Below are 57,671 nucleotides of genomic sequence, written 5' to 3' on the forward strand. Positions count from 1 at the left end.
AGAACCTGTCCTACATAGCGTATGAGGACTCGGTAGTTGCAGCGTCCGTCATTTCCCAGAGTTGGGTCCGGGACGGCATCGACGACGTTGAGTCCGGAGCGATCCGCTGGCTGACCAACATTAAGGCCGTCGAGGTGGCCTCGTCAGTTCTCTCTTTGAGTTGGGTGCAGGACGGCATTGACGATGTTGAGGTGCAGGGCATTGAGAATCTGTCTTACATTGCATATGGGGACACGGCAGTTGCTTCCTCTATCCTCTCACTAGGCTGGATTCAGGACGGCATCGCAGAAGCGGAGATCGACCTAATCGAGAGTCTTGCTGCGCTAGCAAGAGACACGGAAGCGGCCTTGTGGATCGTGGATATGCCGTTTCTCGCAAGCATCGAGCCGCCCGATATTGCGGCCGCCATGTCACTGCGCCGGCTTGCGGCCTTAGAGCCGGAGGCGTTCGCGAGATTGATGTCCCATCCTGCACTGCGAGATGGCATATCGAACGATACTGCACACATTGTCGCTACGCTGTATGGCGTAGCAAGAACGAACTCCGACCTGATCGATGTCTTGCTCGACCCCGCCAGAGTTTCTCTGGAACAGCGCACCGTCACGCTGCCGTTGGCGGGCGAGGTTGTTCTAACGATCATACGTACGGGTCCACCAGGCGTAGAGAAGTCAATGGAATTGCTGGAGCGTTCCGTGCGCCGCGCTGAAGAGTACATGGATGCGCCACTGCCGACCAACTACGTCGGCCTGCTCTATGAAAACGCCGTCGTCGGTGACGTCGCTGGTACGAATTTTGGCACGCACATTGCCATCCTGTCTAAGTACGACGTCGACGACGGCGGTCATGAAGCGGCGTACGCCAGCCATATAAGCGCTCACGAAGTAGCGCACTACTACTGGAGCGGCAACGAGGACTGGGTAGATGAGGGCGCGGCGGAATTCATGGCCTTAGTCATTGATGGCGCGCGGCTCGATCGACCGATGGGTGTTGCCAGATACCCTTGCGCCTATGCCGACTCTATTGCCGATCTGAAGAATCTTGACATCGAGCGGGGCGATATTGAGTTTTCCTGTAACTACGCACTCGGGGAACGGCTATTCGCAGATCTCCATCGCGCACTGGGCAATGAGAAATTCCGAGAGGGGTTCCGCGCCCTCTACTCGGCGTCGGAAATGGAAGACGACGCCGATGAACGCCGCGGCACGTCAGTGGGGATCGACCATATCAGGGCGGCCTTTCGCTCGGAGGATGGAGCGGAAAGTTCCGTCATTGCTCGCTGGTACGACGGAACCAAACCCTACGACCTCTCCCGTCTTGATGCCAGTCCCGCGGATCCGCGCTTGCCCAGCATCAAGGGGCGTATCGAAGAGGCTTACATATCTACAGAAAAGGACGGCCCCCCAGTGTCCGGTTTTGCTGTGCAGGATGTTACTGACCGGGTGTCTCTCGTCTTGAAATACTCGTACAATGTATCGGGAGGCTCGCATAGCATACCCTTGGAGATCGTGGAGTACTACAAGGACGGATTCGAATACAGGCGCCGGAGCGGGGAGTTGACTGCAGAAGCAAAGTACATCGGCGGGACGAGGTGGTATTCGGTCGGGCCGCCGCCGGCGCAAAGGTGGGCGCCCGGGCGCTATTGGGTCTATGTGTATGCGGGCGAACGGAAATTAGCTGAAGTGCCATTCGAGGTCACATTCTGATCTCTGTTCCCGACATCACAACCCTCAGTGTTTCTTATCTCAATGTGGCGTATGCTGAATATCATGCTTGCACAATTGCAATTGTGCCCTGCGTACGCAATTGAGGAAAACTACGCCAAAACACGGAGCTAATACATGCATCCTGGCGCCCAACCCCTTGGGGTCTTTCTACAGGAAGGTTGCTACGCGCCGCGCAGCGCATATATATTGGAGATTTTGGCTCACGCGGGCATCCCTTTCGTGCGCGTGGACGCCGCCACCTTGCCGGAAGCGCTGGCAACTCTTAAGGTGCTGATCTTGCCGCACCACGAGGTCACCACTCCTGAGATGGGCCGGCTCTATGGCTTCGTGACGGCGGGCGGCGCCCTGATCGGGCTGGGAGGCACGAGCGGCTTGGATGACCTCTTCGGCGTCCGCACGCAGGCAGGCACCCGCGAGGCTTACTTGAAAGTTACTCAGGGAGATCATCCTCTGGTGCGCGATCTTCACTCATCCTTGCACGTCTGGGACGCCGCGACCGCTCGCGCGGCCGGGGCCGGTGTGCTGGCCAACCTCTGTGATGGAGAAGGGAATCGCATTGGTGTGGGCGTAAGCGCCTACCGCCTCCAGCGGGGACTGAGCATCTTCTCCGCCGCAGACTTGCCCTGGTGCGTCTTACACATGCTGCAAGGCAAGCCCGTGCGTCAAGATGGCCTGCCGGCGCCGGATGGGACTGCTAACATCGATGAAGGAATTCTCAAGTGTGACGACGGCATTGTATTGAATTGGGAAACAGACCGCTCTCCAGGCACAGAAGTACCCTTTTTCTTAGAGGCCGTCGGCGATGAGCTCCGCGCCATACTGTTGCGCAGCATCTTCCTCGGCGCGCAGTTCACCAATACCGCGCTTCCCTTACTCTGGTATTGGCCCGGCGAAATTGAGGCGGTGGCGCACCTCTCCCACGATTCCGACAACAATGTGCTTGACCGCGCGTTCCAACTCTTAGAGAATACCCGCGCGCTCGGCGTGCACTCCACGTGGTGCATTCAGTACCCGGGCTATACACCCGAACTCTACGCGGCGGTAGCAGAATACGGCAGCGAAATCTGCCTCCACTTTGACGCCCTTTCAGGTAGGGAGCCTAACCGCTGGGACTATGGCGATCTCGTCTTCCAGTGGGAGTTCCTGCGGCGGGAGGCCGGGCTGGACACCATTACGACCAACAAGAACCACTACACGCGCTGGGAAGGGTCGTTAGAATTCTTCCATTGGCTGGAGAAGGTGGGTATTGCCTCCGATCAGACGAAAGGGCCATCCAAGGATGGCAACACCGGCCACCTCTACGGCAGCACCCACCCCTGGTTCCCGATGGATTCAGACTCCGGTCATTTTTATGACGTGCTGGAAGTCAACTTCTTGACCCAAGATATTGTGCAACCGGTCGGCCACCCGGATGCGCCGGTAGACGCATATGCGCCATACAGCATCGCGGAACCGTTAGTCGACCGCGTACAGAAGCACTATGGCGTTGCGCACTACCTCTTCCATCCTCACCACTGCCTGCGGCCCGGTGTGCCCGCGGCTATGGCGCAGGTTGTGGCGTACGCGCGGCAGCAGGGCTTACCGTGGTGGACCTCTGAAGAGATTAACGCGTGGGAACGGAGCCGCCGCACGTTGTCGTTTGGCGAGGTGGAGAGTTCCGGTTTCAGTGTCCATGTTGGCGCACCTCTTGAGGACGCGACGCTGCTCCTGCTGGAAACCGGCAGCGAGCGGCGCGCTATTTCTGTAGATCGCCGGCCGATGCCCACCCGTAGTGTGGAACGATACGGTTTCCGGTTCCAGGCGGTCACGCAGACGCTTGCTGCCGGGGAGCATAGATTGCAGTGGGGCGAGGTAGACTGACGTGGGTAGGAACTTTTCGCATGCGGCCACAACTCTTAGCTTGCAGTCTCAAACGATTCGACCTATCTGCGCCAAAGTGGGCCGTAGCGAAACATAGCGCCAATCTTGCAGATTCCGGTAGGATAGAGCGGGAGTGAGTGGATGCGCATTGCAATCGGAGCCGATCACAACGGATTAGCCAGCAAGAACGAGGTCAAGCAGTGGCTTGAGCTTGCCGGCCATACTGTGGTTGACGTTGGCCCGCATGAACTCGATCCGTACGACGATTACCCGGATTTTGCTCGCCTTTTGGGTGCGGCCCTGCAACGCGGAGAGGCCGATCGGGGCATCCTGCTCTGCGGCAGCGGCGTGGGTGCGAGCATCGCCGCCAACAAGATGCGCGGCATTCGCGCGGGCCTGTGCCACGATGTCTACTCAGCACATCAGGCGGTCGAACACGACAACGTGAATGTGCTGTGTTTGGGCCCTCGAGTCGTGGGTCCCGCCCTGATGGAGGAACTGGTAACGGCATTCTTGGCCGCCTCGTTTACGGGCGAAGAGCGGCACGCCCGTCGTCTCGCTAAGGTGACGGCCTTGGAGCAGGCGGAACGGGAGGCAGGCCTCGGCCAACAGGAGGAAGTGGAAACAACGTAGGCGGGGATGCCGATCGTGCACTTCGTGGGTGAATGAGACGGGCATCGGTTGTTGCCGCTATCTTTTTACTTTGCGAGTGATTCGAGAGTGCAGGATTAAGATGGATTCCCGCTTTCGCGGGAATGACGGAAAAGAGTTTGTGGGAATGACGGAAAAGAGTGCACGTGAAATGGCGGAAGAAAGTTCACGGGCAAGACGGAGAAGAGCTCACGGGCGTGACGGAAGAGAGTTCACGGGAATTACGGATGAGAGCTCACTTTCTGGGTAATACCGGACCGTCCGCAATCACGTAGAGCGCAATCAGGTAGAGCAGGAACTGAACCGGGCACACAAGGCTAAGTCGCCGTCTGTGTGTTTACAAGGAGGTAACTATGGCAGAGAAGAACAGGCTTGTACAACTGCAAGACTACGACCAGAGCGTGTGGCTGGATAGCATCAGCCGCGGCCTCATGCAATCGGGCCAGCTTCAGGCCCTGGTGGACAACGACGGTCTGCGGGGGATGACCTCGAACCCCGCCATCTTCGAGAAGGCGATTAGCGGCAGCGATGACTACCGCGATCAATTGCGCGCGCTGCACGCCGCCGGCAAGAGTACGACGGAAGTCTACGAAGCAGTTGCGGTTACCGACATTCAATCGGCCTGCGACGTGCTGCGGCCGGTGTACGACGCCAGTGACGGCGAGCACGGCCTGGTAAGTCTTGAGGTCTCGCCGGAACTCGCCTTCGATACGGCGGGCACCATTGGTGAGGTGCGACGCCTCTGGCAACAGGTGGACCGCCCGAATCTGATGATCAAGATACCGGCCACTGACGAGGGCATACCCGCGGTGCAGCAGATGCTCGCCGAGGGGTACAACGTCAACATCACGCTGATGTTCTCGCTCACGGACTACGATAACGTGGCCGAGGCGTATATTTCGGCTCTCGAGGCGCGTGCCGCGGCGGGTCAGCCGGTAAACCGCATTGCTTCCGTGGCGAGTTTCTTTGTGAGCCGCATCGATACATTGGCCGATGAGTTGTTGGAGGCACGGGCTGAGGCCGGCGAGAGTCGCGCGCGGGAGCTCTTGGGAAAAGTGGCGATTGCCAACGCGAAGATTGCCTACCAGCACTTCCTCGATTTCTTCAAGTCGGAGCGCTTTGCCAAGCTGGAGGCTAAGGGCGCGCGCGTGCAACGCGTGCTCTGGGCGAGCACAAGCACGAAGAACCCCGACTTCTCCGACGTGATGTACGTGGACAATCTCATCGGCCCGCACACCGTGAATACCTTGCCGGACGACACTATGGACGCTTTCCGCGATCACGGCACGCTGGCCCAGACTGTAGATACGGGTGTGGCAGAGGCGCAAGCCGTGTTGGACGCCCTGTCGGCTGTGGGCGTGGACTATGACGCCATGACCCGCCAACTGCAGCAAGAGGGTGTGGATAAGTTCGTGCAGCCGTATCACGCCTTGCTGGAACGCATTGAGCAGGTGTGCGCAGAGCTTGTCGCAACTACCTAGCGATGGCGCGCCAACCTTTATTGGCGGGAGACGCCGACAACGCAGAAGCTGCGATCCTGCAAGCATTAGCAACGCTCGCGCGCGAAGACGTTGGCGCGCGTCTTTGGCAAAAGGACGCCAGCCTCTGGTCTGACGATCTGCAAGAGCAAGCGGCAATTCGCCACCGCTTGGGTTGGCTGAACGTCGTTGCGGACGTGCGGCGCTCCGGGCTGGATGAGATTTTCACGTCCGCTGAAACAGTCCGGGCAGCAGGCTATACTGACGCCGTAATTCTCGGCATGGGCGGGAGCAGTCTGTGCCCCGACGTCTGCCGCGCTACCTTTGGCGCCGCTCCCGGCTGGCTGCGGCTGCATGTGCTCGACAGCACCCATCCCCGCGCCGTGCAGGCCGTGCACGATGCGGTGGATGTAAGGCGCACGCTCTTCGTGGTGTCGAGCAAGTCCGGCACCACCGGTGAATCGAACGCCTTCTATCAGTACTTTTGGGACCGCGTCAGACAGGCCGGGATCACGCCGCCTGGCGCCAACTTCATCGCAATTACCGACCCCGGCACTCCGTTGGATGAGGAAGCCACTGCGCGCGGCTTCCGCCACGTCTTCCGCAATCCCGCTGACATTGGCGGCCGGTACTCGGCGCTATCGTTCTTTGGGCTCGTGCCCATGGCTTTGCTTGGGATCGATGTCGCTGACTTTCTTGGCCGCGCGGCGGCGATGGCGCGGCGCTGTGGGCCAGAGGTAGCGGCAGCCGAAAATCCAGGCGTCGTATTGGGAGCGCAGCTTGCAACCCATGCCCAGCAGGGACGGGACAAGCTTACCCTCGTATGCGCGCCGGAGATTGCCACGGTGGGTTGGTGGCTGGAACAGCTCGTAGCCGAGAGCCTCGGCAAGCAGGGATACGGCGTCGTTCCGGTCGAGGGCGAGGACGTGGGACAGCCGGAAGACTACGGCGCGGATCGGGTCTTCGTGCACACATCTCTCCCTGGCACGGACGGTGAGAACGACGTGGAGGGGCTCCAAGCGCTGGCAGCTGCAGGTCATCCGGTGATTCGGCTGACAATGGCGGAGACAATGGACTTAGGGCAGGAATTCTTCCGTTGGGAAGTGGCAACGGCGGTGGCCGGCCACCTGCTCGGCGTAAATCCCTTCGACGAGCCAAACGTTCAAGAGAGCAAGGACAACACCGCCGCGCTCCTGCAAACGTACCAGCGCGAAGGAGCGCTGCCGTTGGAGACGCCAGACCTTGTCGCAGGACCGCTCTCACTTTACGGCGATTGCGAAGGTACATCGGTGGCAGAGGCTCTGCAGGGCTTTTTCAGTCACGTGGCGCCCGGCGACTACGTGGCGTTGATGGCGTACTTGCCGCAGGCTGAAGTGGTTCAGAGACGCATGGATGCACTGCGCCACACGTTACGTGCCGTCACGCCTGCAGCCACGACGATGGGTTACGGCCCCCGGTTCCTCCATTCCACCGGGCAATTGCACAAAGGCGGGCCGAACGCTGCCGTGTGTTTGCAACTCACGGCTGATATTGCCGACGACGTGCCCATCCCCGGCGCGCCGTATTCGTTCGGGACCTTTATCCGGGCGCAGGCGCTTGGGGACATGCGCTCTTTGCGCGGCCACGGGCGCCGAGTGTTGCGCGTACACCTCGGCGCTGACTACGAGCAAGGTCTCGCCGCACTTGAATCGGCCCTGAACGAGTTGCATTGAAGAACCAAGGTCTGGTTGTTCATTGCCAGGATCGGTTAGCAATGAGGCCCGTCATTCCCGCGCAAGCGGGGAGTTGACTTCATCTTCTGTGCGCTCGCCGCCGCAATACAGAGCGGGGGACAAGCCCCCGCGCTACGTTGCAATTCAGATCGGAGGGACAAGGATCCGCGCCCGGTGCACCCCATACAAAGCGGGGACAAGCCCCCCGCGCTACGCTTTGGCCCACAGATTTAGTGCAAGTTTCCCCGCCGCGTCCCAGTATTCAGTCGTGCGTGCAAAGTCACTGCAGAGCAGTCTTCAAGCTTGGGTTTGCATAGTTTCACTTGATTGACTATTCTGCTGGGAAACGTAGGGCAACTGCTTTGGCGGGCCTGGTGCAGGCTGATCACTTCGATGTACACGCTATAATGTGTTGCAACAGAAACCCATGAGTTGAGAAGGGGAAGACGCAAATGCAAGTTGCTTCCCAAATTGAAGAATTGGTCGAGAATGCGTCGGCGCCCCGCGGGCTGGAGGGGTGCGCCATCGTGATCTTTGGCGCGACCGGCGACCTAACCCGCCGCATGATTGTGCCCGCGCTCTACAACCTACAGCAGCGCGGTCTACTGCCGCGTGATTTTGCCATCGTAGGATTTTCCCGCAGCAGGTGGGATACGGCGATATTTCGGGACAAGATGAAAGCGGCCGTGCGCGAGTATGCGGGCAACGTTGCCGTTGACGAAGACTCGTGCAATCAGTTTGTGAAGCGTCTGCACTATATCTCCGGTAACTACAGCAATGGTGAGGACTTTCAACAGCTTGCGGCCATGCTGAACACGGTTTCCGATCAGCATAACTGCGGCGGCAGGTACGTCTTCTATCTCTCCACCCCACCCAGTGTGTACTCTGATGTGATCCAGCAACTTGGCGCCGTGGGCCTGCATCATGTGCAGGGCAGTGACGCATGGCGGCGTGTTGTGATCGAGAAACCGTTTGGCCGGGATCTCGCGACGGCGCAGACACTCAACGCGCAGATTGCAAACGTGTTCGCAGAGTCCCAGACCTACCGCATCGATCACTACCTCGGTAAAGAGACGGTGCAGAACATCCTGGTTTTCCGGCTGGCAAACCACATATTCGAGCCGCTGTGGAACCGCCGCTATGTGGACCATGTGCAGATAACGGCATCGGAGAGTTTGGGAATAGAGCACCGAGCCGGATACTACGAAGAGTCCGGCGCGATGCGCGACATGTTCCAGAACCACCTGCTGCAACTCTACTCTCTGGTGGCGATGGACCCGCCGGTAGTGTTTGATGCCGAGGCGGTGGGTGCGGAGAAGATTAAGGTCTTGCGGGCTACCCGCCCCATCCCGCTGACGCAGATCGATCAGTGGGCGGTGCGCGGACAATACGGTCCGGGCTGGGTCCGTGAGGAATACGTCAAAGGGTATCGCGAAGAGGAGAATACCGACCCGAACTCTAATCGCGAGACCTTTGCCGCGCTGAAGCTCTACATCGACAACTGGCGTTGGGAGGGCGTGCCTTTCTATCTACGCTCCGGAAAGAGCATGACGAAGAAGGTGACGGAGATTGCCATTCAGTTCAAGCGCGTGCCCCACTTGCTCTTCGGGCTTACCCCTGCCGATGCTCTGAATCCCAATGCGATTGTCATTCGCGTACAGCCCAACGAGGGGTTTTCTCTTCAATTTCGCGTTAAGTACCCTGGTCAAACCATCCGGGTGCATCAGGTCAGCATGAATTTTGACTATGAATCGCTCTTCAATGGTGAAGCGCCGCCGGCGTACGAAACACTGCTACTGGACATAATGCGGGGCGACCGCACGCTCTTTGCCCACAGTGAATGGATTGAATACGCCTGGAGTTTGATTACGCCCATCATCGAGGCGTGGGAATCCCGTCCTGCCGGCAACTTCCCGAATTACGAGGCCGGTAGCTGGGGGCCACCCGAGGCCGATGCCCTTATCGCCATGGACGGCCGCTCCTGGCGACGGCCGTAGGAACGCCAACGAATTCCCCTACTGGTTGTCCTGACGTTCGTGCAGACGGATTCTGCTACACTTAGGGCATTCACCAAAGCTACGTAGCTAAGAACTGGTCTAGCCAGATATATTGACTGGGAGCATTTGTGAATTTATGAGACGTTCATCCTTACTCTGTGAAACACTGCGGGACGATCCTGCGGAAGCGGACGTACCCAACCACAAGCTACTGGTGCGCGGCTGCTTCATCCGGCAGCTTGCATCGGGTATCTATAGCTTGCTCCCGCTCGGCACGCGCGTTGCGGCCAAGATCGAGCAGGTACTCCGTGAGGAGATGGATGCTATCGGCGGCCAGGAGCTCATCATGCCGGTAGTGCAGCCGGCGGAGATCTGGCAGCAGACGGGTCGTTGGTACGACATTGGCGACGACTTGCTGCGGCTGAAGGACCGCGCAGATCACGACCTGGTGCTCGCCATGACCCATGAGGAAGTTATCACAAGCCTCATTGGCTACAACGTGCACTCGTACCGCCAACTGCCGGTGATGCTCTACCAGATCCAGACGAAATTCCGCGATGAACCGCGCCCGCGGGCCGGCGCAATCCGGCTGCGTGAATTCACGATGAAGGATGCCTACAGCGCGCACGTCACCCAGGAGGACCTGGACCGCTACTACCCCGACGTGTACCAGGCGTACTTCAACATCTTTCGCCGCTGCGGGCTGGACGTGATGTCGGTGGATTCCGACGTGGGCATGATGGGTGGCACCATGGCCCATGAGTTCATGTCGCTGACGCCGGTGGGAGAGGATACGCTGGTGCTCTGTGACGCGTGCGGCCTCAGCGCCAACCGGCAGATTGCCACGTTTCGCAAAGACGTTGTTGACGGCGGCGAGCCGCAGCCGCTGGAGGAAGTAGCAACGCCGGATACGAAGACCATCGCGGACCTCGCCGAGCTCTTGGACATTCCCGAATCGAGCACCGCGAAAGCTACCTTCTTCATGGGCGACCGGGGCTTGATCTTCGCGGTGGTGCGCGGCGACATGGAAGTGAACGAGACCAAGCTCGTAAACGCGACGAAATCCACCATGCTGCGGCCCGCAACCGAGGGAGAACTACGAGAACATGGGATCGTAGGAGGCTATGCCTCGCCGATTGGCGTGAGCGGCGTGCAGGTCGTTGTTGACGATCTGGTGGCCGAGTCCACAAATCTTGTCGCGGGCGCGAATAAGGAAGGCTTTCATTTCTACAACGTGAATTACGGCCGAGACTACGACGCAGACATTGTGGCGGATATCGCCAGCGCGTATGATGGAGCGCCGTGCCCGAGTTGCGGCGGGCCGGTGCATTTGGAGCGTGCCATCGAGGTGGGGAACATCTTCAAGCTGGGCACCAAGTACACGGCGGCGCTCAAGGCGCAGTACCGCGATGAGGCAGGTGAACTGCATCCGATGGTGATGGGATGCTATGGCATTGGCGTCGAGCGGCTCATGGCGGCAGTGGTAGAGGCCTCACACGATGAGCGAGGCATAGTCTGGCCGGTCGCGGTTGCGCCCTACCACGTTTATCTGGTAGTGCTGAACCAGAACGACGAAACGGTTGTGCAGGCGGCGGAGCAGCTCTACGCCGATCTTGGCACGGCCGGCATTTCCGTGCTCTTCGACGACCGCAACGAGAGCCCCGGGGTAAAGTTCACCGACGCCGACCTCCTTGGCATGCCGCTGCGCATTACCGTCAGCCGTCGCACGTTGAAGAATGCGGCGGTAGAACTCAAGCTCCGCACGGATAAGGACTTCACGCTCGTACCGCTGGCGGAGGCGGTAACGCAGGCGCGGGTGCAGATCGACGCGCTGCAGGCGGCCATCGATGAACGGGTTGTTGAGGAGGAATTCGACCCGGACGCTCTGAGTACTATTTAGCTGGGGTACTACTGAATCCTCCGTCGGATGGATGTACTTTTGGCACGGGGTCTAGTGTGCCAAGTACCAGGAAATGCAAAGCAGCTTACATTGTGTACTCGCCCTAGCAGTTGCTCATGCCATTTAGCTTGGTCGAAACGGAAGTCGCGCAGATCTAGTGCAGGCAGGTCATGAAGTCGCCAGTAATGCGTAGCTAGCGCATTTGGTAATTCCTTACAGCCGACGTCCCAGCGATAAGGTCTACTAATGTACGGTTGTCCTTACGGACAAATGCCACGATTCCATTCAGGGTAGGTAGGAGGATGATTGGAGCGAGAGAAGAACCAGATGACATCCAAGATCCTGTAATAGCCAAAGCACCTACTAGCCCCACCCACATGATTAGTCCCCTTACAATGCACTTAGGTATACTGATACGCTGCCCCGTTCTATAGTTGACGAAGCGAAGTTTAGTCACTTGGTGTCCAAGACTCCCTGTGCCTCTTACGTACCATGCAGGTAAAACTATCGGGGCAATTACGATTGCTATCACCCCCAAATTGACGTTGAGATTAAGGGCAAGCGCGGTGAGTAGCAAAATAAAGACATCCAGCAAATAACTGATGGTCAATCGAACCCCTGAGGGTACCAGCGTTGTTTGTTGAGTTTCGGTGTTCTGTGTCTGAACAGTTGATGCTCCTTCTTGAGCCATAATATCCTGTTCCAGAGGTTTGGCTATGCTGGCAAGCCAAACTTGCACTTCGTTGCTGGCGATAGCGAACGCCATGTTTTCAGTATTTTGAATTCCAAAGGTGTTTACGCCAATTACCTCTCCTGCGAGATTTACGAGAGGCCCTCCACTGTTTCCACTGTTGATGGCAGCATCAGTCTGAACGTAACTTGTAGTTTCCTGCTGACGTTTTCCCGATACGATTCCTCGTGTTATGGTCGGCTGCTGTCCTGGATGGAATCCAACAGTGGGTGGAAATCCAAGTGCAATTACCTCCTCGCCGGGGCGCGCTTGATCTGAATCTCCTAGCGGAATAGCAGTTAGAGGTGTGGGGAATATTACCCTAATTGCTGCTATGTCTATCCCGGTATCATATGCTAACAGTTGGGCTTCACAGACTTCGCCATTGGTTGAAACCGCGACTACTTTGTCTGTGTCCGCAATTACATGAGCGTTCGTTATGGTCAGTCCGCTGCCGCTAACTGTGAAGCCTGAGCCGGTACCCTTGTCGGTAAATAGCTGAACTAGCCCTGGGGTCACCCGCTCGATCATGTCCGCTCTGTCTACAGATTTCGGTTGATCGTTTCCCATAGCTGCGGCTCTTTCCATAAGCGGTCACACTCGCAGAACGACTCTAAGTCTTTGAGTTGACTTTGTCAAAGACAAGTGGGAAATGGGGAAATGCTAGAGCTGGGGTGGGTGCACCTCTAGCTCAATCTTCAGGTCCAGGGTCCAGCGCGCTTGGCTGAGGTAGTTTGCAAAGTCCATTGGCCGAAAGCCGAGAGCTTTCTCCATCCCTTCGACGCCTGCCGTGAAGCCCTCTTTCCACAGCCAGTCGTAGTAGGCTGCGTAGTCTGCGCCCATGCTTTCGGCCACCCACTCCGGCGGCAGCGGGTAGAATTCAACCGTCCTGCCAATGGCGGTACCAATGGCTGCGGCTATTTCTTGCCAGGTGAGCGCGTCCCCGGCCAGGTCGAGAGTCTTGCCTGTCCACGCTTCCGGTGCGGCCAGCACCGTGGCGGCAACCCGGCCGATATCCTCCACGGCGACGAGTTGGGTGGCAACGTGGGGCGGCATAGGGGCGTGGAGCCGACCCGCCAGCAAGTTGCCGGCCAGCGCGTCCGCGCCGAAGTTATCCATGAAGAAGACAGGCCGCAGCAGCGTCCAGTCTAGGCCGCTGGCTTGCAGGTACTCTTCCGCGCGGTGCTTTTGCGCGTAATGGGGCACGTCAATCAGGTCTGTCGCGCGCTGCACCGAAGAATAGACGACGTGCCGGACTTTGGCATCGCGAGCCGCGTCGATGCAGGTCTTGAGCTGCTGCCACTCCGCCTCCGGGCCGTCGGCGTAGGGCGTACCCACAAGGAAAACGCAGTCCACGCCCTGGCACGCTCGTTTCATCTGCTCTGAATTGGTCATGTCGCCCACGACTACCCGCGCCCCGATTTCTATGAGCGTCTCGGCGCGGGCAAAGTCTCGGGTGAGCGCGCGCACGGTTCTCCCAGCGGCTAGGAGTGCACGCGCCACAGCACCGCCCTGCTGGCCGGTGGCGCCGGTCACGAGTGTCACGCCAATCGACATCTGAGCAAAATCCCCCTCTTTCTCCAATTCTCGCCGGTGAATGATACCACGGCCAGTGGTATAGTGAGAAAAGGAGAATACTTCATGAAAGACTACAAACATACTAATGCGGACGAGTGTGTGGTGCTCAGCCGTCGCTTTGTTCGTCAGGCCCAAGAAGAATTTGATAAAGGCGACCGGCTCCAAGCTTCTGAAAAGGCTTGGGGCGCCGCGGCACACGCAGTCAAGGCCATTGCCGTGAGCAAAGGCTGGAACCACAACTCACATAGACTGCTCTTTGACATCGTAGACCAAGTCTCCCGCGACGTGGAAAACCCTGGCTTGCGCTCGCTCTTCCATGCGGCAAACTCTTTGCACCAGAATTTCTACGAAAACTGGCAGCCGGACGGTTCGGTACAGGCCGGCATCAATGAAATTAAGCAATTGGTTGACTTGCTGGATGAGATTCGCACGCGGCCCCCAATGCCGTCCGCTGCGATTGACCCCCGACAGTGGGAGCGCCTCACGCGATCTCCAACGGAATAGTTGAACAGGCATACTTGCACGCCGCTCCATCAGCGGGGCACGGGCAGGCCGGTCGTGTTCAGCCGGATGCGGTAGAGGCTCGTGCGGGCAGTGACGAAGAGTGTGCTCCAGTCCGCTCCGCCCCAAGCCACATTGGCCGGCTGTTCGTCGCCGATGATCCTCCCGAGCACGTGTCCTGCCGGATTTATCACCCAGATGCCGCCCGGCCCGGTGCAGAAGATGTTTCCTTGCGTGTCCACCTTCATGCCGTCCGGACTGCCGTCATCGCTTGAGTTCATATCTGTCCAGAGGCGGTAACTGTCCAGGGCGCCGTCATCTCGCACCGCAAACGCGCGTATGTGGCGCCGCCGGCTGTCATTAACGTAGAGTGTTCGCTCATCGGGCGCTAAGGCGAGACCGTTCGGCCGGTCGAAGTCATCAGCCAAGAGGTGCAGCACGCCGTCGGTCGTAATCATATACACGCCGCGAAAGTCCAGGTCCGGCTCCAATCCCAAGTCCTCCACGCCGTACGGCGGATCGGTAAAGTAGAGCGTGCCGTCAGTGCTTACAACCACGTCGTTTGGGCTGTTGAGACTCTTGCCTTGGTAGGAGTCCGCCAGGGTCGTGTACGTGCCGTCGGCCCCTTGCCGACTCACCCGCCGTGCGGAGTGTTCACAGGAGATGAGTCGCCCCTCGCGGTCCAGCGTAAGACCGTTCGCATTGCCGGAGGGTGTGCGATAGGTGCTCACCGAGAAGCCTTCCGGCGATTCTTGCCAGCGCACGGTGCGGCTGTTGGGAATATCGCTGAACAGCAGGCTGCCGTCCCGCCAGACTGGGCCTTCGGTGAATTTGAACCCGCCCGCTACGCGCTCGAGTTCCGCGTCTTGCGGTACAAGCTGAAAGAAAGCGGGATCACGTACGTCGAAACTGGTTGCCATGTTGATTTGCTCCAAAGTTGTCCGCGTAGCGGCTACGGGGCATGATTCGCTAAATAATGCCAAGTCTATGGAGGAGTGCCGGCTAGCGGCGAAGATCCCCTCACCCTAACCCTCTCCCCAAGGAGAGGGGATGTACAGGCTACTCACCCTAACTCTCTTCCCAGGGAGAGGGGATGTACAGGCTACTCACCCTAACTCTCTTCCCAGGAAGAGGGGATGTACAGGCTACTCACCCTAACTCTCCCCCAAGGAGAGGGGATGAACAGGCTACTTACCCTAACCCTCTCCAGGGAGAGGGGATGTACAGGCTACTCACCCTAACTCTCTCCCCAGGGAGGAGGGATGAACAGGCTACTTACCCTAACCCTCTCCAGGGAGAGGGGATGTACAGGCTACTCACCCTAACTCTCTCCCCAGGGAGGAGGGATGAACAGGCTACTTACCCTAACTCTATTCCCGAGAAGTGGAGAAGTTCTTGCTTTCTGCCGGGAGTGTGGATAGAGCCCCCCTAAGGTTATGCCCTTTGGCTTACCGTCGTCGGAAGACGTGCACGGCACGGCGGTCGACGTCCCAGGAGGCTTCCATGATAGCTTCCGCGAGCGTGGGATGGGGATGAATATTGAGGCCGACTTCCAAGGGCGTTGCTTCCAGCATTTGCGCCAGTCCCATCTCGGCGACGATGTCGGTGGCGCCGGGCCCGATGACGTGGGTACCCAGAATCTCATCGGTCTTGGCGTCGCAGACCATCTTTACAAAGCCTTCGGTCTGCCCCTTGATGAGCGCCTTGCCCAGTGCGGCAAAGGGGAATCGCCCGACTTTTACGTCTCTCCCTTGCGCGGCGGCTTCCTCCTCCAGGAGACCGATGCTCGCGATTTCCGGTCGGCAATACGTGGCGCGAGGCACGCGTAGGGGGTCCAGGGGGAAGGAACTCTCACCGGCAAGGTGCTCCATGGCGATGTGCCCTTCGGCGGTGGCCTTGTGGGCGAGCAGGAAGCCGCCCGCTACGTCGCCTATCGCGTAGACGTGCGGCACATTTGTGCGGCCGTATCCATCAACCGGAATGATGCCGCCCTCTGACTTTATGCCAAGCGCATCCAATCCAAGGTCCTCGGTGTTGCCAATTCTTCCGACGGCCACAAGCAGCACATCTGCATGCAGAGACTCTTGCTTACCCTTTACTTCAATGTCAACCGTTACGGCATCTTCATTCGTCCTTAAACTTTCCACCAACAGCTTGGCGTCAGTTTTGACTGTAATCCCACGCCGCTTAAACGAGCGGCCGAGTTCCTTGCCGATGTCTTTGTCTTCCAAGGGCACCAATGTCGGCATGATCTCGACCACCGTCACGGCCACGCCGAAATCGTGAAGGAGACTTGCCCATTCAACGCCTACCGCTCCCGCGCCCAAGATGATGACCGACTCCGGCAGCGTGGTGAGTTCAAGCGCATGATCGCTGCTGATCACCGCTTTGCCGTCAATCTCCAGTCCCGGCAGGCTGCGTGGTCGTGAGCCGGTCGCGATGACGACGTTGTCGGCGCTCAGGTCTTGACCGCCGGCGCTGCTCTCCACGTGCACTGTTTGGGGCGACGTGAGGGTTCCGGTCCCGAAGAAAACGTCTACTTTGTTTCTTTTCAGCAGCCCTTGCACGCCTTTGTGAAGCTGCGCCACCACCTGGGACTTGCGATTAAGCACTTGGGCATAGTCAAATGAAACATCCGTGGCGACAACTCCAAAGGCCGAGCTTTCGTCGCGGGCGTGGTACAGGTGCTCGGCGGATTCCAGCAAAGCCTTGGTGGGGATGCAGCCTTTGTGGAGGCAGATTCCGCCGAGTTTTTCCTTCTCGACCACCGCCACCTTGAGCCCAAGTTGTGCGCCGCGAATTGCGGCAGGGTAGCCCCCCGGGCCACCGCCTATAATCACAACGTCATGTGTGTTTTCTGCCATAGTGCCTTCCCTTCAGGACTGGGTCAGCCTGAAATCGGTATTCATTCAAGAATTCTTCTCATGTGCGCTAATTCCATCTTGCCGAATGCACTGCTCAGGAATCAAATCGGGCGAACTCTGCGTTCGCCCGATGTTCCGGCACTTGGAGCCAGGTGATAACGCCACCCAGGTGATTACGCCGCTTAGATCAGCAAGTTATAGGGATTTTCCAGGAGGTCTTTCAAGTCCCGCAGGAACTCAGCGGCAGGAGCGCCGTAAAGTATGCGGTGGTCGGCAGAGATGCTGAGGAACATGATATCGCGTATGACGATTTCACCATCGCGAACGACGGGACGCGGCTCGATGCCGCCAACGGCAATGATGGCGGACTGAGGAGGATTCACGATGGCGTAAAAGTCACGCACACCGAACATCCCCAGATTCGATACGGTAAACGTGCCGCCTTCCAGATCGCCGGGTCGATTCTTGCCTTCACGGGTACGCTCAACCAGCACCTTTGCCTCTACGGCGAGTTGACGGAGCGGCTTGGTATCGCAATTCTTGAGCACGGGGACCAGCAAACCGCTGGGTACGGCAACAGCAATACCGATATTTGCCTCTTGATGATATACAAAGCCGCCATCGCGATAGTAGCCGTTTGCATCCGGATGCCGCATGAGAGAGAGCGCGGTCGCTCTCATGATGATGTCGTTGTAACTAATGCGTTCTTCTTCACTCCAGGCGGCGTTCACCTCCGCCCGCATCGCCTTGGCGGCGCTCATGTCCACTTCCAGCGTAAGGTAGAAATGCGGCACGGTGGTCTTGCTTTCGACCATGCGTCGCACGATTGTGGCCTGCATGCGCGAGAGTGAAGCCACCTCAGTCTCGCTCGGCATGGCGGCAGGGTCGTCGGAGACGGCAGCGTCGCGTGCCGCCTTTTCAACATCATCCTTGACGATGCGGCCGCCAGGGCCGGTGCCTGTAATCTTCGTGAGGTCAAGATCTTGTTCAGCGGCCATACGGCGCGCGAGTGGCGACGCCTTGACGCGACCGGACGCTGCATCAGTTTGCGCTGCGTCCGTAGGTTGGGATGCGGAGCCGGTCTCTCCTGTGCTGCCGTCGGCGACAGCGCGCCCGGGACGGCGCACGTCAGCGCCGCTCTCCAGGGCATCATCAGCCGCGGGCTCGGTAGGAGCGGCAACAGCTATCTGCTCTCCTATCTCACTTTCATCACCCACCAGTGCTATGGGGGCTCCCAGAGCCGCCGAACCGCCTTCTGCCACGAGAAGCTGAAGCAGCGTGCCCTCTTCTACGGATTCGAGATCCATCACGGCCTTGTCGGTCTCGATTTCGGCGAGCAACTCGCCCTTCTTGATGCTGTCACCCACCTGCTTATACCACTGCAGGACTCTCCCTTCCTCCATGGTATCGCTAAGCCTGGGCATGGGGACTTCACGGGCCATGTCTTGGGTTGCTCCTCTTCCTGTCGGTCTAAGCGTTGAGGGTAGTTCTCACGGCGTCTACGATCTTTTCCGGACTAGGTATTACCGCTTGCTCCAGGGGTTTGGAATAAGGCATTGGCACTTCCACCCCGCCAACACGTGCGATGGGAGCGTCCAAATGGTCGAATGCTTCTTCGTAGATAGTCGCGGCCACCTCGGCGTTCACGCCAAAGGAGCGGTGCTCTTCTTCCGCGATGACACAGTGGTTCGTCTTTTGTACGGAGTGGACGAGTGTCTCCACGTCAAATGGCCGGATGCTGCGCAAGTCGATAACTTCTACGCTTATGCCCTCTTCGCTCAGTTGGGCGGCGGCCTGCAGTGCAAAGAGCACCATCCGCGAGTGCGCGATCAGGGTGACGTCGCTGCCGACACGCTTCACATCCGCTTCCCCAAAGGGAACGGTGTGCTCACCCTCCGGCACCACGCCCTTGCTGTTGTAGAGGGCCAGATGCTCCAAGAACATTACCGGGTTGTCGTCACGGATAGCCGTCTTAAGCAGGCCCTTGGCATCGGCAGGCACGGCCGGCGCGACTACTTTCAAGCCGGGGATGTATGCGAACCACACGTCAAGGCTGTGCGAATGCTGGGCCGTGAGCTGTTGGCCGCCGCCGCCGGGAGCGCGAATGACCATGGGGCACTTGAGCCTGCCGCCGAACATATAGCTGATCTTGGCGGCATGATTCGCGATCTGGTCCATCGCCACCATGCCGAAGTTGATCGTCATGAGTTCGACGACGGGGCGGAGGCCCGTCATTGCTGCGCCAGCGCCTAATCCGACGAATCCTTCTTCCGCGATCGGAGTGTCGATGACGCGCTTTTCGCCAAAGCGGTCCAGCAGGCCCTCGGTGACTTTGTATGCGCCCTGAAAGACACCGACCTCTTCACCCATGACGAAGACGTCCGGGTCTTGGTCCATTTCCTCAATCAGGGCATCGCGCAGGGCTTCCCGGTATGAAATTTCTGCCATAGGTCTTGTGCTCCCTGGGACAGATGATTAGAGAATATGCCCGTTATCTGCTTGCGTTCTACGCGGTAACAACTCAAGCGCGGCCAATACCGCTTTGGCCAAGCCGGCCGCAGCGAAAACGTATGCGCCCAAATGCAGCCGCATGCGCAGCTCCAACTCACGAAGGTCGGCTGTGGCCGCCCGCGCCAGTTCCCTTAGGTCAGACTTGGTCGCTAAGGCGTCATGCGAGCGCCCATGACGCCTAATCTGGCCTCCGCATTGACCACGCCAAAACCTGCTGCCGTAAGCGTTCTACGGCTCTATGGGTGTCAAACGCTGCCATGCCTACACATCCTCGGCGTACACGAACTTTTCCAGGTCCGCCACGTCAGGGAACGGGCTCCGCTCGGCAAAGTCCACCGCTGATTGCACCTTGGCAAGCACGGCTTCTTCAATGTCGTCGGCGTCTTCCTGTGTGAAGATCTCGCCCTCGAGCAGGCGCTTCCGGAAGTTCTCTACCGGGTCGCGTTCACGCCACTCCGCAATTTCGTCTACGGTGCGGTAGTTCTTGCCCGCGTCCGCCATCGAGTGGCCGCGATAGCGGTACGTGACGCACTCGACAAATATCGGCTCGCTTGTGCGCCGCACTTCTTCTACGAGCTTCTTCGTTAGTTGGTACACCGCGAGCACGTCCATGCCATTAACTTTGTAGCCGGGAATGTCATAGGCCACGCCCTTCTTCCACAACTCGGTTACGGCGGAAGCGCGCGCAACGCTGGTACCCATGCCGTATTGGTTGTTCGTGCAGATGAAGAGGTTTGGCAGTTTCCATAGCGAGGCAATGTTGAGCGCTTCGTGGAAAGCCCCAATATTGGTGGCGCCGTCGCCAAAAGTGGACATAACGATTTCATCGCTGTCCCGGTACTTGATGGCAAAAGAGACACCGGTGGAGAGCGGGATACTGCCGCCCACAATGCCGTAGCCGCCCATGAAGCGGCGGTCGGGGTCTACCAGGTGCATCGAGCCGCCACGGCCCTTTGCGCAACCGTCCCGCTTGCCGAACAGCTCTGCCATAACGGTACCGTGTGGCAACTCACGCACTATGGCTGAGCCGTGCACACGGTAACTACCGAAGAAGTAGTCTTCTTTTCTTAGCGCCTTAAGGGTACCGACGACGGTGGCTTCCTCACCGATGTTTAGGTGGCAGTAGCCGCCGATTTTGGCACGCAAGTACATTTCCGCCACACGCTCCTCAAAGCGCCTGACGTATAACATGCTGGTATAGAAGTCGATAAGTTGGTCGTTCTCATAGTTGGCGAGATCGCCGGAGTCGCGTACCGGGAGCTCAGTGTCAGTAACCTGGTCTGTCGGTTCCTGGCTTTGGCTCATTCCCGTATTACCTCCTTTGGCATCTCGGGCTGGAAGCCCTGTTTTACCGTGTCACGCAATCCGCAAAATGCAATGGGGCGCAGATAGGCCACGTATGGGCATTTCCCGTTGTCCCCAGCGTGTTGCGTGATGTTCGTACAACACCGTGCACTCTGTTCGAGCGCGGCCCAAATCTTCAAGGTGCGCATTTCGCACCCAATCAAAATGCACGCACCACCGTTGACATGCCACGCTCCACCTTCTTCATTATACCGTAGGGAAACATCGCGTGGCACGACACGGGGGGCGAACAGACCCGTGCTATACTGTGCGGGAGTTCTGAATCTTGATTTTTTCACTTAAAGGGTACTTGCATGCTGGCTGTGGTGCAACGCGTGCGTGAAGCGCGTGTGGACGTTGGAGAAAGACTTGTCGGCAGCATCGGCCAGGGGCTTGTCGTGCTCATCGCCGTGAAGACTGGCGATACGGGAGAGGCCGCAACGTATATTGCTACGAAGCTCGCCACCTTACGCATCTTTGGCGATGAAGCCGGCAAGATGAATCTCTCGGTGCAGGAGGTGGGCGGCGCAGTGCTCATTGTCTCGCAGTTCACGCTCTATGGCGAGACCCGCAAGGGCCGCCGGCCGAGCTTTACCAAGTCCGCCCGACCGGAGGAAGCCGAGCCATTGATCGGGCAGGTAGTCAGCAGTCTGCAAGACCAGGGAATACCCGTTGCTTGCGGTGAGTTTGGAGCAATGATGCAGCTATCACTCAGCAACGACGGGCCGGTTACCATCATTCTCGACTCGGACGACCGCGAGATTCCGCGCCGGCAGGCATAGGTGAAGGCGCCGGCGACCGGCGGACGTTGCGCGCAGAGTCACAAGGGGCGGGCACAATCACCTGAGTTTCAAGCTGGTGATCGCGTCCGCCCTTTGTGATTCTAACGGCATACTTTTCCGACGGGCTGCAAGAGTGCCGCTACTCTGCGGTTTCTTCTGCTGTGCCCTCTGCGGTGGGTTCCTCGACAGATGCCTCAGCCGGTGGGGCTTCAAGAGAAGCCTCAACAGCGGGTTCTCCAGGAGGTGCATCCCCGCTGGGCGCTTCTGCAGACGCCTCCGTAGCGGGTTCCTCACCATCGCCGCCCTCGAAGAACCGTGTGGCTTGCTCCTGCAGCGAAGCGGCTGACGTCGCTGCAGACGCGGCGACTGCCTCTTGCTCATCGACGTCGGTGTCTTCCTCTTCGGAGAAGAGCGCCGCGGCTGCTTGCTCCGCAGCCTGCTGACTGCGCAAGGCCGCTGCTTCCTCGCGGGCGCGAATGCCGGTGCCGGCCGGAATGAGCTTGCCGATGATGACGTTCTCTTTGAGGCTCACTAAGCGGTCCACCGTGCCTTCCAGGGCAGCGTCGGTGAGGACGCGCGTCGTCTCCTGGAATGACGCTGCGGCCAGGAAGGAGTCTGTTTGCAGGCTCGACTTGGTAATGCCCAGCAGCATCTGTTCGGCGGTGACCGCCTCGCCGCCTTCCGCCAGCACGCGCTTGTTGGCCTCCTCAAATTTGAGGCGGTCCACAAGTTCGCCGGGCAGGAAGTCGGCATCGCCGGCATGTTCAATGCGCACGCGGCGCAGCATCTGCCGCACGATAACTTCGATGTGCTTATCGTTGATGTAGACGCCTTGTGAACGGTAGACCTTTTGGACTTCGTCCACGAGATAGCGTTGGACTGCCTCGCGACCGAGGATGCGAAGGACGTCCTGTGGATTCTTCGATCCTTCCGTCAATTGGTCGCCGGCGTTGATCTTGTCACCGGGTCTCACCAGCAGGTACGCGGAAAGCGGGACGCTGTACTCGCGCTCCTCAGTTTCCTCGAAGTTTACGGTTACAAAGCCATCGTCGAGACTAACCTGACCGGCAACATGTGCAAAGATTTCGCGTTCGACAATCTCGGCGCCTTCCTCGGAGGTGTCCGCCGCCGGATCATCCTCTCCTGCCTCTTGGCGGGCGAGCACGCTGCCGTATGCCACTTCCTCGCCTTCCGAGACGAGCAACGTGAACCCGTCCGGCACGGCGATGCGTTCGGCAAACGTCTGGACCGAGGATACCGTGACCTTCAATTGAACGTCGGCGCGGTCGATGGCTACCTCGCCGTCGATGTCGCTAATGATGGAGACACCTTTCGGCAGGCGCGCCTCGAAGAGTTCTTCAACACGGGGCAGGCCACGAGTGATGTCCTCGGTGGCGACGCCGCCGGTGTGGAAGGTACGCATAGTGAGCTGCGTACCCGGCTCGCCGATGGACTGGGCAGCGATGATACCGACGGCAGCGCCTTCGGCAACGACTGCGTTGCGGGCGAGGTCACGGCCGTAGCACTTGGCGCAAACTCCTACCCGCGCCTGGCACGTCACGGGACTGCGAACTTGCACGCTATCCAGGCCTGCTTCGTCAATCGCCGCGGCTTCTGGGTCATCGATAAATTGCCCGGCGTCCACAATAATTTCGCCCGTAGCGGGATGGATAATGGGATGCAGGGCGAAACGTCCGTTGACACGCTCACCGAGGGACTCAGCAACGTCACGGTCTTGTGGGGCGCGGGTCGTGATGCCGATGGCGGCGCCGCAGTCATCCTCCCGTATGATTACGTCCTGCGCGACGTCGATGAGACGCCGGGTCAGGTAGCCGGAGTCCGCCGTGCGCAGGGCCGTATCGGCCAGACCCTTGCGCGCGCCGTGGGTCGAGATGAAGTACTCCAGCACGCTCATGCCTTCGCGGAGGTTGGAGCGCACCGGCAGTGGAATGACGTTGCCGTGCGGATCGGCCATCAAGCCGCGCATGCCCGCCAACTGCCGCACCTGCTCGAAGCCGCCCTTGGCTGCGCCGGAGGCCGACATCATGTGAATGTTGCCGCCTTCGCTCAGGTTCCTTCTTACAGCGTCGGTAACGTTGTCTTGCGCCTGTTTCCAGGTGCGAATAACGAGGTCGCGCTGCTCTTGTTCGGTGATGATCCCGCGGCTGTACTGCTGCTCGATAAGCGCCACCCGCCTATCGGCGTCGGCGAGAATCTCCAGCTTTTCCGTCGGCATTTCAATATCCGACATGGCGATCGTAGAACCGGAGAGCGTAGCGTAGTGGAATCCGATCTCCTTGATGTCGTCCACGAGCCGGATTGCTTCCTCCGGACCGGCCCTGCGCAGGGCCGCATCAACCACGTCTTTCAAATTGCCCTTATCCATGAACTCCGGCCGGAAACGGAGAGCGCGGGGCAAAATCCGGTTGAAGAGCACCTGGCCGGGTGTGGCGTCATAAAGGTCGCCGTATTGGAACGGGTTTTCAGGATTTTCCATGTTATCCGGCACGTCAATGGGATTTGCGCGAATCTTGATGAGTTCGCGCAGTCCAACCATTCCCAAGTCATGCGCCAGCATGACTTCGTCAAAGTCATTGAAGACGCGGGCCTTGGCGTCTGCAGCCTCCAGGTTGCCGTTGGTTTCCGTCTCTACACTGGTGAGATAGTAGCAACCCAAGACCATGTCTTTCGTCGGACTGACGACGGGTGAGCCGTCGGCAGGCAGCAGTAAGTTGCGCGACGAGAGCATGAGGTCATAGGCTTCGGCACGCGCTTGTCGCGAAAGTGGGACGTGCACTGCCATCTGATCGCCGTCGAAGTCTGCATTGAAGGCTTGGCAAACGAGCGGATGCAGTTGCACGGCGTTGCCTTCCACCAGCACCACTTCAAAGGCCTGAATGCCCAGACGGTGCAGAGTCGGCGCGCGATTGAGCAACACGGGATGGTTAGTGGTCACCTCTTCCAAGGCGTCCCACACCTCCGACGCACCGCGCTCGACCATGCGCTTTGCCATCTTCACGGTGGCGGCATGGCCGCTATCGACCAACGTGCGCATGACGAACGGCTTGAATAGCTCCAAAGCCATGCGCTTGGGAAGGCCGCACTGGTGCAGGCGCAAATCGGGGCCCACGACGATGACGGAACGGCCGGAATAGTCCACGCGCTTGCCGAGCAAATTCTGGCGGAAACGCCCCTGCTTGCCGCGCAGCAAGTCGGAGAGGCTCTTCAGCTTGTGGCCGGTGGAGCCTGCCACGGCGCGACCGCGCCGTCCATTGTCTACCAGGGCGTCAACCGCTTCTTGGAGCATGCGCTTCTCGTTGCGGATGATGATTTCCGGTGCGCCGAGGTCCAGCAGTTTCTTCAACCGGTTATTGCGGTTGATTACGCGACGATAGAGGTCATTGAGATCGCTGGTGGCAAAACGTCCGCCGTCCAATTGGACCATGGGCCGTAAATCAGGTGGGAGCACGGGAAGCGCGGAGAGGATCATCCATTCCGGGCGGTTGCCGGAACGACGGAACGACTCCACGATCCGCATCCGCTTGATCGCCTTCTTGCGCTTCTGGCTGGAGGTGGAGCGAACTTCGTCCCGCAGATGGCTTGCCAACGCGTCGAGGTCGAGGCCGCGCAACACGCTCAGCAACCCTTCAGCGCCCATCGCCGCCTCGAACATGCCTTCACACGTCTGAGTGAGACGTTGATAGAGAGACTCATCGAGGATGAGCAGCGGCTGCAACAGCTTAAGGTCTTCGGCTTTCTGCGCCATGAAGTCCGGCAGCGCTGTGAGTTCCTTTTCCATCTGCTCTTGCGCATTGGCAATCTCATCGTCCGCTTTTTCGCGCAGTGCCGCTTGACTCTCTGGCAAGGCGGCCTTGAGCTGCTCCTGCTCCGCTTGGACGCGTTCGGCGATACTGTTGATGTACGTGTCGCTGGCTTTTTCGAAGCTGCTTAGGTGTTTCTTCTCTATTACTTCATCTTCCGCAAGAAAGGCATTTTCTTGCCAGGGTACGATGAGATCGTACTCGGCAGCGCCGCCAAGCCACTCAGCAAGCTGATCGCGTAACTCGGTGACGTGATGCTCTTCCGCCACAGTGGCCTGCTCAATCAACTCATCCAGTTGATCGTCGTCTTTGGAGATAGCGTCGTCGAGGTCCTGCAGGTCTGTGACCAACTTTTCTTCGATTTCCTGGATACGCTCTTGCGTGCGCGCTTCGAGCTGTGTGCGCCGGTCTTTCTCTTCTTCGTCAAGGCTGGCGAGCGCTTCTGTTACAGCTTCATCTTCTACTTTGCTGATGATGTACGCGGCAAAGTAGAGGACGCGCTCGAGGTTGCGCGGGGATATGTCGAGCAATTGGCCCAGACGGCTGGGCGTGCCCTTGAAGTACCAGATGTGGCTCACTGAGGCAGCAAGCTCGATGTGGCCCATCCGCTCCCGGCGTACGCGTGACCGGGCAACTTCCACGCCGCACTTATCGCAAATGATACCCTTGTAGCGGTAGCGCTTATACTTGCCGCAATAGCATTCGTAGTCTTTCGTCGGCCCGAAAATTCTCTCGCAGAAAAGCCCATCGCGCTCCGGCTTCAAGGTCCGATAGTTGATCGTTTCCGGCTTGGTAACTTCGCCGTAGGACCAGCTAAGGATTTGCTCCGGTGACGCTAGGCCGATGCGTAGGGCGTTGAACTCGTTGACATCGAGCATAGAATAATTCGCCTCCTCGTACTGTGCTGGGAAAAAGCTTTGCGAGCAGCGGCAGACTGCCGTTTGGCGAACACAGGTCCCAAACTTGTGCTATTCGTGATGCTCGCGACCTTGCAGGTTGATACCCCCAAGATCGGGCAGGCCATCCGTGTCGCCTTCTTCGGGGAAGCGGATTTCCTCTTCGTTCTCGTTGAGAACCTCCACCGCCAGAGCCAGACTTTGCAATTCTTTGACAAGAACTTTGAAAGACTCCGGTATGCCGGGCTGGAGGACTTCCTCCCCTTTTACGATTGCTTCATACGTTTTAACACGGCCATGCACGTCATCGGACTTGACCGTAAGCATCTCTTGCAATGTGTAGGCGGCGCCATAGGCTTCCAATGCCCACACCTCCATCTCGCCAAACCGCTGGCCGCCAAACTGCGCTTTGCCGCCTAAGGGCTGTTGCGTAATCAAGGAATAGGGGCCGGTGGAGCGGGCGTGCACTTTGTTTTCGACAAGATGAGCGAGTTTTAACATGTATACCCAACCCACCGTAATTTCCTGGTCGAAGGCCTCGCCGGAGCGGCCGTCGTAAAGGACTGCCTTGCCGCTCCTGGGCAGATTCGCAGACTCCAGTGCGCTCTCGATCTCGGCCTCGCCTGCGCTGTCGAAAACCGGCACGACTGCCTGGTAACCCAGTTCGTGTGCGGCCCACCCCAAATGTGCTTCGAGGATTTGACCGAGGTTCATGCGGGAAGGAGCGCCAAGCGGGCTGAGAACGATATCCACCGGCGTGCCGTCGGCCAGATGCGGCATGTCTTCCACGGGCATGATGCGCGCAACCACGCCTTTGTTGCCGTGGCGCCCTGCCATCTTGTCTCCTGCCATAAGCTTGCGCTTGGAGGCCACAGAAACCCGGACCATCTCATTCACGCCGTTGGACAAATCTGCCTCAGAAATCAACCGCAAATTGTCATCTTTTGCCCGTTGCAGCATCTCCCCATAATTGGTACTTGACCCTTTTCCAACGATTATATCTACGGCGACAACCTTGCCATGCTCGCCGGCCGGCATACGCTTGGATGTATCCTTGACGTCGCGGGCGTCCTTGCCAAAGATGGCACGCAGGAGTCGATCTTCACCCGTAAGGTCAGTCTCGCCTTTCGGGGTGACTTTTCCTACTAAGATGTCGTCGGGATGAACTTCCGCTCCGACATAAACGATCCCGAATTCGTCCAAGTTCCGCAAAGCCTCTTCGGCAACGTTCGGTATGTCCCGCGTAATCTCTTCGTCCCCGAGTTTGGTTACGCGGGCCTCGCACTCATACTTTTCAACATGGACGGACGTGAAGAGGTCCTCCTGCACCACGCGATCGCTGATGATGATGGCGTCTTCATAGTTGCCGCCTTCCCAGAACATGAAAGCGCACAGGACGTTTTGTCCTAGGGCAAGTTGCCCGTTGTCTGTCGAGGAACTATCCGCCAGCGGCTGGCCCGCCACCACGCGCTCGCCTTTGCGCACGATGGCGCGCTGATTGAAGCAGGTGGCTGCGTTTGTGCGCTCGAATTTCTTCAGGGGATAGACGTGCTCCTCGCCGTCGTCGCCCAGCAAGCGAAGTTCGCGTGCCGTAGCGCCGCTGACAATGCCGTCAACGGCAGCGCAAAGAACCTGTCCCGAATCTTCCGCAGCTTTCCACTCCATTCCGGTGGCCACGAGGGGCGCTTCCGGCGTGAGAAGCGGTACCGCCTGCCGTTGCATGTTGGCGCCCATCAATGCCCGGTTCGCATCGTCGTGCTCCAGGAAAGGAATGAGCGACGTAGGTACGCTGACAATCTGTTTCGGCGAGACGTCCATGAAATCTATGCGATCGGGAACTTCCTGCAGGAATTGCCCGCCGGCCCGGCAGGCAACCCGATCTTCTACAAACTCGCCAACTTCGTTAATCCGGGCATTTGCCTGGGAGACGTTGTACAGGTCCTCCTCGTCTGCAGAGAGATACGTAACACCGTCAACGTTCATGCTGGCAAAGGGACGCAGAGGTAGCTCCGTCCCCACGAGATTGGCTTCCTTAAGGGCGGCTATGTCGTTGTCGGTTAGTACCGTGCCGGATGGGATGACAACGGTGTCGCCACTTTTAATGTCTGCGGTCACTGTGTGGCCGATGAGGTCCGCGCCATCGCCCTTGAGCGTGAGTGACTTTATGACTTGCCGATAGGGCGTTTCTATGAAGCCGTAATCGTTGACGCGTCCATAGCTGGCGAGGCTGCCGATGAGGCCGATGTTCGGACCTTCCGGCGTCTCGATCGGGCAAATGCGTCCGTAGTGCGAGTGGTGCACGTCGCGCACGTCAAAGCCTGCACGATCGCGGGAAAGGCCGCCCGGTCCCATGGCAGAGAGGCGGCGCTTATGCCCCAACTCTGAGAGGGGGTTGGTCTGGTCCATAAATTGCGAGAGCTGGCTGCCGCCAAAGAACTCGCGCACGGCGGCAACCACCGGTCGCGTGTTGATGAGGGCTGCCGGCGTTACGGTCGCCGGGTCTTGCAGCGTCATGCGTTCTTTAATGACGCGTTCCATGCGGAGCAGGCCGATGCGAAACTGGTTCTGCAGGAGTTCGCCGACCGCCCGCACGCGTCGGTTCCCCAGGTGGTCGATGTCGTCCGGGGGATTCTGCGAGTTGTCGAGTTCGATGAGCCTGCGGACGATATACACAAGGTCTTCAGGTGTGAGCGTGCGTACTTCCGGCGGCGTGGGCATTTGCAAACGCTTGTTGAGCTTGTAGCGCCCGACGCGGCCCAGGTCGTACCGACGCCCGTTGAAGAACGTGGACTCGATAAGATTCTTGGCATTGTCCAGCGTGACCGGATCGCCGGGTCGGATGCGCTTGTATACCTCCCGCAAGCCACTCTCGTGCGAGTTGGAGGGATCACGCCGCTGGGCACCGTCTTGCCCGCCGATGGTGGTGGCAATGTAGGGGTGATCGGGGTTTGTATCGATGTCACGGAAGAGGTCGTAGAGTTCAGAATCGGAGCCGTAACCGACGGCGCGCAGGAGTGCCGTCACGGGAATGGTGCGGCGTTTATCCACCTTGACGGTCAATATGTCCTTGGCGCTGGTTTCGAATTCCAGCCACGCCCCGCGATTGGGGATGAGCTTGGCGCTATAGAGATAGCGGCTGCCGGAAGGGTCTTCCCTGCGAGTATAATACACCCCTGGCGAGCGCACCAATTGGCTCACGACCACGCGTTCCGTACCGTTATAGATAAACGTGCCGGAACTGCTCATGAGCGGAAAGTCGCCCATGAAGACCGTCATCTCTTTGATTTCGCCGGTCTGCTTGATAAGCAGTTTTGCTCGTACACGAAGGGGCGATTGGTAGGTTAGGTCACGTTTGCGGCATTCGTTTTCGTCGTAAGGCGGCCGGTCAAATGGGTTTTCCGGCACTTCGAAGCTGAGTTCAAAATTCTTTCCCGTAAAGTCCTCGATGGGCGAAATCTCAGCAAATACCTCTCGTAGCCCATTAGTTTGGAACCAGCGGAAGGACCGCATTTGCAGTTCGATGAGGTCGGGTAGCGGTAATATCTCCGGCAACTTGCCATAGTTGTGTTGCTGCAATGCTTTACCGCTCATGGCCATAGTAACTATCCTCTCTCGCCACTTAGATACTGTCCAAAGCGACTATTGCGCCAAGGTACACTACTTTCATGATAGCAGCTTGCACCTGCGGGGACAACCATTAGCTTGCAGCGCGCCGAGGGTGAAAGCCCCCTTACGAGTCCTTGTGATCTTGCCCACAACAACGCGCAGCGCGAGGTTCGGTGGGGCGTTTCTCACCCCACGTACGCCGTCGCCTTGCATCAGCTCTCTTTGAGTATCGCCATCGCGGCGTTGTGGCCGGGGGCGCCGGTTACACCGCCGCCGGGATGGGCGCCGGAGCCGCAGAGATAGAGGTTTCGCACCGGCGTGGCGTAACGCGCCCAGCCCAATGCTGGACGCATGAAGAAGAGCTGATCGAGGCTCAGTTCCCCGTGGAAGATGTTGCCTCCGGTAAGGCCGTATTCTTGCTCCAAGTCCAGGGGGGAGAGGGCGTGCACGTGCTCAATGGCTTGGGGCAAATTGGGAGCATAGGCGGCGAGGGTATCAATGATGCGCTGCACAAAGCGCTCTCTCTCTTCCGGCCACGTATTCTCCTTGAGCCGGTAGGGCGCGTACTGCACAAATATGCCCATGACGTGTTTTCCCGCGGGTGCGAGGGAAGAGTCATAGGCTGTGGGGATGGTGATCTCCAGCAGGGGTTGCTCGGAGGGTTTGCCGTACTTGGCATCATCCCAGGCGCGTTCCAAATACTCCATGCTTGGACAAATGTGGGTAGTGCCCCGGTGCTGCGGTCCGAGAGTCGTGCCGGGTAAGGCCGTGTAGTCCGGCAACTCGCCCAAAGCGAGATTGAGCTTGAACGACGACCCTTCACATTGGTACGACTCGATTTGCGAAATGAAGTCTTCCGGCAGGGAGCTGCGCTCCACGAGATGCAGGAACGTGCGCTTGGGGTCGGCATTCGAGACAACGACGTTGGCGTGGTATTCGGCGCCATCTACCAGCACCACGCCCGTGGCTGCGTCGCCACGTGTAACCACTTGCACGACCGGCGCGTCCGTGCGTATCACCGCGCCGTGGGCTTGGGCCGAGGCTGCCAGGGCTTGGGTGATGGCGCCCATGCCGCCCTCCACAAATCCCCATAGACCGCGCACCCCGCCGACACCGCCCATTACGTGGTGCAGGAGCACGTAGGCAGTGCCGGGAGTGCGCGGGCCGCCGTTTGTGCCGATCACACCATCAGTGGCAAGAGCTACTTTCAAAGCATCCGACTCAAACCATTCGTCCAGGATGGATTGCACGCTCCGCGTCATGAGCTTGACCGCGTCAGCCAATTGCGTGTTGGAGAGACCGAGGAGCGTGCGTCCCGCGCGCAGCGGCTCAAGCCAGTCGCTCAGCCGCTGGGGCGGAAACTGTGGCGGCGGCTGCAAGAAGAGCGGTTCGATGAGTTTCGCGACACCTTCGATGTACCTTTCATAGTCGGGATAGCGTTCCGCGTCTCGAGCCGAGAATTTGGCGATCTCCTGACTGGTGCGCGCCATGTCACGGTACATTAAGAGGTGGCCGCCGTCGGGGTAAGGAGCGAAATACGCCGGGTCTTTGGGAAATGTCATGTAACCGTAGCGCGGCAGTTCAAGTTCCCGCACCACCTTCTCCTGGAGCAGGCTTACCAGGTAGGAACACGTGGAAACGCGGTAGCCGGGAAAGACCTCTTCGGTCACGCACGCGCCGCCGACGATGGGCCGGCGCTCCAGCACCAGCACCTTCCAGCCGGCGCGCGCCAGGTAGCCGGCTGTAACGAGTCCGTTATGGCCCGCCCCGATGATGATGGCGTCGTATGTGGAATTCGTCATGCGTCAATTGCGAAAACGCGGAGGGCATTTCGGTAGAGTACGGCCTCTTGCTGGGCGGCAGTGAGCTTGCGGCAGTGGTGTTGGATGAGCTGGGGCCCAAACTCGATGGGCATGTGCGGGGCGTTGGTAGCATTCAGCACGCGTTCGGCCCCGACGCCGTCAACGAGATTTTGTATAAAGATAGGACGCAGCACGCCAGCGAGGTCTACGACCGTGTTTTCGGCCCTCCGCATGAAGGGAATAACCTCGGGCACGAACCCCGGGACGCCCGCGTGGGCGATGATGAAGGTGATGCCGGGAAAATCCAAGGCTAAATCGGCGACCAGCGCCGGCGTGCAGGTGTGGCCGTGCTCCTCGCCGGTATGTATCATGACCGGCACGCGGAGCGCCGCGATGGCTTCCAAGACCGGCTCCAGCAGGGCGCGGTCGGCGAGGGAATAGCAACCTGCGCCGTAGGTGGAGGCGTCGATGGTGTTCAACTTGACAGCATGAAAGCCACGCTCGCGCACCCAGTAGTGCATTTCGTCGATGGCTTGTGGGCCGCGCGGGGGGTTTACCCGCACAAAGCCATAGATGCGGTCCGGATAGGTGGCGATGGCTTGTGCGATGCGCTCGTGGTCGGCGGCAAAGTGATCGGCAGCGCCCACACCGGGAGGCGCACAGAGCGCCCGGTCCACTTCGCCCCGGTCCATGTAGGCGATCATGTCTGGGCCCTGCATGGTGGCGGGCATGCCCTGGACTTCCCAGATGGGGTTGTGTCCGAGATAGCAATGGGCGTCGATTTTCACGAGCAAGTCTCCGTATTCGCCTTCCGTGCACAACCCCAAGAGACAGAGTGCGCAGAAGTGTGATGCCTCAGGAGTAGGGACTTGTTAGGGCGCACTATACGGGCCAAGAAACCGTTCGCCGTCGAAGTGGATCAGATGTGAGGGTGAGTCGGCAACCCACACCTCGGTCTCCCAAGCGATGTCGGGAAGATAGCGAGCCATGACGGAACGGTTGGGAAATGCCGTTACGTAGACTAATCCTGCTCTTGCTCCTGAAAACAAGCTGGTCAATTCGGTGTGCCGCTTCCCGTCAACTGGCCCATGACTGGTTACTGCTTCCACCAACAGTAGCCACTTCTTCTCGCTATAGTGCAGCACCACGTCTGGCATCTTGCCATGGGTGTCTACCGTGACGCCGATCTCGGTCAGCAGCGCTTCATCGAGGTAGCTCCACTTATCACCAGTATCTCCAGCATAGACCAGCACACTGCCGGGCGCGAAGCGCGACGCAAAGTCCTCGATGATTGCCCTAATCAGTTCACTGTGCTCACCAGAACTGAGCCTGATGCTCGTACCCGGCGCGGTCTGCACTGGAATTCTGTTCTGTTCACGTTCTCTCGCATATCGGGTAACTAGGGTTTCGCGTTCGGCTAAGTAAGCAATGAGATTGTCTCGCCACGCCGTTGACTCGTAACTGCGAAGCAGAGCCAGGGTGGTGGGTTCAATTTGGTAGACAGCTTTTGGGCTGTTTACTGGTCTATCAGAATCGTCCGGGTTGTAAAGCGTTATTCCAGCATCGACAAATTGATGCATAGTTTGCCGACGCACTGTTTCACGGGTGTTGGGCGCGTAGTCCTTAGCGTAATGCTCCCGCGCCCAATCCATGATAGGCGTGATGCCTATTAGCGGGGCCTCAGCTTTGGCCCACGACTTGCTGGGTGTGAGGTTCAAGAGTGCCAGCAAGCAAAGCGCCGAGCGCTCGTTCTGTTGCGCGCGGGGCAGCCCAAGCGAGACAAGTATCTGCTGCGCAGCCTCTAGGTGGTCGGTCTTGTCCGTCATGCGTCCAAGTTTCTCACCTTTTCGTCGATCATCGGCTGCGGGAGTTCTTCTTGCTGCATAGCCCATTTGCCAAGCTCGAGCAACGTATCGCGGTGGGGATACTTCAGCAGCTTGAGATCGGTAGCATTGACCTGTGTGTGACCATTGAAGCGCCGAAAATACTCATCGACAGCGGTCGTGTTGAGGAACACGGTCAACCCATAGGCGAGCGCCTCAGGCAGGCCGCGCTTGTTCTCGTGGAAAACATTCAGGTGGTTCTCGAAGCCTAGAAGGGAAGCGTCGGCGAATACGGCAGGGTCGACAACACTAGCCACGATCCGCCGCTTTTCCTCCTTCGACGAGAAGCGGCGCACCAAGCAGTAAAAGCCATTCGGATAAAGCCACTTCCTAGTGTGCTCATTGTATTGGATGGCATTGGGTTTCTTCGCCCCGGCTAGGGGCCATGTAGTCCTGCCATCTCTACAATGGCCGGGATACAGCAGTGGAGCGGTTCCTGCTCTGGGCATATGGCATAGATGTGCTCTAACCCTGAAGTCGACGACTGGCCCCGTGGAAACATCGACCCTAAGGTCGGAGAGCGAGTGCCGAATGCTCGGGGACAACTCAACCAAGCTCCTGTCGGGTGAGGTGGGCACGTGGATAAACCGCTCTAAATCATCTGTGAAGACTATCCGGTCAAATGGATGCTCATGGGTAGAAAGGTCGGTGAAAGTAGAGTCGGTCGAGTTGGAAACTCTAATCGGTCCCTGCTGGCCGCCGCGTTCCAGCAGGACGATAATGTTCTCCTGTAGCACGTCGTCATCTTTGAACGCCTTGCTGCGCGACTTGAATAAGTGCATGTGGCGGATTGCCGCTCGCTCCAAAATGAAATTTCGGAAGTTCCGGTAATACGGTCCATTGCAGAAGCTGCGCGGAATGATTGCGGCAAGTTGCCCGTGTTCATCGAGCAATGCCAATGCTAATGCCAAGAAAGCAGCATAAAGATTGACTGTCTCAATGCCAGCCCGCCTTAATGCTGCCCGATGTTCTGAATTGCTGCGGATCTTTCTGTATGGAGGGTTCAGAATGGCGTGCGTGTACTTTGGCAATTCTTCAGCAAAGAAACTTCCTGAGATCCAATCAGCAGCAGTGTGTATAAAGTCGGCGCTTCGGATTTTCGTGCTAACTGCTGGATGGTGCCGATATTTCTCGAATGCCTGTGCCAGTGATGGGTGCAGTTGTTCATCGATCTCAAAAGCATCGATTTCAACGCTGCTAAAGTGGAGTTCCCTGGAAACGCATCTTTCAAGAAAGGCCGCCGAGAGCGCGCCAATTCCGGCGCCTGCGTCAAGCAGACGACATTGAGTATCCACTCTTTGAGCAAATAGGTTTGCCATGAATTCGGCAATCTCGGGAGGTGTAAAGTACTGCCCAAGTTGCGATTTTCTTTGGGAAACAGGGGCGGCCTTTAGCATGCTCAGCCTCAATTGGTCAGCATCTGAAAACGATGCGTGTCCTTTGCCTGACAATTTCGGCTCACGCTCAGCGCCCGTGGCAGCGTTTGTACTTCTTGCCGCTGCCGCACCAACAGGGCGCGTTGCGTCCGAGCTTGCGGCCGCCCTGCTTCTGGCGTGAGCGCGCCTGCGGCCGGCTGGGGCGCTCCTCCGCACGGTTGGTGACCATCGCTTCGGCCCGCTGCGGTTGGGGTTCCGGCGCGGCTTGGACGCGGTAGATCATCTGGGCGGTCTGTCGCTGGATGTGCCCCGTGAGTTCCTGGAACATGCGGTAGGCTTCCGCCTTGTATTCGGAGAGCGGATTGCGCTGGCCCACGGCGCGCAAGCCAATGCCGGTCCGCAAGTCTTCCATCCCCGTCAGATGCTCTGTCCAGAGCGCGTCGATCGTCCGCAGCAGCACCCAGCGCTCGACCCGGTGCATAAGCTCCGGGCTCATGGCTGCTGTTCTCTCCGCGTAGACCTCATCCGCCCAGCCGGTGAAACGGTCGGTAATCCCCTCGGGGGTAAGTCCCGCCAAATCGTCAGCGGGTGGCGAGGTGGGCTGATTGACGAGCTGGCGGCAGGCTTCTACCAATGCTTCGACGTCCCAATCCTCTTGGGGCCCGGCGGTATGTCCAGTGACCATCTGCGTGATCTCATCGTGGACCATACCTTGAATTTGCTCGGTAATCTGTTCCAGTTCCAGCACCTTGCGGCGTTCGCCGTAGATGGTGTTGCGCTGCGTATTGAGCACGTCGTCGTATTCGACCGTGTGTTTACGCAGGTCGAAGTTGTAGGCTTCGATCTTAGTCTGGGCTTGTTCCAGCGCTTTGCTGATGAGGTTGTGCTCAATTGGCATGTCGTCGTCCATGCCGAGGCGGTCCATGATGCCGGATATCCGGTCGCTGCCGGCGCGCTTGAGCAGCTCGTCCTCGAGGGAGACGTAGAAGCGTGAATAGCCGAGATCGCCTTGGCGGCCGGAGCGACCGCGCAATTGGTTATCGATGCGTCTGGACTCGTGCCGCTCAGTGCCGATGACGTGGAGACCGCTGGCTTCACGAACGGCCTCCGCCTCATTGGGATCGGGGGGATTGCCGCCAAGCACAATGTCGGTGCCGCGTCCGGCCATATTTGTGGCGATAGTAACCGCGCCCTTCCTGCCGGCTTGGGCGACTATCTGTGCCTCTTGTTCGTGAAATTTCGCGTTCAGCACTTGATGCGGTACGCCGCGCCGCTTGAGCAGCATGCCCAGGGATTCGGATGTTTCGATGGAGGTTGTTCCGGCGAGCACCGGCGCGCCCTTCTTGTGCCACTCCTCGATGGTGTCTGCGACGGCGTTGAACTTTCCCTGCTCGGTGCGATAGACGAAATCGGGCTCATCCTGACGCACCATCGGCATGTTGGTGGGAACCTCCACGACGTCCAATGCGTAGATCTTGCGGAATTCGTCCGCTTCCGTCGCCGCCGTACCGGTCATGCCGGCCAGTTTGCCGTACATACGAAAGTAGTTTTGAAAGGTGATAGTCGCCAGCGTCTTGCTCTCGCGCTGGATCTTTACACCCTCTTTGGCCTCGATCGCCTGGTGCAAGCCTTCGCTGTAACGGCGTCCGGTCATGAGCCGGCCGGTGAATTCATCGACGATCACCACTTCGGCGTTGGGATCGTGGTGCTCGATCACGCGGCCTTCTTTCATGAGCACATAGTCGCGACCGCGCTGGTACAGCGCCTGGGCACGCAATGCTTGCTCCATGTAATGAACCAGCTCGAAAGCGCCTTCCTCATAGAGGTTGCCGACCCCCAGCCACTTCTCCATCTTGCCGATGCCTACTTCGGTGATGCTCACCGCCCGCAGCTTGTGGTCTATGGTGTAGTCCTGGTCCTCACGCAGCCGAGGCACGAGTCGCGTAAAGTCGCCGAACGTCTCGCCGGGGGCATCAGCCTGGCCCGAAATGATAAGCGGCGTGCGCGCTTCGTCAATGAGAATGTTGTCTACCTCGTCAACGATGGCGTAGTTGTGCTCGCCCTGCACCATTTCGTCGAGATCGAGCACCATATTGTCACGCAGATAATCGAATCCGTATTCGTTATTCGTGCCGTACGTGATATCGGAGGCGTACGCCTCCTTGCGTGCTACCGGCCGCAATTCCTCACCGCTGCCGTGATGTGATTCGCGTTCCTCTTCTTTAGGAGAGAAGATGTACGCTGTGTCGTTGTTCAAGCAGGCCACGCTCAGGCCGAGGGCGTGATAGGCCGGCCCCAGCCACTCGGTGTCGCGGCGGGAGAGATAGTCGTTCACGGTCACAACGTGAACGCCCTTTCCGGCGAGCGCATTGAGATATGCGCTTAGCGCGGCGACATAGGTCTTGCCCTCGCCGGTCTTCATTTCGGCAATTTGGCCGTTATGGAGCACAATGCCGCCGTGCATCTGCACGTCGAAGAGGCGGTGACCGATAATGCGTTTGATCGCCTCTCGCACGGCAGCAAACGCTTCGGGCAGGAGGGAATCCAGCGTTTCGCCAGCTTGAAGGCGCCCACGAAACGCGGTAGTCTTGTCAGCCAGCTCGGCAGTGGATAGTGCCTCAAACTCGGCTTCGAGCGCGGCGATTTCCTCGACGACCGGCCGCTGACGGGAGACTTCACGTTCGGAGTGATCGAAGAAGCGTTGGATTACGCCAAACATAGCCAATCTCTCGGCAGCGTGAGGTTAGGAGTGGTGGGACTTTGGATTCTTTGACCTGCTTCCAGTCTACGTGGCGCAATTGAGTGAAGTCAATGAACCTGCACGTCACCCCAGTGGCTACGTGGTTCCAAGCACCAGCGAGGAACGACCTCAATGAGAAGCCAGGTGGGACGATCGGGAGAGAGGCAATTGCCGCGCTGCCAATGCGTAGCGTTCCTGTGATGCCCGATAGATTTTGCCACTGCGGACACACTGTGCTATACTGTCTATGTTTGGCTGCAGGTTCGTCTTAGTTCATGCAGCATCCCTGCATTATTTCCCCCTCGGATTGCCTTACCCTTTGCAATCTTCAATGTACTCTATCGTCCTAGTTAAGTCATGTCTGGCGAACCTGCCGCCGAACGTCTCGCGCCAATAAACTGCATGACCTCGCACCATTGTTATGGTATTTGCCATAAATCTGGGCTATTTGATTGCGTTTTGAAAGCGAACGTGCGAGTATAGGGATTCGGAAATAAGCTTGTGAAGCGCAAATTTTGACATGAGGTGAGTGCAGCGTGCTAACGACAGAACAGAAGCAGGGGATAGTCTCCAAGTATGGCCGGGACGGTAACGACACGGGTTCGTCTGAGGTCCAGATAGCTTTGCTGACAAGTCGCATCCAGCAACTTTCGGCCCACATGGGCGAAAACAAGCACGACAAGCACTCGGAGATGGGTTTGCTCAAGCTGGTAGGGCGACGGCGGCGGCTCATGCGATATCTGCACCGCCGCAATCCGGCGCAGTACCGCACACTCATTGCGGAACTTGGATTGCGCGGCTGAGCGGCAGTTTCTGCAAAAAGAAGAGCGCTACGGTTTTCCGTAGCGCTTCTGTGATTCTGGGCACCCGGTCGAGTGGCGCCTCTTTGGCACTTTGGTGGGAGTCTCCGCTTGGACTTCAGGAATTGTTCGTAACGTCATTCCACTCTATGCGCAGCGCGTAGAACTTGTCCGCCATCCGTTCCAACGCTTCGCGTGGAGAGACCTGGCGTAAGAGCACGCGTTGGATTTCGAGCTGGGAAAAGTGCTCCCATGTCTGAAACCAGGGTACTTCCCGCCCTTCGTGCGTACGGGAGACCTGTCGCTGCTGCAGGTAGGAGTTCATGTTTTCCAGACCACGCTCATCCGCCAGCCTCTGCACTTGCGGTTCCGCATAGAGCGACTCGTAGGCGCTGCCAAGCGAACGGTTCACAAACCAGAAGAGCGGTGTAAAGTAGCGGTTCTCTCGATCGAGTCCGCCGAGGTACTGCAAGAGTTCCCAGGCGGCGTCTTTGTTGCGGCTCGCTCGCGGGATTGCATAGAGTCTAGTCCACATGACCGAACCGCTTTGAGAGGGATCATTCCCCGGGAATAGGGCAACGCGGCGGGATCCCGGCGCATTGCTACCCTCCTGTTGGTTGAAAAGAAAATTGTATCCGGGCTGAATAGTAAATGCCGTTGGGTTGCGTAAGGCGGCTTCGTAGCTGCTCCCAAGGACGTCGGCGTGGATTATTTCGGTACTATAGATGCCGGCCAATAACCATGAGAGGGTCTGCTCCGCGGCGGAACCCGGGAGGTGGAACACGGGATTCAGCAATTCATCGAAGAAGGTTCCGCCTCGTGCATACACCATTGACCACCAGTCAATGTTGGTGCTGGTGTGAAAGCGGTACGTAAGCCGGATCGGGTAATCCACCAGGCCGCGCCGCTTTATCTCGAGCGCCTGCTCCGTTACTTCCTCCCATGTTGCAGGTGGGAGCGGAATGCCGGCACTTTGGAGAATCTCTTCGTCGTAGACCCAGAGCGCGCACTCCGTATAGTACGGCAGGCCGTAGCTTGCCCCTTTGTGTTGGATACCCTCCACCGCCTGCGGGACCATGGCTTCACGATACTGATTGATACCGCTGAATCCGTCCAGCGGCTCAAGCCAGTCGGCTTCCGCCCATGCCGCGAGATCCGTCTCCCGCACGTAGACGGCGTCAATTGGCTGCCCTTCATTGAGGAGGTGGCTGACCGCCTGAAAATAGTCCGATTCTATGAGCTCCGGCGCCACGCGCAATCCGGGGTACTGCGTGACGAAGCGTTCCAGATTCCAACGCAGCAGCTCAGGTTCGTAGCCCCAGTAGACCAGGCGTAAAGACAGTGGCTCCTGCTCGTTTCCAAACGTCTCGCCACGGCTGCACGCAGCAGCCAGCAGGGCACTGGAAAGAAGGAGATGACGACGGGAAAGTGAATTGCCGAGAAAGAGAGGTGCTTCTAGTCTGCTCACAATTGACTCCACACCAAGCGGTTACTAGAGACGGTACCATTTAAGAGGCGCTTTCGTCAACGGCCGTGCAGTGTGCGCGGTACGCCATGAAGTCCGCTAAATATGAGTGTTGAAAGGCCAATCGGATTCGAGCTCTCGGCAATGTAGAGAGACTGTCGCTTAGTTCGCGGGCAAGAGCTTGTATGAAAGTGAGTAGGAGCATGCCAGAGAAGATTGTGACGCTGCACCCGGCGGGCAAAGCCGGGGTGAATATCGACAAGCAGAAGTACGACACTGTACGGGAGGCCATTCTCCAGTCGCTCCAAGACAACGGCATGATGACTTTCAAGGATTTAGCTGCAGAAGTGCGCAGAAGGCTGGAAGGCAGCTTTGCCGGATCGATCTCCTGGTACGTGACCACGGTAAAGCTCGACTTGGAGGCGCGAGGCGAAATCAAGCGAGTACCCAAGAGCGGCTCCCAGCGGCTGGTAATCTCTTAGGTAATCAACGCACGTTCCCGTTGTCGTATTGGGTAGCCACCAGCACTCGCACGGTCACTCCGGTTGGAGCAAAAGGGTGATTGACTCGTACTCCTCCCTCTGTTCGATTGGCCTAATTGAGAGCTTCCCGCGCCGATTAGAGAGTTTGAAAGCCTTAGCCCCCGCTCTTGACGTGATTACCCTGTACATTTCGTCGACGACCTCGATGGCGCAGTTGTCCTCGATGGCAATTCCCACATCCGAGTGCTTTTGCACCATTTCTTCAAAAGACTGTCTTCTCTCAACGCCGTCGGTCTCGCCATCGAAGTACGGACAGACGAGGGCGTCGATCAATCCCATGCCTCTTACTCTCATATACCGCCAGTTGTCTGAATCATAGTAGGCCATAGAGGCGCTGTGACCCCAGCTGAACCAGGATATACACCCTGCACTCACTCCCGACAGCACGATCCCTCTCCTGTGGGCCTCTTCCAAGACCGAGTCTACTCCCAGCCTCCGCCAGCGTTTCATCATCTTTAGCGCGACCCCACCACCGACATACACTAAGTCGGCTGAGAGAATCTTTTGTTCGAGCTCCTCCTTGGTTGGACTCATGCCGAGCAGGAAGAGGACGTCGGTTTCGCATCCAAGTTCTTGACCATACACTTCTTGAAAAGATCGCCAGTAATTGGGAGAGTCTCGGCTTGCAGTAGGAATGAACAACGCCTTGGGGCCGGACTTGCCCGTTAGTGTCACAATCTCCTGATCGATGACAAGAGTTTCGCGTTCGGCCATCTCTCCGCCGCCTATGGCGACAATCTTGCCCATTTACAATTACTCTCTCTTCGGGGCCCCAAAACTCAGCATTGCCGCCGCCCGATTAGTTGGCCCGGGTGTCCATTCCTTCGGTCGCCCCTACGGAAGTGCAGGGCACAATTCTGCCATCCTAAGCTAAGCACTCTTGCTATGTAGTGCTGACCGATCATGAGATGCAAAGGAACACTGGCCTACAGTAGGTTGGCCGTTTCAATGCAGTCGCTTAAATAGTGAGACAGCGACGAATCTCTCGACCCGCCACCGTCTCTTTCCGACTTTTTAGCCAAGAAGGCTTATAGTCAGCAATCTACAGTGACTTAACACCGTAGTCGGTTTACGGCCAAGAACCGAGCTTCTCGCGGATGATCTTGAGGCCGTCGTCAACGATGGCCTGCATGGTCGGCTGGATTTCCTTGAGGAAGGTCGCCGCGTCCTGATTGCCGGTCCAGAGCTGATTATCGCCAATGTCGTTGAGCAGCGTGGTAACCTGACCGCTCGTGGGCAACGAGCCAACGTTCCACTGGGGAACGGCCGTGGCGAGAGCATCCTGTGCCACCGAGATGCGGGGGTTGCTGTAACCCTGGAAGGCTTCATCGATGAACGGCTCGATCTCAGGAATCCAGGCCGGGATTCGGCGTACAAACTTGCCCAAGCGCCCTTTGTCGAGGAGGAAGACCATGTAGTCAAAGGCCGCTTCACGCTTCTCGCTGCCGTAAACCAGTCCAAGCTTGTGCTGGTTGGCGTCCGGTGTGGACCGTTCCACGCGAGGCATCGGCGCCATCACGAAGTCAATGCCCTGCTCCAGCGCCTGGTCGGCATACGTGAGCGGCAAACTGCGCGGCGCGGAGATCATCAACGGCACCTGACCGGTCAGGAAGGGATTCTGCCCGCCGAAATAGGTGTTGTTGCGATCGGCCTGCGGCGGAATGACCTTGTGCTTGTGCACGAGATCGAAGAAACTCGTGTAGCAGTCGATCATCGCTTCCGAATCGCAGGTCGCCGTTGTGAGGTCTTGCGACACCCAGCTACATTCGTCACCCCAGAGCAGTTGCCAGGAGCACCAGTCGTGGGCGTGGTTGCCCATAGCCCACTGGCTTACCTGGTCGCCCTCGAACTCACGCAGCTTGACCATCACTTCAAGCCACTCGTCCCAGGTCCATGAGTTTTCCACGTCGGCTGACGGATAGTCGAGACCCGCTGCCTCAAAGTAGTCGGGATTGATCATGACGACGTGGGCGTTGCCGCCGTGGCCCATGGGCAGCAAGTAGACTTGCCCCTGGAACATGGCGTCGCGCTCGAGGAGATTCGGGTTGTAGACACTTAGGTCAAGACCTCGTGCCTTTACCAGATCGTCCATGGATTGGGCGAGGTCCTGCATCACCTGCGCAAAAGCGCGGCGCGGGAACTCGGAGATGTCCGGCGGGATGCCGCCAGCCTGCATGGTCTTGATTTTTGCGACACGGTCTGCTGTACCGCCGACCTGCGAAACGAGCTCAATACTCGTCCCCGGGTTCTCGGCAACATAGGGATCGGCCATATTCTGCATGAATTCGGCTTCGAGCTCGGTCGGCACCTTCAAGAAGGTGACGATGTTTACACTCTCGGCTTCTTGGGCCGGCGCCGCTTCTTTCGCTTCCGGCTCAGCCTTGGCTTCTTCCATTGAGCCAGAGTCCGCCGGCGCTGCGCCTCCGCAAGCGGCGAAGACAATGGACGTTGCCCCCAGCATGGCCGATCCTGCGAGTAGGCGACGTCGGGATAGAGACTTGCTATCGAGCATTGCGCTACCTCCTTACTTCTTGTCAACACGCACTACTGGCAATAATACTTGCCAGTGCCACCCCTGATAGCAGCAGCAATTCTAAAGCGGTTGCTGTCGTCTGTCAAGTATGCTAGGGGAGGTACATCTCCAGCGTTTCAAGCTGCGGCGCTTTTAGCCAGGCATTTTGAGCAGAAAGCTTGTCCGTCGATCCTGCCAAAACATGGATGACAAGCGCTTGAAAACATGCTATAACTACCTTGCAGTTCTTGCCTATTTGGCGAGCGAATGGTGCGTACGCTGAGGGTTCAAAGCAAAAGGAGGAGTTCATAGCATAGACGCTCAGCAGGAAAGAGCGCTCTCATGTGCGGGTAGGGGCTCCTAAGCAATGAATAGCGTGCGAGAGGGTGCTGATTGGTTTGCGAAATGACACTGGGCTAAAGCTTGAGGGTATACCGCCCGCGGGTAAGCTTAAGACAGAGATAGCAGTCGTGAGGAGACAAATCATGCGTGGAGAATTGACACGACGGAAATTGCTTGGTAGCAGTGCGGTAGCCGGTACCGGCCTGCTGCTCGCGGCCTGCGGTCAGGCGACGATGGCGCCTGCCGATGCACCTGCAGCAGCCGATGCACCTGAAGAAGAGAAGACAACCGAGGCGCCGGCAGCCGCTGAGCAGAAGATCGTCAAGTACCTGCACGTCACCACGAATCAAGCGGTGTGGGACGAGTCGTTTGGCGCTTTCTTTGATACGTTCCGCGAGCGGTATCCGGAGTACGACCTGCAAGTCGACCCGACGGTTTGCTGTTTTGCGGAAACCATCGATAAAGCCTTGGCGTCGTTTGCCGGTGGCATATCCTACGACGTGTACTACGGCCACTTTTCCTACATCAGCCAGTTCGCGACGGCGGAAATGATCCAGTCCCTGGAGCCGTTCTTGTCGGCGGACGCTGAGGTCAGCAAGGACGACTACCACGTCTGGGCGACGGAGCGCATCCAGGGCCAGGTATACAGCATTGCCTGGTTCACCAACGGCAAAGAGTATTGGTACAACGCCGATCTCTACGCCGAGGCCGGCCTCAAGACCCCCAAGGAGCATGAGGCCGAGGGCACGTGGACCTGGGATACGTTGCTGGAAGGCGCAAAGAAGCTGACCACGCAAGAGGGCAACAACGTCACGCAGTGGGGTTTCTGGACGCCCTCCTACTCATTTGGTTGGCACTGGATCCACTTGATGGCGTATGGCGCGACGTGGTGGAATGAAGACTTTTCCGCACCGTCCATGCTCACACAAGAGTTCGCCGAAGGCACGCAGTTTGCCGCGGACCTGGTGACGAAGCACCGCGTGATGCCGAGTCGGGCCGCCCCCAGTGAGAACGACGTTGCGCCGGACTTTAACACGCAACTGCTGGCGGGCCGCACCTGGGGATCGTACGGCACGCGTACGATCGAAGAGCAGATCATGTCCCAGGAGGAACCGTTCACGGTGGAGATGGAAATGCTGCCGAAGGGCCCGGCCGGGCGCCAGGTGGTGCAGTCCATCAACGCGAACTGGATCTCCAGCTCATCGGAGAATCCCGATGGCGCGTGGGACTTCTATAAATTCTGGCTGAGCCAGGAAGGCCAGAGCTTCATCGTGCCGCTGGGCGGCGGACGCTACGTGTCGAACAAGAACTTCCAGGGCTTCACGGTCTATGACTATGAGGATCCGGAAGTCTACGCGCGCTCTGCCGAGATCAGCGTGGAACAGCGCCAGGTTGTGAAGCAGTCTGACGTCAACGCAGCATGGACCGAGAACTGGGAAGCCTTGGAGCTAGAGACCAAGACGGTCCAAGAGGTCCAGGAAGAGATGCAGCAGGTTGCGGAAAACGCGCTCCGCGAGGGCGGCTGCCTCTGCTAGCGTTCTTGGTTGCCGATGTGTAATCGGCGGCTACGACAATTGAGGATTGACGGGAGTAGGGGCACGACATGTCGTGCCCCTATACAGTATTATGTACATAGTGTGAGAGCGGTGGCGTGGTGTCTCGCAACGGAACGTGCGTGTTGTGACTATGCGCACGCAGCATGAAAGGCGACCGATGGCTGTATTCGATACCCATAAGGCGGTAAAGACGCTCACAGCTGCCGGCTTCAACGAAACACAAGCTGAGGCCCTAATTGGCGCGGTCGGCGAATCGCACGAGGCGCTAGCAACCAAAGCCGATCTGCAAGACCTAGCGCAAATGACCAAAGCCGATCTGCAAGACCTAGCGCAAATGACCAAAGCCGAAATTCAAGCGTTAGATATTCGCATACAAGCATTAGATATGCATCTGCAAGCGTTGGCGCAAACGACGAAAGCCGACCTGAAAGACTTGGAATTGCGTCTGACGCTGCGCTTGGGCGCGCTCGTTGTAGGGGCGGCCGGCGTCCTTGCCGTCTTGCAAGTGCTTCTACCGTGAGCCGCCTACGTGGGGCAGGTTTACCTCCCCTAACATTCAAGAAAACTCGCCATTAGTTACGGAGGATGAATGCTGTGGCAACTGAAACTACGGTAGCCTTGCGCATATTGGGAACGCACTGGTCTACGCCGAATGCGCGTGATGCCGGCTGGGTCGAAGATGCATTTGACCTCAATCCGGCGGAGACCGGCTTTGTGGCGCTCCACCTGTGGAATGTGGGAGACGTAAACGGGCCCGCTGTACCGGAAGACTACTTTGTGGACATGGGCATCACTGAAGGCCAGTTGGAGTCGGTGCGGATTGCAGACAACTATATTCGCCCGGCGATTGCGGCAGCGCGCGCGGCAGGCATGCAAATCTTCCACGTGGAGCCGGGGAACATCGCCATGAAGTACGACTCCGTCCACTACATGTTGGAAGAGGAAGACACGACCCCGCCGCCCAGTCCCGCGCGGCCGCCGGAAGCCAATCCGGGTTGGAACCTGGAACGCGCGGAACGCTCCCATGGCGCCGGGTACCGTGACTGGGATGGCTGGGAGCAATTGCGTATCATCCAATCATGCGACGCTGAGCCCGGCGATCAGGTGATCCTCACCAGCGCTCAGTTCGACCGCATCTGCCGCAGCAAGGGCATCAAGAACCTGATCTACACGGGCTTCGCGGCGAACATGTGCATCCTGGGCTCCGCCGGCGGCACACAACCCATGCTTGGGTATGGATACAAAGTCTTTCTCATCCGCGAAGCGACGTTGGCAGTGGAGTATCCGGATACGTTTGCTGAGCGGCTCATGACCCGGTCGGCGCTCAAGTACTTCCAACAAGCGGTGGGCGATACAGTCGGCTACGACCAGTTCATCGAAGCCTGCAAGGCGGTAGCGGTGGCGCAGCGTTAAGTAATCGACGTAAAAGGACGCGTACCCGCGCTTTAGTCAGTTGTTTCCGCGCACAGGTTGGCGTGGTACATCGCCAAAGAACAAAGGAGTTTGAGGCAGATGAGACGAGAGACCGGCCGTCGCAAATCCCAATTTCCCGGCACATGGCGCAGCCTGTGGACAGCGATTGCAATCCTTGTGCTCGTTGTTGCCTCCGCATGCGGGGGCGACGACCCGGACGTTGAGCCCGCGCTGTCCGAGGCGCCGGCGATTCGCGTGATTGCCGTCACGAATGTTCTTGCGGACTGGGCAAAGGCAGTCGGCGGCGACCGCGTGGAAGTAGCCAGCCTCATACCGACCGACGTGGACCCGCACGGATTCCAACCCGGCCCCCGCGACGCGGCCAAGATTGCAGAAGCCGATTTGATTATTGCCATCGGACTGGGCATGGAAGGCTTCTGGCTCGATGAGCTCTTGCACAACGTGGCGCGGGATTCGTCAATTGTGCTGACCTTGGGCGATCTCGTCGACCCCATTCTGAACGATTCGGAGGATGAGGGCGGCCACGCGGACGACGAAGACGAAGACGACCACGCTGATGACGAAGACGAAGGCCACGACGAAGACGGCCACGCTGATGACGAAGAAGAAGGCCACGACGAAGACGACAACGGCCATGCTGACGACGAAGATGATGGCCACGACGAGGACGAAGAGGGCCACGCTGACGATGAGGATGAGGGCCACGACGACGAAGAAAACGGCCATGCTGACGACGAAGAAGACGAGCATGGGCACGACCACGGGGCGCACAACCCGCACTTCTGGTTCGATCCGCTCCGTGTCATGATCGCCATCGACGCGATTGCCGAGCGCTTCGCGGAAATGGATCCGGCGCATGCTGACGAGTTCCGCGCCAGAGCCGCCGCCTACAAGGAAGAGCTCCAAGCGCTTGACGACTGGACGTTGGAACAGGTCGGCATGGTGCCGCCCGAGCGACGACTGATCCTCGGTTCTCACGACTACTACCGCTACTTTGCGGATCGGTACGATTTCGAGGTCCTGGGCATAATCCTGTCGGTTGCCGAAGATGTCGAACCGTCGGCGGAGCACTTGGCGGGCTTAGTCGAGCTGATGCGGGAGCGGAACTTGCAGGCAGTATTTGGCGAGACGACTGCCCATGAGCGCCTGGCAAGCGCATTGGCGAATGAGGCCGGCGCGACGCTCGTGCGGCTCTACTCGGATTCGCTCGGGCCCGAAGGCAGCGGCGCTGCTACGTACATCGAAATGGTGAAGTTCAACGTCACGCTCGTCGTCGAGGCGCTCAAGTGACGGCCGCCGCTGAGCTACCGCTCACCGTCGAGGGTCTCTGCGTGGACCGCGGCGAGGCGCGAGTGTTGCATAACATCAGCTTCGCCGCGGGGAATTCCCGCATCATGGGCGTCATTGGCCCCAATGGCGCCGGCAAGAGCACGCTCTTCAATACGCTCACCGGGCTGATCCCTGCCAGGGAGGGCCGGGTGCGCATTGGTGGTAAGTCGATAGGCGAGTCGCGGGGGCAGGTTGCGTTCGTGCCGCAGCGCCAGAACATCAACTGGGATCTGCCCATGACCGTGTGGGACATGGTGATGCTGGGCCGAACGCGCCAGATCGGGTGGTTTCGCCGGCCAGGGAGTGCCGACAAGCAAGCCGTGGAGGACGCCCTCAACCAAGTTTGGATGTGGGACAGGCGCGATGCCCTGATTGCGGAACTCTCCGGCGGGCAGCAGCAACGAGTATTCGTCGCCCGCGCCCTGGCGCAGGATGTGCAGGTGCTGATTCTGGATGAAGCCTTTCGGGGAGTGGATTTTACCTCCCAAGAGGTCATGACTCTGGTGCTGCAGGAGATGCGGGACGCGGGGAAGACCATTCTCCTCGCGTCCCATAACATCAGCTACATCCGGCGGTTGACCGATGATTGCCTCTGCCTCAACCGCCAAGTCATCGCCTGCGGGCTCACGTCGGAAGTGCTGGTGCCGAAAGTCATGGACGAGTTGTACCGCTCGGTGGATATCTACCGGGCCTACGAGGGCGAGCAGCGCTAAATGGATGTCCTTGCCGACATCTTCATTGCTCCCTTTCAGTACGGCTTCATGCTGCGGGCGCTGATTGTTTCGGTGCTTGTGGGGGTAATGTGCCCCATGCTGGGCGCCTACGTCGTGACCAAGGGCCTGGGGTTTATGGGCGACGCGCTCTCCCACGCCGTATTGCCCGGCATGGTGGCGGCGTTCGTAATTGGCGTCAATCCGTTTTTGGGAGCGATGCCCATGGGCATCGTGGTGGCGCTGCTCAGCGGCTACCTCATTCGACGCGCCGGTATCAGCGCCGATACCTCTGTAGGCATACTCTTCGCCGGCCTCTTTGCCTTGGGTGTAGTCATGTTGTCCTTCACCCGGGGTCTGCGCGTAAGCCTGGAAGACATTCTGCTGGGACAGGTGCTGGGCGTAACCACCCAGGACGTGCTCTTGACGCTGGTACTGGCCGTGCTGGTACTGGCAGTCCTCTATCTGCTCCATAAAGAACTGGTCTTTGCCAGCTTCGACCCGGCGGGGGCTACGGTCATCGGCCTGCCCACGCAGGCGCTGGATTACCTGCTCTTGGCACTGCTGGCGGTCGTGATCGTGCTGGCCATCCAGGCGGTGGGTATCGTGCTTGTGTTGGCGATGCTTATCACTCCGGCGGCCACGTCGTTCCTGCTGGTGCGCAATTTCCCAAAAGCGATGTTCACTGGGTCGCTCTTGGGATTGACCTCGGCTGTGTCCGGGCTTTACCTTTCCTACCACTACAACCTGCCGTCCGGGCCTGCGATGGCGCTGGTTGCTACGGTGATTTTTGCGGTTGTGGTGGCGGTGAAAAAAGCACGGTAACATCTGCATGGTGAATTGCTGTAGGTGTGGCACATTGGGATCTGCAGCGACAGGAATGCGGCGTGTTTGAAGACGTCAGCGGCATTCGTCCGCCCGCAGTGCCACGTATCAAGAGTATTCGAGAATAGAGGAAGCTCTCATGTACCCGAACGGCGCACAGTTTTGCCTTAGCCTGACCTTCGACGTGGAGATGTGCACCAATTTTCCGTATTGGACGTCGGTGTGGGACCATCGCAAGGGCGCCATCGATGCTGACTGCAAGCAATATATCCAGAAGCTGAACGCGGTGGCGGCGAATTACGGCGTCAAGCTACACTACTTCCTGGTGGGCAGCGCATTGGAAGACCCCGACCTCGACTACCTAAAGCAGGCCGTTGACGCCAGTCACGCGCTCGGCAACCATACGTATTCTCATGTTAATGTGCGGGCGCAAGAGATCCCACAGCTCCAGGTGACGTATGCCTCAGCACCGTGGCGGGCCCACGGCCGTACCGCGCTCACGTGCATCCGCGACGAGCTACGCCAGACCAGCAGCGCCATGCGGGAGGTATTGGGCGTGAATCCAGTGGGATTTCGCACGCCGGGCGGGTTCGTTGACGGCTTGCACAGCGTGCCTGCGGTGCAGGAGCTATTGAAAGATGAGGGCTTTGGCTACGCTTCTTCGCACTTTCGTTTTCCGGTCGACCCCACGCGCAAGCGACCCCCGCGAGAGCGATTAGAAATGGCCATGCGCGAGAGTCTCGACTCGCTGCAGCCGTACCGCTATCCCAACGGCCTGCCTGAGCTCCCGCCCACGGGCATAACCGATATTTGGGGGTTCCGCTATCTGGACCTGGACCGCTGGGAATTCATCAACCTGCTCAAGCACGGCATCGACCACGCCCACGCCAACGGTCAGGTGCTGACCATGACGTACCATCCGCCCGTTCTGGCCGCCAGGGACCCCCACTGCGACGTACTGGAAACGGTGTTGCCCTATGCACTCGCAAAGCCCGGCGGCTGCTGGGTCGCCACGAATGACGAGGTTTACGAACACGTCGTGCCGAATGTCGCATAGTTGCCGAATCACGGCAGGAAGTGCGGCATCCTCCATTCGATAGATCATAGTAGCGCGGGGGCTTGTCTCCATGCTGTCGCACTAAAGCATGATGGCGACAGACAACGCGCTTCACATCCCCGGTAGCGCAGGTTCCCGGTAGCGCAGGTTTGCAACCTGCGTTCCTGCAAGGTCAATACTTTGCGTGCCTGTTACTTTTCGCCTTTGGCGGGGGGCAAGCCCCCGCGCTACTTTAGTGCGACATCATTTGGGGCTTGTCCTCCGCTCCGGTGTCAAGCGAGTCCTTTGCGAGCGGCGGGCAGTTACGCCATTCGGAGATTGAATCTGAGCGAGGAAAGTCAGCTTCTACCAGGTGCGCCAGCGTAGGGGCACGACATGTCGTGCCCCTACGTGCCATACTCTTACCAAATGGCTCGGCCCAAGAGTGAGAACTAACCCCACGGCAGAGACAAGACCATAGGAGTATTCGCGCGTAAAGCTAAGGAGAATGACCCGTGAGAAAGACGATTGACGAGATTGGCGTGACTTTTGACACGGAGTTCGAGGCGGCCGCGGCGGAAGACGTATCCCTGGCCGAAGACGGGACCGTGCATCTCTATACCCGCGTCGACCCCAAGCCCACCGGTTTCGACGAACACTTTAAGGGCGTACCCACGCAGTATCGCTACAGCGTGCGCGTCACGGCGCACCGGGAGACGCCCGCGCTGCGCATTCACGTGCATACAGACAAAGAGCTGGGTGGTTGGTACATCCAGTTCGGCGGCTTTGTCAAGCGCAGCGGCGGCTGGGAGCCAATTCCTTTGGAAAACGCCACCAACGTGCCGGACACCAGTGACGTGCTCATCACGCTCTCGCTCTGTGAAGGCGAATCGGTGGTGTTGGGCAGCATGCCGTTCATTGCGCCGTCGGAATTGGAGAAGCAACTCGAGGCGCTCATGCGCACGGAAAGTCACGTCTGGTCGACGCGCGTCTTGGCCGAGACGGCGAAAGGGCGCAAGATTTGGGCGCTGGAGACTGCGCCACGGGACAAGCGCATCGTGGTGGCGGGCACCTCCCAGGGCGCGGAGCCGGTGGCGGAAAGACTGGTGGAATTGGCGCGGCGGCTCACGGTCGATCTCACGGACTCGCGCTGGCTCTTGGATAACTACCAGGTGAGTTTGGTGCCGATGATCAATCCCGATGGCGCGGCGGAGGGGCACAGCTTGCTCAACGGCAGCGGCGAGGTGGTGGCCGGCGGTTACAAGGCCGCGGTTTCCGGCGAGCCGTGCCCGGTGGAAAGCAAGGCCTTGGCGGACTACGTCGGGCTGGCGCCAACCCAAGCCTATCTCGAATTCCATGCCCACTACCGCACGATTCCCCCGGGAGAGGAAGATCACCTGGGCGTGCGCAAGGTGCACTTGCTCAATCCCGGCATGGCGGACATCTATCCGCCGGAAACGGACCCGGAGTACGTTGAGCGATTCAATGCCGTCATGCGCCAGCGGCTGGGCGACCACAACGACCACCGTCCCATCGGCCAATGGTGGAAACCGGCGGCGTTCTTCACGCCCAATCTCGCCCGGCTCCATCACCATTGCATGTTCTACGCCGTGCAGTCGTGGAACTACGACCTTCAAGCCACCACATCGTGGGCCGAACGCTACCTCTACGCCGCAGCGGAAGGCATCGCCATCGCCAGCGGCGAACCCACCTGGCGAGAAATTGGGTGAAGGGGCCTTGGTCGTAACATTGTTTGAGGAGTGACGCGTCTTGGGTTTCAGGGCTAGCCGTCGTGCTCATCAAGAATTGGGATCAGGATTCTGCCCAAACTAGCAACTAGCCATCGCTGATCGTCCCCAATGCAGCCGCGCACCACCTTTTGAGATGAGTCACCCTCAAATTAGCCTGGAAAATATGCGGAGGTTAGGCTTTCCGGGTAGCAGGAGCAGGGCGATCCCAAGGTGTGCCGCGAGACGTTTCATAGCGAGTGCTTCGGCAACTTGCAAGCGCGTGTATAGTCAGTTTTCTGATTGTGAGGCCATATGGCGATTACTATGGCATTTCAATCAGATTAGGATGAGCATACAGTGAAATGCGGTAAATGTAAACTCACGCTTTTGACACCCTTATTACATTTGCAGCTTTTACTACGGTCTAGATTGACTTGGCGGCTTCCTCGCGATACTCGCTGCTTGCTTGCGCTTGCCAAGCTGGTATACTGCTTCCAATGATGGTCGCCGACCTTGTGGAGCATTCGGTGGTGAAAACGCTGTTAGCGGCTTGTGCATCAACGTTCAAGCCGGAAACTAAGGTGAAAGGAGGATGAGCGACAGCGTTTGCATCAGGAGATACGCTTTGATAGAGAATGCTCCCGCGATGCTGTCAACAGGCTTGCTTTGAGCGTTTCAGTTGGACTATGAGATGGGCGCGAACAGGAAGACGTTTGCGGCTGGCGGCGCCGGTACTTTGAGAGGGAAGACGATGAATTTGCATAGATTTACCTGGAGGAAGAATACGTGAAAGCAAGAGTAACTCGACGAACATTGCTCGGCGGTAGCTTGGTGGCTGGCGCCGGTTTGCTCGCGGCCGCGTGCGGGCAGGCCGTAACTGCGATGCCGGCCGAGGGCGAAGCCCCGGCGGCAGCGGAGGAAGAGGCCAAGCCGGCAGAAGAGACCAAGGCCATGGAGCCGAAAAAGATCGTCTACCTGCACTACACCACCGCGCAAGCAGTGTGGGAGGAGAATTTCGGTCAGATTTTCGATAATTTCCGAGCTCAGTTCCCTGAAGCTGAGCTGCAGGTGGATGCCGTAACCGGTGGTTTTGGCGTGCTCATCGAGAAGGCCGTGAGTTCGTTTGCGGGCAATGTGCCCATTGACATGTACTACGGCCACTTCTCTTATATCAGCCAGTTTGCGCAGAACGAGATGATCCAGCCGCTGGACCCGTTCATCGCGAAAGACGGTGACGTGTCCCGCGATGACTTCTACGATCACGCGCTGGAGAAGATCGCCGGTCAGATCTACGGCATTGCCTGGTTCAACCAGGGCAAGGAATTTTGGTACAACGCAGACCAGGCAACTGAAGCCGGTCTCACCTCGCCGGCCGAGCTGGCGGCGGACGGCAAGTGGACGTGGGACGCTGCGCTTGAGTTTGCGCAGAAGCTCACCAAGAAGGAAGGCGCAAACACCACGCGCTGGGGCTTCTTCTACGCCTACCATTCCACCGGCTGGTTCGGGCATCACCTGAAGGCCTGGGGCGCGGACTGGTGGAACGCCGACATCAGCGCGGCGACGATGACCACGCCAGAATTCGCGGCTGCGGTGCAGGCCGCACAGGACCTGGTCACGAAGCACGAAGTTTCGCCGCGCATCAGTACGCCGCGTGAGAACGACGCTGCGGCTTCATTCGAAGAAGAAACCCTCTCGTCGCGCCTGGCAAGCGGCGCCAATACGCGCAGCTTCCAAGCGAACATCATGTCCAAGGATAATCCCTTCAACATTGGGCACACGCTGCTGCCCGAGGGTCCCGGCGGACGCACCACCATTCAGGCGTTGAACGCGAACTATCTGAGTTCATCGGCGCCACAAGCGGATCTGGCCTGGGAACTCTATAAGATTCTCGTTGGTCCGGAGTCCGACCAGCAGATTGCTCAGCTCGGCGGCCGCCGCTACACGGCCAGCCGCAAGCAGAGCCCGGTGACCCTGTGGCCCTACGAGGATGCCAATGTCTACGCCCAGATGGCGGAGCTCAGCGAGGGCGCCAAGCAGATTGTGAAGCAATCTGAGGTCAATGGCGCTTGGAGTCAGGGCTGGAAAGACATCGAGGACGGCGCACGCACCGTCCAAGATGTCCAGGACGAGTTGCAACAAGTAGCTACGGTTGCCCTGGAAGAGGGTGGCTGCATCTGCTAGCTTTAGGCTCTTGCCGTAGGCGTTGAAGACAGAGAGGGACACGAGAGATCGTGTCCCTCTCTGTCTATGGTGAGACGGACGCAGGTTGGGAACCCGCGCCACTCAATAATTGAAGGATGCGGAGAAACCCACCGATTCTCTGGAATCCCTAGTGGTTTCACTGGGAGTCGCCCCCGTGGAGCAAACTATTGCGGTTGGGGCACGACATGTCGTGCCTCTACATGGGCAGCGACAAGGATAGGAGCAGGGCTCGCCGTGCTGTAGCGTTGACAGTGAGCGAAGGCCAAGGTGAATCTTAGCTGGGCGCATCCGTGCACAGGAGTCACGCGTGCGGTACCATCTAATTCATTGAAAGCCTCGGTTTAGGCAGTGTTCTCCATTGAACGGTTGAATTTGCAATCGGTAACTCTAAGCTTAACGAAAGGATAGCGGTAGCCAATGGCGTACAGAGTTGGCTTGGTTGGCGTAGAGCAGCACGTGCCGCACGTGATTGCGGGCATTGATGAATCGGATGAGATTGAGCTCGTGGCGGTTGCCCAAGCAGGCGCTCGCGCCGGTGAGCTGGAGAAAAAATACGGCGCGCGAATTTACGACGACCACACGACGATGTTTGCCCGGGAGCAACTCGACGTGGCGGCGGTCTGCCTGATTCCCGTCGAGCAGGGACGGGTCGTGATTGACGCGTTGAATGCGGGACTGCACGTCACGGCCGACAAGCCCTTGATGATCACACAGAAAGAGCTTGACGCCACCGCAGCATTAGTGAAACAGCATCCGGACCGCAAGGTTGGGCAGCTCTTTACACTGCGGGGGACGCCCGGTTACGCGAAGCTGCACGAGATCGTGCGCAGCGGCGCTATTGGCGACGTCGTGCAGAGCTACGGCCTGCGCTCAGCCTTGGAGAAGCGCGAGCAGCGCGCCCCATGGTTCTTCGACGAGCGGCTCTCCGGCGGCCCAATTCCCGATCTGCTCATTCACGACATCGACGCCCTCCGCTGGATTACGGGTCTGGAATACACACACGTGCTGGCACGGGAGTCCAACTTCGCCCGGCCCGACGATCCATACTACCGCAATGCCGGTCAACTCTACTTCCTGCAAGAGCGGAACGCGACCGCCATCATGGAGCACCACCGCCTGGTGAGCCCGGCGTTTGCGGGTATGGACTGTCGTATGAAGGTGGTAGGCACCGATGGGCAGGTGGAGATTACGGCCAAGGGCGAGGTGATTCTCTACAATAGCGACCATGCGGGGCAGGTGACAGATTTGCCCAGCGCGCAAAACGTATTCGCCGATTTCGCGATTAAGGCCTGCTCCGGTCATGAGCCACTGGTGGACACCGCGAGCGCGTTGCAGTCCATGCAGGTGGCGCTCACTGCCAAGGCGGCGGCAGAGGCGGACGCGTTGGTAGCGATCCCACAAATCTAGTCTCTTGCTCTCTTTCCAAATGCCGGGGTAGTGGAAATTCATCAATGACGGGCTCTGGGAGCCAAGCAGTGGGTTAGGATGGCCTTCGACAGGCTCAGGCCGAACGGAGGACAGGCTCAGGCCGAACGGCGGATAAGCTCTCACTGTTTTGAAAGGAGAGTCTCTGCACAGTGGTGGGTTGGCCTTCGACAGGCTCAGGCCGAACGGTAGAGTAGGTTCTGGTGTGGGCGGGCCTAAAGGCTCAGGCCGAACGGTAGAGTAGGTTCTGGTGTGGGCGGGCCTAAAGGCTCAGGCCGAACGGTAGAGTAGGTTCTGGTGTGGGCGGGCCTAAAGGCTCAGGCCGAACGGTGAGCGGCTTTTCCTTTCATGGCGAGATTTGGCTCTCTCCGTCTGTGGTGAGCATGCCATTCCTAAGCACTTCGACAAGCTCAGTACAGGCCTGTCGAAGCATCGAACCAGGAGTGACAATACAGGGCGCTTAGGCTTGCGCATGAGCCGGTTGCGCTAAGAATGCGATTTCACAGGCCTTGAAGTCCGTGTCTCTTATCGCATAACTGTGTATAATCCAATAAATCAACTTGGAAAGGAGCGTTTCATGGCTATCAAGAGTCCTGCGGACGTGAGTCTGGCCATCCAGGGAGGTACGCCGGTGCGGGGGTCGGATAACCCGCTGCTGCAAGTCTTTCCTCGCTATGTGCCGGAGAGCGCCTACGACAACGTGCGCGCGGTGTTGGACGGCGGCGTTTCCAGCAACATGATCAGCCGCTTCGAGGAGGCGTTTGCCGAGGCCACCGGCACGAAATACTGCGTTTCCATTGCGAATTGCACGGCCGCGCTCCACTCCCTCTATGCTGGCTTGGACGCCGGCCCGGGCGACGAAATCGTCGTCAGCCCCATCACCGACTTCGGCACAATCGCCGGCATCATTGCCCAGGGGGCAATCCCAATCTTCCCCGACGTGGACATACGCACGGGCAACGTAACGGCGGAGACCATCGCGAAGGTGCTGTCGCCGCGCACGGCAGTCATCGTTGCCGTTCACTTCTACGGTCTGCTCTGCCCAATGGAAGAGATTGTGGCGCTGGGGAAGAGCAAGAACATCACCGTCGTAGAAGATGTCTGCCAAGCGCCGCTGGCGAATTATTCAGGACAGAACGTGAAGGGAAAAGCAGGTTCGCTGGGCGACGTCGGCGGCTTTTCATTTGATGCGGAAAAGCACTTAACGGCGGACCATGGCGGGGCTGTTACCACGGACAGCGAGGAAGTCGCCGATCGTGTGCGGAGCTTTGCGCTCACGCGCGGCGCCGTTTCGCACCCGAACTACGGTCGCAAGCACGAATCGTTCGGCCTGAACTATCGCTTCGGTCAGTTCCAGGCGGGACTGGCGTTGGCCGAGCTTGGGGTGCTCGAGGAGCAGAACGAGCGGCGGCGGCAGGGAGCTGCCCACCTAAACTCTCTCATTGATGAGATTGACGGTCTTACGCCGCCATTCACTCCTCCAGGAAGCGACCATATTCACTGGCTCTACCACGTGCGTCTCGATCTCGATCAGTTCCGGTGCTCTATCTGGGAGTTTTCGGAAGCGCTTTTGGCTGAAGGCCTCACGCCGGGCGCCGGCCCCGCGCCGTACTATCTCGTGCCCGATAGCCATGTCTTCATGCAAGCCAAGGCGCACGTGGCCGGCAGGTCCGGCTGGCCGTGGGACCATCCGATGAACGAATTTGCCAAAGACATCGAATACAGCGCCGACATGTGCCCCCAGGCCAAGGAGCACGTGGACACCACCGTCCGCTGGACGTGGACCGATAAGCACTCCACCGAGGACATCGAGGACATGGCGACGATGTTCGCAAAGGTGGCGGATTACTATCGGGTATAGGTCGGGAGACTCGTATCGGATCCTCAGCAAATTCCATCACAGTGACTGTGAGTGGGGACCTTGCCGGAAGGATCAGTGACATCGTAAGAAAAGAGCGCAGGCCCTTGGGCCTGCGCTCTGTCTCATGCGCCACGGTGTACCGATTG

General features: G+C 58.7%; 39 protein-coding genes (1 of these 39 only partly in view). 22 read left to right on the top strand and 17 right to left on the bottom strand.

The window, feature by feature from the left end:
* The 7 genes from OXE05_05155 to OXE05_05185 all read left to right on the top strand — a co-directional run.
* Positions 1 to 1,703: the 3' portion of a hypothetical protein gene (locus OXE05_05155; GenBank protein ID MCY4436705.1), read on the top strand. Its footprint begins 625 nt before the window's first position; 1,703 of the gene's 2,328 nt are visible here — the last part of the coding sequence; the start codon falls outside the window, past its left edge; the stop codon is at positions 1,701 to 1,703.
* 135 nt (positions 1,704 to 1,838) lie between these two features.
* Complete coding sequence (locus OXE05_05160; protein MCY4436706.1) at positions 1,839 to 3,584, top strand: hypothetical protein; 1,746 nt, start codon at positions 1,839 to 1,841, stop codon at positions 3,582 to 3,584.
* A gap of 141 nt (positions 3,585 to 3,725) precedes the next feature.
* Positions 3,726 to 4,217, top strand: coding sequence for a ribose 5-phosphate isomerase B (gene rpiB, locus OXE05_05165; GenBank protein ID MCY4436707.1), 492 nt, complete (start codon positions 3,726 to 3,728; stop codon positions 4,215 to 4,217).
* A gap of 371 nt (positions 4,218 to 4,588) precedes the next feature.
* Positions 4,589 to 5,716 (top strand): transaldolase, encoded by a 1,128-nt coding sequence (tal, locus tag OXE05_05170; protein MCY4436708.1) that lies wholly within the window; start codon positions 4,589 to 4,591, stop codon positions 5,714 to 5,716.
* The gene (locus tag OXE05_05175; GenBank protein ID MCY4436709.1) at positions 5,689 to 7,425 is read left to right on the top strand and encodes a hypothetical protein; all 1,737 of its coding nucleotides are present in this window, start codon (positions 5,689 to 5,691) and stop codon (positions 7,423 to 7,425) included. The genes tal and OXE05_05175 overlap by 28 nt, the downstream gene beginning before the upstream one ends.
* A 452-nt stretch (positions 7,426 to 7,877) precedes the next feature.
* The gene (gene zwf / locus OXE05_05180; GenBank protein MCY4436710.1) at positions 7,878 to 9,422 is read left to right on the top strand and encodes a glucose-6-phosphate dehydrogenase; all 1,545 of its coding nucleotides are present in this window, start codon (positions 7,878 to 7,880) and stop codon (positions 9,420 to 9,422) included.
* Between the two features lie 136 nt (positions 9,423 to 9,558).
* On the top strand, positions 9,559 to 11,322 hold the full coding sequence (locus tag OXE05_05185) for a proline--tRNA ligase (protein MCY4436711.1): 1,764 nt from the start codon (positions 9,559 to 9,561) through the stop codon (positions 11,320 to 11,322).
* Between the two features lie 193 nt (positions 11,323 to 11,515).
* Here OXE05_05185 and OXE05_05190 read toward each other — a convergent pair whose 3' ends face one another.
* Positions 11,516 to 12,622, bottom strand: coding sequence for a trypsin-like peptidase domain-containing protein (locus OXE05_05190; GenBank protein ID MCY4436712.1), 1,107 nt, complete (start codon positions 12,620 to 12,622; stop codon positions 11,516 to 11,518).
* 93 nt (positions 12,623 to 12,715) lie between these two features.
* On the bottom strand, positions 12,716 to 13,609 hold the full coding sequence (locus OXE05_05195; protein MCY4436713.1) for an NmrA/HSCARG family protein: 894 nt from the start codon (positions 13,607 to 13,609) through the stop codon (positions 12,716 to 12,718).
* A gap of 84 nt (positions 13,610 to 13,693) precedes the next feature.
* Between OXE05_05195 and OXE05_05200 the strand changes: the two genes are divergently transcribed.
* Complete coding sequence (locus OXE05_05200) at positions 13,694 to 14,134, top strand: hypothetical protein (protein MCY4436714.1); 441 nt, start codon at positions 13,694 to 13,696, stop codon at positions 14,132 to 14,134.
* A gap of 29 nt (positions 14,135 to 14,163) precedes the next feature.
* Here the strand turns inward: OXE05_05200 and OXE05_05205 are convergent, their stop codons facing one another.
* From OXE05_05205 to pdhA, 5 genes are all read right to left on the bottom strand, one after another.
* Positions 14,164 to 15,051 (bottom strand): SMP-30/gluconolactonase/LRE family protein, encoded by an 888-nt coding sequence (locus OXE05_05205; GenBank protein ID MCY4436715.1) that lies wholly within the window; start codon positions 15,049 to 15,051, stop codon positions 14,164 to 14,166.
* A gap of 528 nt (positions 15,052 to 15,579) precedes the next feature.
* The gene (gene lpdA / locus OXE05_05210; protein MCY4436716.1) at positions 15,580 to 16,995 is read right to left on the bottom strand and encodes a dihydrolipoyl dehydrogenase; all 1,416 of its coding nucleotides are present in this window, start codon (positions 16,993 to 16,995) and stop codon (positions 15,580 to 15,582) included.
* A gap of 182 nt (positions 16,996 to 17,177) precedes the next feature.
* Positions 17,178 to 18,437 carry a dihydrolipoamide acetyltransferase family protein gene (locus OXE05_05215; GenBank protein ID MCY4436717.1) on the bottom strand — a complete coding sequence of 420 codons (1,260 nt, stop codon included), beginning with the start codon at positions 18,435 to 18,437 and terminating at the stop codon, positions 17,178 to 17,180.
* Positions 18,438 to 18,465: 28 nt separating this feature from the next.
* On the bottom strand, positions 18,466 to 19,443 hold the full coding sequence (locus OXE05_05220; protein MCY4436718.1) for a pyruvate dehydrogenase complex E1 component subunit beta: 978 nt from the start codon (positions 19,441 to 19,443) through the stop codon (positions 18,466 to 18,468).
* A gap of 324 nt (positions 19,444 to 19,767) precedes the next feature.
* Complete coding sequence (gene pdhA, locus OXE05_05225; protein ID MCY4436719.1) at positions 19,768 to 20,811, bottom strand: pyruvate dehydrogenase (acetyl-transferring) E1 component subunit alpha; 1,044 nt, start codon at positions 20,809 to 20,811, stop codon at positions 19,768 to 19,770.
* A gap of 353 nt (positions 20,812 to 21,164) precedes the next feature.
* Here pdhA and dtd point away from each other — a divergent pair, with 353 nt between their 5' ends.
* Entirely contained in the window at positions 21,165 to 21,632 is a 468-nt protein-coding gene (gene dtd, locus OXE05_05230) for a D-aminoacyl-tRNA deacylase (GenBank protein MCY4436720.1), read from the top strand.
* A gap of 139 nt (positions 21,633 to 21,771) precedes the next feature.
* On the opposite strand, the gene rpoC is transcribed toward dtd, so the two are convergent.
* The 7 genes from rpoC to secA form a co-directional block, all read right to left on the bottom strand.
* Entirely contained in the window at positions 21,772 to 26,331 is a 4,560-nt protein-coding gene (gene rpoC, locus OXE05_05235; GenBank protein ID MCY4436721.1) for a DNA-directed RNA polymerase subunit beta', read from the bottom strand.
* A gap of 90 nt (positions 26,332 to 26,421) precedes the next feature.
* Entirely contained in the window at positions 26,422 to 29,946 is a 3,525-nt protein-coding gene (locus OXE05_05240; GenBank protein MCY4436722.1) for a DNA-directed RNA polymerase subunit beta, read from the bottom strand.
* 221 nt (positions 29,947 to 30,167) lie between these two features.
* Entirely contained in the window at positions 30,168 to 31,757 is a 1,590-nt protein-coding gene (locus tag OXE05_05245) for an NAD(P)/FAD-dependent oxidoreductase (GenBank protein ID MCY4436723.1), read from the bottom strand.
* Complete coding sequence (locus OXE05_05250; GenBank protein MCY4436724.1) at positions 31,754 to 32,545, bottom strand: amidohydrolase family protein; 792 nt, start codon at positions 32,543 to 32,545, stop codon at positions 31,754 to 31,756. Before OXE05_05250 ends, OXE05_05245 begins: the two co-directional genes overlap by 4 nt.
* Before the next feature lie 84 nt (positions 32,546 to 32,629).
* A complete protein-coding gene (locus OXE05_05255) occupies positions 32,630 to 33,583 on the bottom strand; it encodes a BsuBI/PstI family type II restriction endonuclease (protein ID MCY4436725.1) in 954 nt (317 codons plus the stop codon).
* Positions 33,580 to 35,037, bottom strand: a complete 1,458-nt coding sequence (locus OXE05_05260; GenBank protein ID MCY4436726.1) for an Eco57I restriction-modification methylase domain-containing protein — start codon at positions 35,035 to 35,037, stop codon at positions 33,580 to 33,582. Before OXE05_05260 ends, OXE05_05255 begins: the two co-directional genes overlap by 4 nt.
* Before the next feature lie 67 nt (positions 35,038 to 35,104).
* Positions 35,105 to 37,735 carry a preprotein translocase subunit SecA gene (gene secA / locus OXE05_05265; GenBank protein ID MCY4436727.1) on the bottom strand — a complete coding sequence of 877 codons (2,631 nt, stop codon included), beginning with the start codon at positions 37,733 to 37,735 and terminating at the stop codon, positions 35,105 to 35,107.
* Between the two features lie 557 nt (positions 37,736 to 38,292).
* Here secA and rpsO point away from each other — a divergent pair.
* Complete coding sequence (gene rpsO / locus OXE05_05270; GenBank protein ID MCY4436728.1) at positions 38,293 to 38,559, top strand: 30S ribosomal protein S15; 267 nt, start codon at positions 38,293 to 38,295, stop codon at positions 38,557 to 38,559.
* A gap of 115 nt (positions 38,560 to 38,674) precedes the next feature.
* Here rpsO and OXE05_05275 read toward each other — a convergent pair whose 3' ends face one another.
* Positions 38,675 to 40,024, bottom strand: a complete 1,350-nt coding sequence (locus OXE05_05275; GenBank protein MCY4436729.1) for an extracellular solute-binding protein — start codon at positions 40,022 to 40,024, stop codon at positions 38,675 to 38,677.
* A gap of 200 nt (positions 40,025 to 40,224) precedes the next feature.
* On the opposite strand from OXE05_05275, the gene OXE05_05280 reads away from it, so the two are divergent.
* Positions 40,225 to 40,503, top strand: a complete 279-nt coding sequence (locus OXE05_05280; GenBank protein ID MCY4436730.1) for a hypothetical protein — start codon at positions 40,225 to 40,227, stop codon at positions 40,501 to 40,503.
* Between the two features lie 54 nt (positions 40,504 to 40,557).
* On the opposite strand, the gene OXE05_05285 is transcribed toward OXE05_05280, so the two are convergent.
* Together OXE05_05285 and OXE05_05290 are read right to left on the bottom strand one after the other, a co-directional pair.
* The gene (locus OXE05_05285) at positions 40,558 to 41,310 is read right to left on the bottom strand and encodes a peptidase E (GenBank protein ID MCY4436731.1); all 753 of its coding nucleotides are present in this window, start codon (positions 41,308 to 41,310) and stop codon (positions 40,558 to 40,560) included.
* A 322-nt stretch (positions 41,311 to 41,632) separates the two neighbouring features.
* Positions 41,633 to 43,075 (bottom strand): extracellular solute-binding protein, encoded by a 1,443-nt coding sequence (locus OXE05_05290; GenBank protein MCY4436732.1) that lies wholly within the window; start codon positions 43,073 to 43,075, stop codon positions 41,633 to 41,635.
* A 485-nt stretch (positions 43,076 to 43,560) separates the two neighbouring features.
* Between OXE05_05290 and OXE05_05295 the strand changes: the two genes are divergently transcribed.
* The 11 genes from OXE05_05295 to OXE05_05345 all read left to right on the top strand — a co-directional run bounded on the left by OXE05_05295 (position 43,561) and on the right by OXE05_05345 (position 57,525).
* On the top strand, positions 43,561 to 44,952 hold the full coding sequence (locus OXE05_05295; GenBank protein MCY4436733.1) for an extracellular solute-binding protein: 1,392 nt from the start codon (positions 43,561 to 43,563) through the stop codon (positions 44,950 to 44,952).
* Between the two features lie 178 nt (positions 44,953 to 45,130).
* The gene (locus tag OXE05_05300; GenBank protein ID MCY4436734.1) at positions 45,131 to 45,493 is read left to right on the top strand and encodes a hypothetical protein; all 363 of its coding nucleotides are present in this window, start codon (positions 45,131 to 45,133) and stop codon (positions 45,491 to 45,493) included.
* Between the two features lie 74 nt (positions 45,494 to 45,567).
* Positions 45,568 to 46,386 carry a hypothetical protein gene (locus OXE05_05305; GenBank protein MCY4436735.1) on the top strand — a complete coding sequence of 273 codons (819 nt, stop codon included), beginning with the start codon at positions 45,568 to 45,570 and terminating at the stop codon, positions 46,384 to 46,386.
* Between the two features lie 99 nt (positions 46,387 to 46,485).
* Complete coding sequence (locus OXE05_05310; protein MCY4436736.1) at positions 46,486 to 47,697, top strand: metal ABC transporter substrate-binding protein; 1,212 nt, start codon at positions 46,486 to 46,488, stop codon at positions 47,695 to 47,697.
* A complete protein-coding gene (locus tag OXE05_05315; GenBank protein MCY4436737.1) occupies positions 47,694 to 48,449 on the top strand; it encodes a metal ABC transporter ATP-binding protein in 756 nt (251 codons plus the stop codon). The genes OXE05_05310 and OXE05_05315 overlap by 4 nt, the downstream gene beginning before the upstream one ends.
* Positions 48,450 to 49,271 carry a metal ABC transporter permease gene (locus tag OXE05_05320; protein MCY4436738.1) on the top strand — a complete coding sequence of 274 codons (822 nt, stop codon included), beginning with the start codon at positions 48,450 to 48,452 and terminating at the stop codon, positions 49,269 to 49,271.
* 139 nt (positions 49,272 to 49,410) lie between these two features.
* On the top strand, positions 49,411 to 50,328 hold the full coding sequence (locus tag OXE05_05325) for a polysaccharide deacetylase family protein (protein MCY4436739.1): 918 nt from the start codon (positions 49,411 to 49,413) through the stop codon (positions 50,326 to 50,328).
* A 494-nt stretch (positions 50,329 to 50,822) separates the two neighbouring features.
* Positions 50,823 to 52,037 (top strand): M14 family zinc carboxypeptidase, encoded by a 1,215-nt coding sequence (locus OXE05_05330; GenBank protein ID MCY4436740.1) that lies wholly within the window; start codon positions 50,823 to 50,825, stop codon positions 52,035 to 52,037.
* A 786-nt stretch (positions 52,038 to 52,823) separates the two neighbouring features.
* On the top strand, positions 52,824 to 54,218 hold the full coding sequence (locus OXE05_05335) for an extracellular solute-binding protein (protein MCY4436741.1): 1,395 nt from the start codon (positions 52,824 to 52,826) through the stop codon (positions 54,216 to 54,218).
* A 438-nt stretch (positions 54,219 to 54,656) separates the two neighbouring features.
* On the top strand, positions 54,657 to 55,646 hold the full coding sequence (locus OXE05_05340) for a Gfo/Idh/MocA family oxidoreductase (GenBank protein MCY4436742.1): 990 nt from the start codon (positions 54,657 to 54,659) through the stop codon (positions 55,644 to 55,646).
* A 595-nt stretch (positions 55,647 to 56,241) separates the two neighbouring features.
* Positions 56,242 to 57,525, top strand: a complete 1,284-nt coding sequence (locus OXE05_05345) for a DegT/DnrJ/EryC1/StrS family aminotransferase (protein MCY4436743.1) — start codon at positions 56,242 to 56,244, stop codon at positions 57,523 to 57,525.
* The last annotated feature ends 146 nt before the right edge of the window (positions 57,526 to 57,671 follow it).

It is taken from the genome of Chloroflexota bacterium (assembly GCA_026710945.1).
GTDB lineage: Bacteria > Chloroflexota > UBA11872 > VXOZ01 > VXOZ01 > VXOZ01.

Bases quoted from the DNA above. Each gene is read 5' to 3' on its own strand.
- OXE05_05205 (MCY4436715.1), bottom strand. From the start codon at position 15,051: ATGGCAACCAGTTTCGACGTACGTGATCCCGCTTTCTTTCAGCTTGTA.
- tal (MCY4436708.1), top strand. From the start codon at position 4,589: ATGGCAGAGAAGAACAGGCTTGTACAACTGCAAGACTACGACCAGAGC.
- OXE05_05340 (MCY4436742.1), top strand. From the start codon at position 54,657: ATGGCGTACAGAGTTGGCTTGGTTGGCGTAGAGCAGCACGTGCCGCAC.
- dtd (MCY4436720.1), top strand. From the start codon at position 21,165: ATGCTGGCTGTGGTGCAACGCGTGCGTGAAGCGCGTGTGGACGTTGGA.
- zwf (MCY4436710.1), top strand. From the start codon at position 7,878: ATGCAAGTTGCTTCCCAAATTGAAGAATTGGTCGAGAATGCGTCGGCG.
- OXE05_05285 (MCY4436731.1), bottom strand. From the start codon at position 41,310: ATGGGCAAGATTGTCGCCATAGGCGGCGGAGAGATGGCCGAACGCGAA.
- OXE05_05290 (MCY4436732.1), bottom strand. From the start codon at position 43,075: ATGCTCGATAGCAAGTCTCTATCCCGACGTCGCCTACTCGCAGGATCG.
- rpiB (MCY4436707.1), top strand. From the start codon at position 3,726: ATGCGCATTGCAATCGGAGCCGATCACAACGGATTAGCCAGCAAGAAC.
- OXE05_05255 (MCY4436725.1), bottom strand. From the start codon at position 33,583: ATGACGGACAAGACCGACCACCTAGAGGCTGCGCAGCAGATACTTGTC.
- OXE05_05245 (MCY4436723.1), bottom strand. From the start codon at position 31,757: ATGACGAATTCCACATACGACGCCATCATCATCGGGGCGGGCCATAAC.
- rpoC (MCY4436721.1), bottom strand. From the start codon at position 26,331: ATGCTCGATGTCAACGAGTTCAACGCCCTACGCATCGGCCTAGCGTCA.
- OXE05_05310 (MCY4436736.1), top strand. From the start codon at position 46,486: ATGAGACGAGAGACCGGCCGTCGCAAATCCCAATTTCCCGGCACATGG.
- OXE05_05190 (MCY4436712.1), bottom strand. From the start codon at position 12,622: ATGGGAAACGATCAACCGAAATCTGTAGACAGAGCGGACATGATCGAG.
- OXE05_05260 (MCY4436726.1), bottom strand. From the start codon at position 35,037: ATGCTAAAGGCCGCCCCTGTTTCCCAAAGAAAATCGCAACTTGGGCAG.
- OXE05_05320 (MCY4436738.1), top strand. From the start codon at position 48,450: ATGGATGTCCTTGCCGACATCTTCATTGCTCCCTTTCAGTACGGCTTC.
- OXE05_05345 (MCY4436743.1), top strand. From the start codon at position 56,242: ATGGCTATCAAGAGTCCTGCGGACGTGAGTCTGGCCATCCAGGGAGGT.
- OXE05_05185 (MCY4436711.1), top strand. From the start codon at position 9,559: ATGAGACGTTCATCCTTACTCTGTGAAACACTGCGGGACGATCCTGCG.
- OXE05_05195 (MCY4436713.1), bottom strand. From the start codon at position 13,609: ATGTCGATTGGCGTGACACTCGTGACCGGCGCCACCGGCCAGCAGGGC.
- lpdA (MCY4436716.1), bottom strand. From the start codon at position 16,995: ATGGCAGAAAACACACATGACGTTGTGATTATAGGCGGTGGCCCGGGG.
- pdhA (MCY4436719.1), bottom strand. From the start codon at position 20,811: ATGAGCCAAAGCCAGGAACCGACAGACCAGGTTACTGACACTGAGCTC.
- OXE05_05300 (MCY4436734.1), top strand. From the start codon at position 45,131: ATGGCTGTATTCGATACCCATAAGGCGGTAAAGACGCTCACAGCTGCC.
- OXE05_05220 (MCY4436718.1), bottom strand. From the start codon at position 19,443: ATGGCAGAAATTTCATACCGGGAAGCCCTGCGCGATGCCCTGATTGAG.
- OXE05_05325 (MCY4436739.1), top strand. From the start codon at position 49,411: ATGTACCCGAACGGCGCACAGTTTTGCCTTAGCCTGACCTTCGACGTG.
- OXE05_05200 (MCY4436714.1), top strand. From the start codon at position 13,694: ATGAAAGACTACAAACATACTAATGCGGACGAGTGTGTGGTGCTCAGC.
- OXE05_05240 (MCY4436722.1), bottom strand. From the start codon at position 29,946: ATGGCCATGAGCGGTAAAGCATTGCAGCAACACAACTATGGCAAGTTG.
- secA (MCY4436727.1), bottom strand. From the start codon at position 37,735: ATGTTTGGCGTAATCCAACGCTTCTTCGATCACTCCGAACGTGAAGTC.
- OXE05_05160 (MCY4436706.1), top strand. From the start codon at position 1,839: ATGCATCCTGGCGCCCAACCCCTTGGGGTCTTTCTACAGGAAGGTTGC.
- OXE05_05215 (MCY4436717.1), bottom strand. From the start codon at position 18,437: ATGGCCCGTGAAGTCCCCATGCCCAGGCTTAGCGATACCATGGAGGAA.
- OXE05_05295 (MCY4436733.1), top strand. From the start codon at position 43,561: ATGCGTGGAGAATTGACACGACGGAAATTGCTTGGTAGCAGTGCGGTA.
- OXE05_05280 (MCY4436730.1), top strand. From the start codon at position 40,225: ATGCCAGAGAAGATTGTGACGCTGCACCCGGCGGGCAAAGCCGGGGTG.